Source organism: Vreelandella sulfidaeris, from assembly GCF_042429665.1.
Classification (GTDB): domain Bacteria; phylum Pseudomonadota; class Gammaproteobacteria; order Pseudomonadales; family Halomonadaceae; genus Vreelandella.
The window spans coordinates 402,026-459,696 of record NZ_JBHMAC010000013.1 but is presented as its reverse complement, the minus strand read 5'-3'; the positions used below and the strand labels follow the sequence as shown (position 1 = coordinate 459,696).

General features: G+C 55.9%; 49 protein-coding genes and 1 pseudogene (2 of these 50 running past the window's edge). 16 read left to right on the top strand and 34 right to left on the bottom strand.

Annotated features, from left to right (window positions below; all coding sequences use genetic code 11):
• The 6 genes from ACFFLD_RS16710 to ACFFLD_RS16685 form a co-directional block, all read right to left on the bottom strand.
• On the bottom strand, positions 1-377 hold the 5' portion of the coding sequence (locus tag ACFFLD_RS16710; RefSeq protein WP_386042395.1) for a sarcosine oxidase subunit gamma. The gene continues 259 nt to the left of window position 1, outside the view; 377 of the gene's 636 nt are visible here — the first part of the coding sequence; its start codon is at positions 375-377; its stop codon lies off the left edge, out of view.
• Positions 370-3,420, bottom strand: a complete 3,051-nt coding sequence (locus ACFFLD_RS16705; protein ID WP_386042393.1) for a sarcosine oxidase subunit alpha family protein — start codon at positions 3,418-3,420, stop codon at positions 370-372. Before ACFFLD_RS16705 ends, ACFFLD_RS16710 begins: the two co-directional genes overlap by 8 nt.
• Positions 3,417-3,809, bottom strand: coding sequence for a sarcosine oxidase subunit delta (locus ACFFLD_RS16700; protein WP_386042391.1), 393 nt, complete (start codon positions 3,807-3,809; stop codon positions 3,417-3,419). The genes ACFFLD_RS16705 and ACFFLD_RS16700 overlap by 4 nt, the downstream gene beginning before the upstream one ends.
• 24 nt (positions 3,810-3,833) lie before the next feature.
• Positions 3,834-5,084, bottom strand: a complete 1,251-nt coding sequence (locus tag ACFFLD_RS16695) for a sarcosine oxidase subunit beta family protein (RefSeq protein WP_386042389.1) — start codon at positions 5,082-5,084, stop codon at positions 3,834-3,836.
• 47 nt (positions 5,085-5,131) lie between these two features.
• Complete coding sequence (glyA, locus tag ACFFLD_RS16690) at positions 5,132-6,445, bottom strand: serine hydroxymethyltransferase (protein WP_386042387.1); 1,314 nt, start codon at positions 6,443-6,445, stop codon at positions 5,132-5,134.
• A gap of 404 nt (positions 6,446-6,849) precedes the next feature.
• A complete protein-coding gene (locus tag ACFFLD_RS16685; protein ID WP_386042385.1) occupies positions 6,850-7,956 on the bottom strand; it encodes an FAD-binding oxidoreductase in 1,107 nt (368 codons plus the stop codon).
• 358 nt (positions 7,957-8,314) lie between these two features.
• On the opposite strand from ACFFLD_RS16685, the gene ACFFLD_RS16680 reads away from it, so the two are divergent.
• Entirely contained in the window at positions 8,315-9,601 is a 1,287-nt protein-coding gene (locus ACFFLD_RS16680) for an aromatic ring-hydroxylating oxygenase subunit alpha (RefSeq protein ID WP_386042383.1), read from the top strand.
• Between the two features lie 191 nt (positions 9,602-9,792).
• Here ACFFLD_RS16680 and fdhF read toward each other — a convergent pair whose 3' ends face one another.
• From fdhF to fdhA, 3 genes are all read right to left on the bottom strand, one after another.
• Entirely contained in the window at positions 9,793-12,654 is a 2,862-nt protein-coding gene (gene fdhF, locus ACFFLD_RS16675; protein WP_386042381.1) for a formate dehydrogenase subunit alpha, read from the bottom strand.
• 11 nt (positions 12,655-12,665) lie between these two features.
• A complete protein-coding gene (locus ACFFLD_RS16670; protein ID WP_386042379.1) occupies positions 12,666-14,384 on the bottom strand; it encodes an NAD(P)H-dependent oxidoreductase subunit E in 1,719 nt (572 codons plus the stop codon).
• 135 nt (positions 14,385-14,519) lie between these two features.
• Positions 14,520-15,710: a formaldehyde dehydrogenase, glutathione-independent gene (fdhA, locus tag ACFFLD_RS16665; protein WP_386042377.1), complete on the bottom strand. Its 1,191-nt coding sequence runs from the start codon at positions 15,708-15,710 to the stop codon at positions 14,520-14,522.
• Between the two features lie 243 nt (positions 15,711-15,953).
• Here fdhA and ACFFLD_RS16660 point away from each other — a divergent pair, with 243 nt between their 5' ends.
• From ACFFLD_RS16660 to ACFFLD_RS16650, 3 genes are all read left to right on the top strand, one after another.
• The gene (locus tag ACFFLD_RS16660; protein ID WP_386042375.1) at positions 15,954-17,534 is read left to right on the top strand and encodes a BCCT family transporter; all 1,581 of its coding nucleotides are present in this window, start codon (positions 15,954-15,956) and stop codon (positions 17,532-17,534) included.
• 190 nt (positions 17,535-17,724) lie between these two features.
• A complete protein-coding gene (locus tag ACFFLD_RS16655; RefSeq protein ID WP_386042373.1) occupies positions 17,725-17,880 on the top strand; it encodes a hypothetical protein in 156 nt (51 codons plus the stop codon).
• A 107-nt stretch (positions 17,881-17,987) separates the two neighbouring features.
• Positions 17,988-18,875 carry a DMT family transporter gene (locus ACFFLD_RS16650; RefSeq protein WP_386042371.1) on the top strand — a complete coding sequence of 296 codons (888 nt, stop codon included), beginning with the start codon at positions 17,988-17,990 and terminating at the stop codon, positions 18,873-18,875.
• 29 nt (positions 18,876-18,904) lie between these two features.
• On the opposite strand, the gene ACFFLD_RS16645 is transcribed toward ACFFLD_RS16650, so the two are convergent.
• The 3 genes from ACFFLD_RS16645 to ACFFLD_RS16635 form a co-directional block, all read right to left on the bottom strand.
• Positions 18,905-19,192 (bottom strand): DUF1330 domain-containing protein, encoded by a 288-nt coding sequence (locus tag ACFFLD_RS16645; protein WP_386042369.1) that lies wholly within the window; start codon positions 19,190-19,192, stop codon positions 18,905-18,907.
• A gap of 73 nt (positions 19,193-19,265) precedes the next feature.
• Positions 19,266-20,321 carry an aldo/keto reductase gene (locus tag ACFFLD_RS16640; protein ID WP_386042367.1) on the bottom strand — a complete coding sequence of 352 codons (1,056 nt, stop codon included), beginning with the start codon at positions 20,319-20,321 and terminating at the stop codon, positions 19,266-19,268.
• A 72-nt stretch (positions 20,322-20,393) separates the two neighbouring features.
• Positions 20,394-20,990, bottom strand: coding sequence for a flavodoxin family protein (locus ACFFLD_RS16635; protein ID WP_386042365.1), 597 nt, complete (start codon positions 20,988-20,990; stop codon positions 20,394-20,396).
• Between the two features lie 117 nt (positions 20,991-21,107).
• Between ACFFLD_RS16635 and ACFFLD_RS16630 the strand changes: the two genes are divergently transcribed.
• Positions 21,108-22,013, top strand: a complete 906-nt coding sequence (locus tag ACFFLD_RS16630) for a LysR family transcriptional regulator (protein WP_386042363.1) — start codon at positions 21,108-21,110, stop codon at positions 22,011-22,013.
• Between the two features lie 176 nt (positions 22,014-22,189).
• Here ACFFLD_RS16630 and etfB read toward each other — a convergent pair whose 3' ends face one another.
• The 7 genes from etfB to gbdR form a co-directional block, all read right to left on the bottom strand.
• Complete coding sequence (gene etfB / locus ACFFLD_RS16625) at positions 22,190-23,044, bottom strand: electron transfer flavoprotein subunit beta (RefSeq protein WP_386042361.1); 855 nt, start codon at positions 23,042-23,044, stop codon at positions 22,190-22,192.
• On the bottom strand, positions 23,034-24,326 hold the full coding sequence (gene etfA, locus ACFFLD_RS16620) for an electron transfer flavoprotein subunit alpha (RefSeq protein WP_386042359.1): 1,293 nt from the start codon (positions 24,324-24,326) through the stop codon (positions 23,034-23,036). The genes etfB and etfA overlap by 11 nt, the downstream gene beginning before the upstream one ends.
• Positions 24,323-26,353, bottom strand: a complete 2,031-nt coding sequence (locus ACFFLD_RS16615) for a (Fe-S)-binding protein (protein ID WP_386042357.1) — start codon at positions 26,351-26,353, stop codon at positions 24,323-24,325. The genes etfA and ACFFLD_RS16615 overlap by 4 nt, the downstream gene beginning before the upstream one ends.
• A 148-nt stretch (positions 26,354-26,501) precedes the next feature.
• Positions 26,502-28,574, bottom strand: coding sequence for a dimethylglycine demethylation protein DgcA (dgcA, locus tag ACFFLD_RS16610; protein WP_386042355.1), 2,073 nt, complete (start codon positions 28,572-28,574; stop codon positions 26,502-26,504).
• An 11-nt stretch (positions 28,575-28,585) separates the two neighbouring features.
• Entirely contained in the window at positions 28,586-29,119 is a 534-nt protein-coding gene (locus ACFFLD_RS16605; protein ID WP_386042353.1) for a DUF5943 domain-containing protein, read from the bottom strand.
• A gap of 91 nt (positions 29,120-29,210) precedes the next feature.
• Complete coding sequence (locus tag ACFFLD_RS16600; RefSeq protein WP_386042351.1) at positions 29,211-30,188, bottom strand: dipeptidase; 978 nt, start codon at positions 30,186-30,188, stop codon at positions 29,211-29,213.
• Between the two features lie 237 nt (positions 30,189-30,425).
• Positions 30,426-31,574 (bottom strand): choline metabolism transcriptional regulator GbdR, encoded by a 1,149-nt coding sequence (gene gbdR, locus ACFFLD_RS16595; RefSeq protein ID WP_386042349.1) that lies wholly within the window; start codon positions 31,572-31,574, stop codon positions 30,426-30,428.
• A gap of 402 nt (positions 31,575-31,976) precedes the next feature.
• Between gbdR and ACFFLD_RS16590 the strand changes: the two genes are divergently transcribed.
• Positions 31,977-32,540 carry a flavin reductase family protein gene (locus tag ACFFLD_RS16590; protein WP_386042347.1) on the top strand — a complete coding sequence of 188 codons (564 nt, stop codon included), beginning with the start codon at positions 31,977-31,979 and terminating at the stop codon, positions 32,538-32,540.
• A 66-nt stretch (positions 32,541-32,606) separates the two neighbouring features.
• On the opposite strand, the gene ACFFLD_RS16585 is transcribed toward ACFFLD_RS16590, so the two are convergent.
• Entirely contained in the window at positions 32,607-33,275 is a 669-nt protein-coding gene (locus ACFFLD_RS16585) for a PRC-barrel domain-containing protein (RefSeq protein ID WP_386042345.1), read from the bottom strand.
• 383 nt (positions 33,276-33,658) lie between these two features.
• The gene (locus tag ACFFLD_RS16580) at positions 33,659-34,399 is read right to left on the bottom strand and encodes a PRC-barrel domain-containing protein (RefSeq protein WP_386042343.1); all 741 of its coding nucleotides are present in this window, start codon (positions 34,397-34,399) and stop codon (positions 33,659-33,661) included.
• Positions 34,400-34,843: 444 nt separating this feature from the next.
• Here ACFFLD_RS16580 and ACFFLD_RS16575 point away from each other — a divergent pair, with 444 nt between their 5' ends.
• The 8 genes from ACFFLD_RS16575 (at position 34,844) to ACFFLD_RS16545 (ending at position 44,222) form a co-directional block, all read left to right on the top strand.
• Positions 34,844-38,719, top strand: coding sequence for an AsmA family protein (locus tag ACFFLD_RS16575; protein ID WP_386042341.1), 3,876 nt, complete (start codon positions 34,844-34,846; stop codon positions 38,717-38,719).
• Positions 38,719-39,036 (top strand): BON domain-containing protein, encoded by a 318-nt coding sequence (locus ACFFLD_RS16570; RefSeq protein ID WP_386042339.1) that lies wholly within the window; start codon positions 38,719-38,721, stop codon positions 39,034-39,036. The genes ACFFLD_RS16575 and ACFFLD_RS16570 overlap by 1 nt, the downstream gene beginning before the upstream one ends.
• A gap of 38 nt (positions 39,037-39,074) precedes the next feature.
• Positions 39,075-39,659: an exopolysaccharide biosynthesis protein gene (locus ACFFLD_RS16565; protein ID WP_386042337.1), complete on the top strand. Its 585-nt coding sequence runs from the start codon at positions 39,075-39,077 to the stop codon at positions 39,657-39,659.
• 54 nt (positions 39,660-39,713) lie between these two features.
• A complete protein-coding gene (locus tag ACFFLD_RS16560) occupies positions 39,714-40,190 on the top strand; it encodes a LabA-like NYN domain-containing protein (RefSeq protein ID WP_386042335.1) in 477 nt (158 codons plus the stop codon).
• Positions 40,191-40,563: 373 nt separating this feature from the next.
• Positions 40,564-41,871, top strand: coding sequence for an ATP-grasp domain-containing protein (locus ACFFLD_RS16555; protein ID WP_446753360.1), 1,308 nt, complete (start codon positions 40,564-40,566; stop codon positions 41,869-41,871).
• Positions 41,872-42,066: 195 nt separating this feature from the next.
• The gene (locus ACFFLD_RS16550; RefSeq protein ID WP_386042333.1) at positions 42,067-42,885 is read left to right on the top strand and encodes a M48 family metallopeptidase; all 819 of its coding nucleotides are present in this window, start codon (positions 42,067-42,069) and stop codon (positions 42,883-42,885) included.
• A 283-nt stretch (positions 42,886-43,168) separates the two neighbouring features.
• Entirely contained in the window at positions 43,169-43,255 is an 87-nt protein-coding gene (locus ACFFLD_RS20570; protein WP_442861953.1) for a hypothetical protein, read from the top strand.
• A gap of 607 nt (positions 43,256-43,862) precedes the next feature.
• Positions 43,863-44,222 carry a hypothetical protein gene (locus tag ACFFLD_RS16545; RefSeq protein WP_386042331.1) on the top strand — a complete coding sequence of 120 codons (360 nt, stop codon included), beginning with the start codon at positions 43,863-43,865 and terminating at the stop codon, positions 44,220-44,222.
• 169 nt (positions 44,223-44,391) lie between these two features.
• On the opposite strand, the gene ACFFLD_RS16540 is transcribed toward ACFFLD_RS16545, so the two are convergent.
• Positions 44,392-45,267, bottom strand: coding sequence for an AraC family transcriptional regulator (locus tag ACFFLD_RS16540; RefSeq protein WP_386042329.1), 876 nt, complete (start codon positions 45,265-45,267; stop codon positions 44,392-44,394).
• Positions 45,268-45,863: 596 nt separating this feature from the next.
• The gene (gene hglS, locus ACFFLD_RS16535) at positions 45,864-47,246 is read right to left on the bottom strand and encodes a 2-oxoadipate dioxygenase/decarboxylase HglS (protein WP_386042870.1); all 1,383 of its coding nucleotides are present in this window, start codon (positions 47,244-47,246) and stop codon (positions 45,864-45,866) included.
• 171 nt (positions 47,247-47,417) lie between these two features.
• Between hglS and ACFFLD_RS16530 the strand changes: the two genes are divergently transcribed.
• Together ACFFLD_RS16530 and ACFFLD_RS16525 are read left to right on the top strand one after the other, a co-directional pair.
• A complete protein-coding gene (locus ACFFLD_RS16530; protein WP_386042327.1) occupies positions 47,418-47,603 on the top strand; it encodes a hypothetical protein in 186 nt (61 codons plus the stop codon).
• 37 nt (positions 47,604-47,640) lie between these two features.
• Entirely contained in the window at positions 47,641-48,549 is a 909-nt protein-coding gene (locus tag ACFFLD_RS16525) for a LysR substrate-binding domain-containing protein (RefSeq protein WP_386042325.1), read from the top strand.
• A 347-nt stretch (positions 48,550-48,896) separates the two neighbouring features.
• Here the strand turns inward: ACFFLD_RS16525 and ACFFLD_RS16520 are convergent.
• The 11 genes and pseudogenes from ACFFLD_RS16520 to phnF form a co-directional block, all read right to left on the bottom strand.
• Positions 48,897-49,253: pseudogene (locus tag ACFFLD_RS16520) on the bottom strand (transposase); the annotation flags it as partial.
• A 341-nt stretch (positions 49,254-49,594) separates the two neighbouring features.
• Positions 49,595-50,416: a phosphonate metabolism protein PhnP gene (gene phnP / locus ACFFLD_RS16515; RefSeq protein ID WP_386042323.1), complete on the bottom strand. Its 822-nt coding sequence runs from the start codon at positions 50,414-50,416 to the stop codon at positions 49,595-49,597.
• Entirely contained in the window at positions 50,398-50,955 is a 558-nt protein-coding gene (gene phnN / locus ACFFLD_RS16510; protein WP_386042321.1) for a ribose 1,5-bisphosphokinase, read from the bottom strand. The genes phnP and phnN overlap by 19 nt, the downstream gene beginning before the upstream one ends.
• A complete protein-coding gene (locus ACFFLD_RS16505) occupies positions 50,955-52,103 on the bottom strand; it encodes an alpha-D-ribose 1-methylphosphonate 5-triphosphate diphosphatase (RefSeq protein ID WP_386042319.1) in 1,149 nt (382 codons plus the stop codon). Before ACFFLD_RS16505 ends, phnN begins: the two co-directional genes overlap by 1 nt.
• On the bottom strand, positions 52,100-52,858 hold the full coding sequence (gene phnL, locus ACFFLD_RS16500; RefSeq protein WP_386042317.1) for a phosphonate C-P lyase system protein PhnL: 759 nt from the start codon (positions 52,856-52,858) through the stop codon (positions 52,100-52,102). The genes ACFFLD_RS16505 and phnL overlap by 4 nt, the downstream gene beginning before the upstream one ends.
• 40 nt (positions 52,859-52,898) lie before the next feature.
• A complete protein-coding gene (locus ACFFLD_RS16495; RefSeq protein WP_386042315.1) occupies positions 52,899-53,762 on the bottom strand; it encodes a phosphonate C-P lyase system protein PhnK in 864 nt (287 codons plus the stop codon).
• A complete protein-coding gene (locus tag ACFFLD_RS16490) occupies positions 53,759-54,628 on the bottom strand; it encodes an alpha-D-ribose 1-methylphosphonate 5-phosphate C-P-lyase PhnJ (protein WP_386042313.1) in 870 nt (289 codons plus the stop codon). Before ACFFLD_RS16490 ends, ACFFLD_RS16495 begins: the two co-directional genes overlap by 4 nt.
• Positions 54,625-55,716 carry a carbon-phosphorus lyase complex subunit PhnI gene (locus ACFFLD_RS16485; RefSeq protein ID WP_386042311.1) on the bottom strand — a complete coding sequence of 364 codons (1,092 nt, stop codon included), beginning with the start codon at positions 55,714-55,716 and terminating at the stop codon, positions 54,625-54,627. The genes ACFFLD_RS16490 and ACFFLD_RS16485 overlap by 4 nt, the downstream gene beginning before the upstream one ends.
• Positions 55,716-56,438, bottom strand: coding sequence for a phosphonate C-P lyase system protein PhnH (gene phnH / locus ACFFLD_RS16480; protein WP_386042309.1), 723 nt, complete (start codon positions 56,436-56,438; stop codon positions 55,716-55,718). The genes ACFFLD_RS16485 and phnH overlap by 1 nt, the downstream gene beginning before the upstream one ends.
• A gap of 2 nt (positions 56,439-56,440) precedes the next feature.
• Positions 56,441-56,890 (bottom strand): phosphonate C-P lyase system protein PhnG, encoded by a 450-nt coding sequence (gene phnG, locus ACFFLD_RS16475; protein ID WP_386042307.1) that lies wholly within the window; start codon positions 56,888-56,890, stop codon positions 56,441-56,443.
• Between the two features lie 41 nt (positions 56,891-56,931).
• Positions 56,932-57,671 carry the 3' portion of a phosphonate metabolism transcriptional regulator PhnF gene (gene phnF / locus ACFFLD_RS16470; protein WP_386042305.1) on the bottom strand. 7 nt of this gene lie beyond the right edge of the window, so only the last 740 of its 747 coding nucleotides appear in the window; the start codon falls outside the window, past its right edge; it ends in the stop codon at positions 56,932-56,934.

Below are 57,671 nucleotides of genomic sequence, written 5' to 3'. Positions count from 1 at the left end.
ACGTCGCTGATCGCAAAGTGGGCACTGCCCAAATACTCGCGCAGTTTGGTCTCAAGCGTGAACTCCTCGCCACCTGGCACGATCACCAACCATTCATCCGGCGAAAGCCACTGAATGGAGCGCTCCCCACTGGCATCCTGCACCAGCATTTGGGGTTGGCCGGGCAGGTTGAGTCCCAGTACGTCGCGCACTGCCTCGTCGAGTACAATGGCACCACCACGTAGGATCAGATGACCAAGCATTGCCCGCTCGCGTAGCTGAAGCCGGCTGGCACTACCGGTGCGAGGAGCGCCGCTTTGCCGATAGCTATAAGCCAATGGAGACTCAACCGGGATAGCAGTATCGGTACGGGTATCGAAGGTAGCCGCATTAGACATTTTGGCGCTCTCCCTTGGGATCATAGAAAATAGTGCTGACGATTTCGGCTTCATGGGTCTGGCCATCCGCCATGGGCAGATAGACGGTCTCGCCCATTTTCTCGAGGCCACCCTTGATCACCGCGAGCGCAAACCCTGAATCCAAAATCGGACTGTAGTAGCTGGAGGTGACATGCCCGACCATCGGCATGGGGATCGCATGCTTGGGATCAAGCACGATCTGGGCGCCCTCTTCGAGTATCACCTTCGGGTCCTTGGGCCTGAGGCCCACCAACTGTTTGCGGTTCTCACGCTTGGTATCGCTACGCGTTAGGGCGCGCTTGCCAATCCATGAGTACGGCTTGTCGTAACCGACACACCACTGCATGCCCAGGTCTTCAGGCGTGACAGAGCCGTCGGTTTCCTGGCCCACAATAATGAAACCCTTTTCAGCCCGCAGAACGTGCATGGTCTCGGTGCCATAGGGTGTCAGACCATACTTCTCGCCATGCTTGAACAGGGTCTGCCATACATGCATGGCGTAGTTGGCTTGCACGTTGATCTCAAACGTCAGCTCGCCGGTAAAGGAGATGCGAAAGACGCGCGCGGGAACCCCCGCCACTTTTCCGGATCGCCAATCCATAAACTTGAAGCTATCGCGGTCAAGATCGAGATCACTGATCTCAGCGAGCAGCTTGCGCGCTTCCGGGCCGGTGATGGTCATGGTGGCCCAGTGGTCGGTCACAGACGAGAAATAGACATCCAGTTCCGGCCATTCCGTTTGGTGCCACAGTTCCAACCATTCCAAGATCGCCGCGGCGCCGCCGGTCGTCGTGGTCATCAAAAAGTGGTTTTCGGCCAGGCAACTGGTTACACCGTCGTCGGTGACCATGCCATCGTCTTTACACATCAGGCCATAACGACACTTGCCAACCGCGAGTTTTTCCCACTTATTGGTATAAACCCGCGCCAGGAATTCACGCGCATCCGGCCCTTGAATATCAATCTTGCCAAGCGTCGAGGCATCCAGAATCCCAACCTTTTCACGCACGGCCAGGCACTCACGGGCAACCGCCTCGTGCATCGTTTCGGTCTTTCCAGCCACTTTCTGCGGGTAGTACCAGGACCGTTTCCACTGGCCGACGTCCTCGAACTCGGCGCCGCGCTCTACGTGCCACTGATGAAGCGCGGTGTAGCGTTCAGGGTCGAACAGGTCTCGGCAATGTCGCCCGACGATAGCGCCGAACGTTACCGGCGTATAGTTGGGACGGAACACCGTGGTGCCTACGTCAGGAATGGAGCGTCCCAAGCAGCGGGCCGCAATCGCCATACCGTTGATATTGCCCAGCTTGCCTTGGTCCGTCCCGAAGCCCATCGCGGTATAGCGCTTGATGTGCTCGATGGATTCAAAACCTTCCCGGGTCGCAAGCTCAATGCCCGCCGCGGTAACGTCGTTCTGGAGATCGACGAACTGCTTAGGCCCACGCAGTGTTGGCTTCTCGTGGGGTACTTGGAAGAGCGCCACGGCGGGGCCCTGCTGAAGATAATCGCTACTGGGCAGGCTGACCGCTTGCGTGGCATGACCTGTCGCAGCCGCTGCTTTAATACCCGCTTCGACGCCCTCGGCGAGTACATCGCCCATTGCATAGGTGCCCTTGGCACCGCCGCATGCCTGCACGTTCTTCACGAGCCCCGGCACAAAGCCGATAATATCGTCGCGCCAGGTAGGCCGTGCGCCGGTATGAGACGCCAGGTGGATCACCGGGCTGTAGCCACCAGAGCTTGCAATGGTGTCGCAGGCCAGCTCCTGAATGGGGCCACTCACCTTGAATGCGTCCCTGTCGATCTTGGCGACCCGTGCGGCGGAGACCCGATTGCTGCCCTTCGCCTCGATAACAGCGCTACCAGCCATGATCTTGATGCCCTGAGCGCGGGCGGCGTCCACCCAATCACCCGCAGGCGCCTCGCGGGCATCAACAATAGCGACGACCTCGCAACCGGCTTCTTTCCAATCCAGCGCCGCACGATAGCCATAGTCGTTACTGGTCGAGAGCACCAGTTTGCGGCCCGGCGCCACGCCATAGCGGCGGATATAGGTCGACACCGCGCCAGCGACTAGATTGCCCGGCACATCGTTACCGGCATACACCAGCGGGCGCTCGTGAGCACCGGTGGACAGAATTACCTGGCCTGCGCGGACCCGATGCAGGCGAGCACGTACTGGGCGGTGACCTTTTTCCACCGGCGCCGTATCTCCCAGGTGCTCGGTGCGCCGCTCATGCAGAGTCACAAAGTTGTGGTCGTGGAAGCCGTTAGCCGTGGTGCGTGGCAGCAACGTGACGTTTTCACAACCAGCCAGCTCTTCAAGCACCCGAGCCACCCACTGGTCTGCCGGTTTGCCATCCAGCTGTTCACGACTGGCCAGCAGCGAGCCGCCCATTTCTTCCTGCTCGTCGGCAACGATCACTCGTGCACCGCTGCGTGCGGCGGCCAACGCCGCCGCCAAGCCCGCGGCGCCTGCACCCACCACCAGCACATCGCAATGCTGATTAAAGTGGTCATAGCTATCCGGATCGGCTTCCATGGGGCTGCGGCCAAGGCCCGCCGCCTTGCGAATATATTTCTCGTAGGTCAGCCACATTGAGGCTGGCGCCATGAAGGTCTTGTAGTAGAAGCCCGGCGGCATGAACTGCCCGCCCAGCTTGCCGACCAACCCCATCAGGTCGCGCTGAACGTTCGGCCAACCGTTGGTGCTGCTCGCGCTCAGGCCGTCATACAGCGCCTGCTGGGTGGCACGCACATTGGGCACCTGGCCAGCTTCGCTGCTGCCCAACTGCACGATGGCATTGGGCTCTTCGGCGCCGGCAGCAACAATGCCGCGGGGGCGCGAGTATTTAAAGCTGCGGTTGACGATATCCACGCCATTGGCCAGCAGCGCCGAGGCCAGGGTATCCCCGGGGTGCCCTTGGTAACGCTGACCGTTAAAGGTAAAGCTCAGCGTCCGGGAGCGGTCGATACGGCCGCCCGTGTTAAGGCGGTACACTTGTTGCTTGGACTGGCTCATACCTGCTCTCCCTTGGCCGATGGCACTGCGGCGCTGGTGGCACCCACGGTCTGTTGACCACCACCGGCCACCTGCACATTGCCCTGCGTTTGCTGGCTCGCCAGGCTCTCGGCGGTAACACGGGGCTGCTCACCCATTTTGTAGGTCTCGAGAATCTCGTAGCTCACGGTGTGACGCGTCATATTGAAAAACTTGCGGCAACCCACCGCGTGCACCCACATTTCGTGATGCACGCCACGCGGGTTGTCACGGAAAAACAGGTAGTCACCCCATTCTTCGTCACTACACGCCTCGGGCTCTTTAGGTCGCTCAATATGCGCCTGGCCCTTGGGGTGAAATTCCTCTTCTTCACGGTGCTCACCGCAGTAGGGGCAGTAGATATAGAACATGCTGATACTCCTCTCTTACAAACCCTAGTGAGCCACGCCGGCAGCGCCGTGCTCGTCGATCAGCGCACCGCTATGGAAGCGGAACATGGAGAACGGTTCGGCAATGGGGTGCATATCACCCTTGGCCAGGCTGGCGGCGAACACATGCCCCGAGCCTGGTGTGGCCTTGAAGCCGCCGGTTCCCCAACCGCAGTTGAAGTACAGACCCTTCACCGGTGTTTTGGAGATGATCGGACAGGCATCCGGACAGGTATCTACAATACCGCCCCACTGACGGTTCATGCGTACGCGAGAGAAGATCGGGAACATCTCGACGATCGCCTGAAGCGTATGTTCAACCGTAGGATAGCTGCCACGCTGACCGTAGCCGTTGTAGCCGTCGATACCCGCGCCGATCACCAAGTCGCCCTTGTCTGACTGGCTGACATAGCCATGCACGTGGTTCGACATCACCACGGTGTCGAGAATGGGTTTGATCGGCTCGGAGACCAGAGCCTGCAGAGGGTGCGACTCCAACGGCAGATTAAAGCCGCCCATCTTGGCCAGCACGCTGGAATTACCAGCCGTTACGCAGCCCACGGTCTTGGCCTCTATGTCGCCACGGTTGGTATGTACACCGTAGATCTGTCCGTCACGAATCTTGAAACCGGTGACTTCGGTCTGCTGAAGGATATCCACGCCGTGAGCATCGGCACCACGCGCATAGCCCCAGGCTACCGCGTCGTGGCGTGCCACCCCTGCACGCGGCTGCCAGGAGGCACCCATCACTGGGTAGCGGGCATTCTTGGAACAATCCATGATCGGCACCAATTCCTGCACACCTTTGGCATCCAGCACTTCGCCGTCAATACCGTTCAGACGGTTGGCGTTAACACGCCGCTGTATATCTCGCATGTCCTGCAGCGTATGCCCCAGGTTGAGCACCCCCCGCTGGGAGAACATCACGTTGTAGTTAAGGTCCTGCGAGAGTCCTTCCCACAATTTCATGGAATGTTCGTAAAGAGCAGCCGCTTCGTCCCATAAGTAGTTGGAACGCACGATGGTGGTATTACGGGCGGTATTCCCCCCGCCCAGCCAGCCTTTCTCAATGACCGCGACATTCTTGACGCCGAACTCTTTAGCCAGGTAGTAGGCCGTGGCCAAGCCGTGCCCGCCGCCACCGACGATGATCACATCGTACTGCTTCTTGGGGGTGGGGTTGCGCCACTGACGCTCCCAATTCTCATGGTGGCTCAGCGCGTGCTTGACCAGGCCGAAGCCGGAATAGCGTTGCATAGTGATCTCCTCAGTTCAGCCGCGCCGGGCCTTGCCGGCAAGCCGATTCAAGCAATGGATTCGACGGCTTCAGTGACGGGTTCTGCGTAGACAGGGTGCCGAGCACATACGTCGGTCACTTTGGAGCGCACGTCAGCTTCAATGGAGGCGGTGTCACTATCAGCAGCCAATTCGTCGAGAATGTCGCATATCCAGCCAGCCAGTTCGCTGCACTCCTGGGCGTTGAAGCCACGCGTGGTGACCGCAGGAGTACCAATACGCAGACCGGAGGTCACGAAAGGACTTTGGGGATCATTGGGGACCGTATTCTTGTTGACCGTGATATGCGCACGACCCAGAGCAGCATCTGCGTCCTTACCCGTAATACCCTGGCGGATAAGCGAGACAAGAAAGAGGTGGTCATCGGTACCGCCAGACACCACATCATAGCCACGCTCGACAAACACGCTGGCCATGGCCCGAGCATTATCGATGACCTGCTGTTGATAGCGCACAAACTCCTGATTCATGGCTTCCTTGAAGGCTACCGCCTTGGCGGCGATCACATGCATCAACGGGCCGCCTTGCTGGCCCGGGAAGACGGCACCATTAAGCTTTTTGTAGAGTGCCTCGTCGCCATGCGCAGAGAGAATCAAACCACCACGCGGGCCGCGCAGGGTTTTGTGGGTCGTGGTAGTCACCACATGGGCGAAAGGAAGCGGGCTTGGGTAAAGACCGGCAGCAACCAAACCTGCAACGTGCGCCATATCGACCATCAGGTAGGCGCCTACTTCGTCGGCGATGGCACGAAAACGGCGCCAGTTCACGACCCGAGAGTAGGCAGAGAAACCAGCGATGATCATCTTTGGTTGATGCTCGCGGGCCAAGCGCTCGACTTCTTCATAGTCGATCTCACCCGTCTCCGGCTTGAGACCGTACTGGACAGCGTTGTAGTGCTTGCCTGAGAAATTGGGCGCAGCACCATGCGTCAAGTGGCCACCGTGAGCGAGGCTCATCCCCAATATGGTATCACCCGGAGACACCAGCGCCATGAACACGGCGGCATTGGCCTGGGCGCCGGAATGCGGCTGGACGTTGGCATAGTTGGCACTAAATAGATCACACGCTCGCTCAATGGCCAACGCTTCAACCTTGTCAACGAACTCACACCCACCGTAGTAGCGTCGAGCTGGGTAGCCCTCTGCATACTTGTTGGTCAGCTGCGAACCTTGCGCTTCCATGACAAGTTTACTGGTGTAATTTTCGGAGGCGATTAATTCAATATGTGCTTCTTGACGTACCGTTTCCTCAGCAATTGCCTCAGCGAGCAATGAGTCATAATTGGCTAAACGGGCACTGGGGGAAAAATTATTCTGAAGCATTACCGCCTCCTCATTAGTCACTTTTTTATTAAGTGCTGGACATACTCTTTATCGTTAATGCTGATATACCTAGGTCGCTTTCAACCAAAGTCCCTATCAACGCGTTGTTACCGCGATACTATCGTTGGTTTCCGGGCCCAAGATGCTTGCCGACGTCACCACCCGATGCATTTGCGACATCGGTAACAATTAGGTTACGGCTGGGGATGAGTCGCTGAAAAAGCAAAAGGTAAAGACCAAAAAACTCGTCACGACGGGGTGATCCAACGCGCCATGGCGACCCGTCAGCCGAGAAAAAAACTTCGTTAAGGTTAATTATTAATTAGCGATTAAAAACACAACGCCCTATACAGCGAGTGCCGTATAGGGCGGTTTGTTGTATGGAGCAAGTAACGTTATTGGTGCTAAAAATCGACCACCAGATCGCCTTTAGGACGACTACAGCAGGAGAGGATATAACCTTCTTCGACATCTTCATCCGTAATGCCGCCGTTATGCTCCATTTCGACTTCACCTGATTTGAGCTCTACGCGACACGTACCGCAAATCCCCATGCCGCAAGCCTTGGGAATATGCAGACCCAGCTTCGCCGCTGCCGCATGAACCGTCTCATTAGGCTGGATCTTGACGCTTTTTCCAGAAGAGGCAAACTCGACGCTGTGTAAATCACTGCAATCGACATTTTCGGCGTCGACCTCTGCCTGTTCGGCCAGTTCAAGCACGTCCTCACGAACGTCGACCGGCGTGGCGCCAAACGACTCTTCGTGGTAATGACTCATATCAAAATTCTTGCTTTTCAAAATATTCTTGATGGCGTTCATGTAGGGTGTAGGACCGCAACAAAAAATTTCCCGCTCCATGAAGTCCGGCACCATCAACTCAAACAGTGGCTGGGTGAGGTAACCGCGATAGCCAGCCCACGCCTCACCAATATCTTCCTTACTCTCACAGATGATGTGCAGTTTGAACTCGGGAATCCGCGAAAACATATGCACCAGTTCGCGATGGTAAATAACATCGCGGGGCGCACGCGCGCTGTGTATAAATTCCACGTCGACGGTGGCGTTGGTATCGAAAAGCCAACGCGTCATGGACATCAATGGCGTAATGCCCACCCCGCCAGACAGAAACAGCACTTTCTCAGCAGGAAAGTCGATCGAATTAAAATTACCGACCGGCCCGTGCACTGCCAGCTCGTCACCTACTTTTAAATTAGCATGCAGCCAATTGGATACCTTGCCTCCCGGCACCTGCTTAACGGTGATCGAAAAACTGTAAGGGATGGAGGGAGAGCTTGAAATCGTATAGGAGCGCATGATCGGCTGATTATCAATTTCAAGCTCCAGCGTTACGAACTGGCCTGGCTTGAAAAAGAACAGCACCGGCTGTTCGGCCATGAAACAGAACGTGCGTACATCCTGGGTTTCCTGAATGACCTTAACGCAACGTACCTGATGGCGGCCGTTGGTCCAGGTTTGGGTCGTGACCGGATTGAAGAAATTTGTTGTCATTATCGCCTCTGCCTGACCAGCCTTCATCTTTATGCATCACCGGACCGTAGTCACTACACGGCCAGCACCTTGAGCTGCATTTTGGGGACGCGCCCACTAACCAACTTGCCTGACAGCGACGCGTACTTACCTTGTGCCACTCTTGATCACTTAGAAACCGCTTTTTAAGTCGCCACTACACCACCTGATGTCGCGGGTAGATAACTGGCAGGGGTGAGCCTGCAACACAATCTGTCCTAACGTCAGGTAGCGATGAATAAAACGCCAGGTTACGCAGCAAAACAACAAGACATGCACTCTTGATTAATGACCGACTCGCAGCCCTTGAGGGGGAGCAGTGGTTTACGAGGATTCTGGTATGGAAAAAAGTGTTTCTTACATAATGGACGACCCACTCGCCGCGGCTCGTACGTCAACGATTGAGATGCTGCAAACCAGGGAGCGCAATTTCTCGCTTCCGCAGCCATTTTATAACGATGCCCGCCTGTTCGCGCTTGATATGCAGGAGGTCTTTGAGAAGGAATGGCTGTTCGCTGGCATGACATGCGAGATCCCTACCAAGGGCAACTTCATGACGCTGGATATTGGTGATAATCCCGTCGTGATTGTGCGTGGCAGTGAAGGAACTATCCATGCATTTCACAATGTGTGCCGCCACCGCGGGTCGCGCCTGTGTGTAAAAGATAAAGGTAAAGTGGCAAAGCTAGTATGTCCCTATCATCAGTGGACCTACGAGCTTGATGGGCGCTTATTATTTGCCGGTAGCGATATGGGCACAAACTTCAATCTCGACCAATTTGGGCTCAAGCCGGTCAGCGTTCGCAACGCCGGTGGCTTCATCTTTATCAACCTGAGCGAAAAGCCGCCCGCGATTGATGATTTTCTGGAAACGCTTGATCACTATCTTGAACCGTACCAGATGGATAACGTCAAGGTCGCTGTAGAGTCGAGTATCGTTGAGCAAGCCAACTGGAAGCTAGTCATCGAAAACAACCGTGAGTGCTATCACTGCAATGGCGCCCACCCAGAGCTGCTTAATTCATTACAAGAGTTTGATGACACCGAAGACCCCCGCGCCACGCCCGCTTACAAAACACTGGTAGCGCGTAAACAGGCAGATTGGGATCAGGATCAGGTGCCTTACCAATTGAAGCGGTTTGGCCAGCAAAATCGTCTGACCCGCACGCCGCTGTTGGATGGCATTGTCTCAATGACGATGGATGGCCAGCCCGGCTGCCAGAAGCTGATGGGACGCTTATCGAGCCCTGATATGGGCTCCCTGCGCATCCTGCACCTGCCCAACTCCTGGAATCACTTCATGGGTGATCACGCCGTCGTGTTCCGCGTGCTGCCGCTTGGCCCGCAGAAAACCATGGTGACCACCAAATGGCTGGTTCATAAGGATGCCGTGGAAGGCGTTGACTACGATCCCGAGAAGCTTCGCCGCGTATGGGATGCGACCAACGACCAGGACCGCCAACTTGCCGAAGAGAACCAGCGCGGCATCAACTCCATCGCGTATCAACCCGGCCCTTATTCGGAAACCTACGAGTTCGGCGTTATCGATTTTGTCGACTGGTATGCCAACCGCATGCTAGAGAACTTAGCCCAAGACGCCCCCTCACTAAAGATAGCGCAAGGCTGAGTTTTTCCTGAACGCAGTACAGACAAACGGACTGGCCCGCTTATGCGGGCCAGTTTCGTTTGAATATTCAGAACACCTGTTGCTCTATACCACCATCCAGCTCAGAGCCTAACAAGCCGCTACAGCCAATATGACCCTTCACACCTATTCGTTGCCTTCCCTGGCATTATTCTGTGCATCCCTCACCTTCGTTAAGCGTCGGTCTCCTCCAACATCGCGGTTTCCGAGCGGCTCAAGTGACAGGCGGCATACTTGAACTCGGGGATCTTGCCATAAGGGTCCAGCGCCGGATTGGTCAACAGGTTGGCCGCCGCTTCCTCGTAGCAGAACGGCACGAAGACCATGCCCTCTGGCATGCCAGGATCCGTCCTTGCCTTGAGGGTAATGCTGCCACGCCGGGTGGCGATCGTTAGATCATCGCCCGGTTTCATCCCCAGCCGGATAAGCTCAGCAGGGGCCAAGCTCGCCACCGCTTCTGGTTCCAGATCATCAAGCACCTTGGCACGCCGGGTCATGGAGCCGGTGTGCCAGTGTTCCAACTGACGCCCGGTGGTCAGCACCGTCGGGTAATCGGCATCTACTGGTTCATCCGGTGGTAGCGGGCGTGTGGGGGCGAATTTTGCTCGCCCACTGAGCGTTGGGAAGGCATCGCTGAAGACCACGTCATGCCCCGCGGCATCATCGGCTGGGCAGGGATAGGTCACCGACTGTTCGCGCTCCAAACGCTCCCAGGAAATATGATCAAGAGAAGCCATACCCTGCTTCATCTCGGCGAAGACGTCCCGTGGGTGCTGATAGTTCCAGCCCAGTCCGAAACGTTTGGCTATTTCCTGAATGATCCACCAGTCCGGCTTGGCCTGGCCGGGAAGCGGAAGTGCTGCACGCCCCATCTGCACCTGGCGATTGGTGTTGGTAACGGTGCCGTTCTTCTCGGGCCAGGCGGAGGCAGGCAGGATGACATCGGCGAACTGGGCGGTCTCAGTGACAAACAGATCCTGCACCACCAGATGTTCAAGCTTGGCCAAAGCGGCCCGCGCATGGGCTAGATCAGGGTCGGACATTGCCGGGTTTTCGCCCTGGATATACATGCCGCGAATGGTGCCTGCGGCAATGGCGTCCATGATTTCAACCACGGTGAGGCCAGGCGTGGGATCCAGCTTCGTGTTCCATAGCTCTTCAAACGCCGCGCGTACCTGATCATCGCTGACCGGCTGGTAGTCCGGCATTACCATGGGAATCAGCCCCGCATCAGATGCCCCCTGCACGTTGTTCTGCCCGCGCAAAGGATGCAGGCCAGTGCCAGGGCGTCCTGTCTGACCACAGGCCAGGGCGAGTGAAATCAGACAGCGAGCGTTGTCGGTGCCGTGGGTGTGCTGGGAAATCCCCATGCCCCAGAAAATCATCGCCCGTTCAGCGTTGGCATAAAGCCTTGCCACTTCACGGATGGTTTCAGGCTCAACACCGCACAGACCGCTCATTGCTTCGGGAGTCATGTCGACAGTATGTATTTTCAGGGCCTCGAAGCCCTCGGTATGCTCGGCGATATAGGCCGTGTCATAGAGTTCTTCGCTGATAATCACATTCAGGATGGCATTAAACAGCGCCACATCGGCGCCGGGTGAAAAGCGCACGCTCAGGTGAGCGTACGCATCCAGCGCCTGACCGCGAGGGTCAAGGATCAGTATCTTGGTGCCACGCTTGGCAGCCTGCTTGAAAAAGGTCGCCGCCACGGGGTGATTCACGGCAGGATTACAGCCAGTAAGAATGACCACATCAGCTTGGCTTGCCTGCATAAAGGAGGCGGTAACCGAACCTGAACCAATACACTCCATCAACGCCGCGACCGAGCTTGCGTGGCATAACCGGGTACAGTGATCCACATGGTTGGAGCCAAAGCCGGTACGTACCAGTTTCTGGAACAGCCACGCTTCTTCGTTGGAGCATTTGGCGCTGCCGAACCCTGCCAGGGAATCAGGCCCATGGGCTGCTTTAAGATCCACAAGCCCGCCAGCAGCCACCTCCAGCGCTTCATCCCAGCTCGCCTCACGGAAATGCGTCAGCGGTTTGGCGGGATCGAAATCCGGGTCCAGGCCTTTAACGATCCCTTCGCGGCGAATCAGCGGTGTGACAAGCCGGGATGGGTGGCGCGGATAGTCATAGCCGAAGCGACCTTTAACACACAAACGACTCTCATTAGAGGGGCCGTCGCGACCTTCCACATAAAGGATCTCGTCGTCCTTGATATGGTAGGTGAGCTGGCAGCCAACGCCGCAGTAGGGGCATACCGAGTCAACCTTGCGATCGGCAACGGTAGAATCGCCGCGCCCCTCTGCGTTGATCAAGGTAGCGGGCATCAGGGCGCCGGTGGGGCAGGCCTGAACACACTCGCCACAGGCCACGCAGGTACTGGCGCCCATGGGGTCGTCGAAATCAAACACGATCTTTGACGCCGCCCCGCGGTGGGCCATGCCAATCACATCGTTGACCTGCACTTCTCGACAAGCGCGTACGCACAGGTTGCACTCGATGCAGGCGTCGAGATTGACGCTCATGGCAGAGTGGCTGCTGTCTTGCGCAAGGCTATCTGCCCGGAGAGACACATGCTTCACGGTGGGGGTTACACGCTCGTCACGCCGGGGTAACGTACGGCGTACCTCGGTGGCATCAATGGCTAGCTGGTCGGCCATGGCCCAGAAATGGCTGGCGCGATCAGGACTATCCTCGCGCTCTGGCTGATCGACCAGCAGCATCTCCATGACCATCTTGCGGGCCGCATGAGCGCGTTCGGAACGTGCGCTATTGACCACCATGCCAGGGGCTGCTTCGCGCAGACAGCTGGCGGCCAGGACGCGCTCGCCCTCGATTTCCACCATGCAGGCGCGGCAGTTACCGTCGGCGCGGTAGCCACTGGCATCCTTGAAACACAGATGGGGAATGGTCTCGCCGGCACGCTTGGCCACCTGCCAGATACTTTCACCGGGGTATGCGCTGACCTCGACGCCGTCCAGCGTCAGCGTAAAGCTTTTGCTTAAGCTCTGCTCGCTCATACTCATGTTCATTTCCCCTACCCCCTGACGATGACGTTCTGAGCGGCAAGTTCGCCGCGGAAGTCCTTGAGCAGCCCCAGCACCGGGTTTGGTGCCGCCTGACCAAGCCCACAAATGGAGGCATCTATCATCACTTGGGAGAGCTGCGTCATCAGCCCAGCATCCCATTCGTCGCGCTCAAGCAACGTCAGCATCTTTTCCGTGCCCACCCGACAAGGCGTGCATTGACCGCAGGACTCGTCGGCAAAGAAGGCCAAGAGATTAGTCGCTACCGCGCGTAGATCGTCCTGGTCGGAGAGCACGATGACCGCGGCCGAACCAATAAAACTGCCGTGCGCCTGCAGCGTATCGAAGTCGAGGGGGATATCAGCCTTGGCTGCGGGCAGAATACCGCCCGAGGCGCCACCAGGAAGATAGGCCGCCAAGCGGTGGCCATCGGCCATGCCGCCGCCATATTCGTCAATCAACTCGTTGAGGGTGATGCCCGCTGGAGCCAAATAGACCCCGGGCTGCTTGACTCGGCCCGACAGCGAGAAGCTGCGCAGCCCCACGCGGCCATTGCGCCCCTGGCTTGAGAAGGCCTCAGCGCCGCGCTGCCAGATCATCGGAATCCAGTACACAGTCTCGACGTTATTGACCAACGTTGGCTGGTTAAATAGCCCTTTCTGGGCCACAAACGGCGGGCGGTGTCGAGGCTTGCCCGGTTTGCCTTCCAGCGACTCGATCATCGCCGATTCTTCGCCGCAGATATAGGCGCCAGCGCCGCGGCGCAGCACAATATAGCCAGGCGCTACCAAGCCAGCGGCCTCAAGCTCGCCAATGGCCTCGCGCATCACAATATGCAACGCTGGGTACTCATCGCGCAGATAGATATACAGCGCCGCGGCGTCTATCGCCCAGGCGCTGACCAGCGCACCTTCAAGAAACTGATGCGGCGAGCGTTCAAGGTAATAGCGATCCTTGAAGGTACCGGGCTCGCCTTCGTCGGCATTGATAGCGCAGTAGCGGGGGCCGGTCTCCTGGCGCACGAAGGTCCATTTTTTAAACGTCGGGAAACCCGCGCCGCCCAAGCCGCGCAAGTTGGCCTGCTGCATTGCCTCCATCAATGACTCTACCGTGACGTCACCTTGACGGCAGGCCTGGAGCAATGCCAAACCGCCCTCGCTGCGATAGTCGTCAAGTCGCTGCCAGGCGACGGGGTCGGGGTGAAAATGCGCCGCCTCGATCACCGATGCGATACGCGCCTGAGTAGCAAACGGCACATGATTGTGCCCAACCTCCACCACCGGCGCCGTGTCGCACCGTCCCATGCAGGGAGCGCGCAGCACCCGCACCTGTTCGATATCCACGCTCGCCTCCAGCTGTGCCTTAAGCGCCTCGGCGCCGGCCAGTTGGCAGGTTAGAGAATCACACACGCGAATGGTGACCGCAGGCGGTGGCAGTTGGTCGTCGTGAATAACATCGAAGTGCGCATAAAAGGTGGCGGTCTCGTAGACCGCGGCCATGGGCAGGTTCATGTAAGCAGCCAGGGCACGTAAATCCGCCAGTGGCAGATAGCCCCTGATGTCCTGAATGGCGTGCAGGTGTTCGATCAATAGGTCGCGGCGACGCAACGAGGCGTCCTGGCGTTCATCGCCCAGCAGTTCACGCAATGCCTCAAGAAGATGGGGATCGAGTTCACGGCCGCGGGGCTTGCCGCGAAAGCGGCGCTTGGGGATCACGGTCTGGACGGTCATGGGTTACTCATTATTATCTTGATCGGCTCTAGGCCGAATGAACAAAGACGGCACCCCGCGGGGCGCCGTCTAGGGTCGCACTAACCTGCCGTTGAGCAAGCTTAAAACTTGTCACTCAGTGAGTGAAACTCATCATCAAGCCACGCTGCCATGAGGATCAATCACGAATTTCTTGGCCGCACCACCATCGAAGTCGGCGTAGCCCTGGGGCGCCTGATCCAGAGTGATCATCTGGACATTGACCGCATCGGCAATATTGACCTTGCCGAACAGGATTGCCTGCATCAGCGGGCGATGGTACTTCATCACCGGGCACTGTCCAGTATGAAAGCTATGGGACTTGGCCCAACCAAGGCCAAAGCGCATGCTCAGCGCCCCTTGCTTGGCGGCGTCGTCAGCGGCGCCCGGGTCTTCGGTCACGTAAAGGCCGGGAATACCGATTTGCCCGCCCGCACGCGTCAGCGACATCGCCGAGTTCAGTACGGTAGCTGGTGCTTCCTTACCATGGTTGCAGCCACAGGCGTGGGCCTCGAAGCCGACGCAATCGACAAACGCATCGACCTCACGTTCACCCAGGATCACTTCGATCTTGTCGGCCATGTCGCCGTCCTGAGTCAGATCGATGGTTTCGCAACCAAAGCTGCGCGCCTGGGCCAGACGCTCTTCGACCATATCGCCGACGATCACGCAGGCCGCCCCCAGCAGTTGAGCGGAAACCGCCGCCGCCAGACCAACGGGGCCAGCACCAGCGATATAAACGGTGCTTCCCGGACCAACACCGGCGGTCACGCAGCCGTGGAAGCCGGTAGGGAAGATATCGGAGAGCAAGGTGAGATCTTTGATCTTCTCCATGGCCTGGTCGCTATCGGGGAACTTCAGAAGGTTAAAATCGGCATAGGGAACCATGACGTATTCGGTTTGCCCGCCGACCCAGCCGCCCATATCCACATAGCCATAAGCAGCGCCGGGCCGGGATGGATTGACGTTTAGGCAAATACCGGTACGGCCTTCTTTACAATTACGGCAGCGACCACAGGCAATATTGAACGGCACCGAAACCAGGTCGCCTGGATGGATAAATTCGACATCGCGTCCGCACTCGACGACTAGGCCGGTAATTTCATGGCCGAGCACCAAACCAGCGGGCGCGGTAGTACGGCCACGTACCATATGCTGGTCGCTGCCACAGATATTGGTGGTGACGACCTTGAGAATGACACCGTGCTCGCATTTGCGATTACCGAGGGCAAGCTCAGGATAATCAATGGATTCAACGGCGACTTCACCGGCCCCCTTGTAGACAACTCCGCGGTTGGCTGCGCTCATGGCTGGCTCCTGTGGTTATTGTTCTGATCAAAATGGTTGTTTGCTCGTAGCCACCCTATCCCCTCCACGCCGTAAGACTTACTCCAAAAAGGCATTCACATGTCTATTCAAGACATCGTAGTCAAGACGAATAGCTAGAGGTCGCTTTCACGATACTGCTGCTCTTAAACAGGGCTAACAATCCGTAGCGTCGGCGATGGTGAGCAATGACCGACGTCCAATAAGAGCAACCAAGGACATCCGATGAATAACAATGATGACCCTATTCTGTCGCCCGGACAGGATAATACCCAGATATTGGGGTTGGATTTTCATAACCCCGTCTTTCCACTCTCCGCTCTCGCCATTCTGCTGTTTATTCTGTACGCACTGGTCTACCCCGATGCGGCTAATACCCACCTAGGTCTTGCCAAAAATTGGTCGATTGAACACTTCGACTGGCTGTTCATGATTGCGGGCAATATCTTTGTGGTGTTCTGCCTTGTTCTAATCTTTTTGCCACTCGGACGGATACGCCTGGGCGGTAGTGATGCCAAACCAGAATACTCACGCACCTCCTGGTTTGCCATGCTGTTTGCGGCAGGCATGGGCATCGGCCTGATGTTCTGGAGTGTTGCTGAGCCGGTGGCCTACTATACCGATTGGTACGGCACGCCTTTAAACACGCCAGCGGGCACCCCGGCGGGCGCCAGTGCGGCGATGGGGGCGACCATGTTCCATTGGGGACTTCACCCTTGGGCGATCTACGGCGTGGTCGCGCTGTCGCTGGCCTTCTTCACCTATAACAGGGGCCTGCCACTCACGCTGCGCTCAGCGTTCTATCCGATTCTGGGCGAGCGGACGCGGGGCTGGGCAGGCCATATCATCGATATTCTTGCCGTATTGTCGACCATTTTTGGTCTCGCTACCTCGCTTGGGTTTGGTGCTACCCAGGCGGCCAGCGGGCTTGCCTACGTGTTCGGCACTCCTAACACTATCGGAACACAGCTGGCGATTATTGTAGTGGTGACGGTGATCGCGCTGTTCTCGGTATGGCGAGGCCTCGACGGTGGCGTCAAGCTGTTCTCGAACATCAACATGGTCATCGCCGCGGCGCTGCTGCTGTTTGTGTTCATCGCCGGGCCGACCCTGATGATTCTGAACGGCATTGGCACCACCGCGGTGGACTATGTCACCCATCTGCTGCCGCTGTCGAACTGGATTGGGCGCGACGATGATGTCTGGTATCACGGCTGGACCATCTTCTACTGGGCGTGGTGGATCTCCTGGTCTCCGTTCGTGGGTATGTTTATCGCCCGCGTATCGCGGGGCCGCACGGTGCGCGAATTCCTTATCGCGGTACTGCTGGTACCCACACTGGTGACGCTGGTATGGATGAGTGCTTTCGGTGGCACGGCCCTTTATCAGGCGTCAAACGGCGTTGGTGAACTGGCCAACGGTATTGGTGACGTCTCTCTCGCCATGTTCCATATGCTGGAGCAGCTACCTCTGACCAGCATCACTTCGACACTGGCGATTATTCTGGTCCTGGTATTCTTCATTACCTCGTCAGATTCAGGCTCCCTGGTGATCGACAGCATCACCGCCGGCGGCAAAACCGATGCACCCAAGGGACAGCGGGTCTTCTGGGCGGCGCTGGAAGGTATTATTGCGGGCGTGTTGCTGTACGGGGGTGGAAGCACGGCACTTGGCGCACTGCAAGCGGGCGCGGTCGCCACGGGGCTGCCCTTTACGCTGGTACTCTTGTTAATGTGCTTTAGTCTTTACAAAGGACTTCACAAGGAGTGGCGCCAGCTTAACGTAATGCCAAAAGTCGCGGGATAAACACCTTTTCGCTACTTACAGGGCGCCATTTCAATGGCGCCCTTTTTGTTTGGCTCCTGGCTCTGCTTAGCCCCTGTCTTGTCGTAATTCCCTCATTGAATGGCGCAGGCAACAATGAGCGCGCAGTCAAAGCGCTGCATCATGGCGACACAATATTAACAATTCCTTTAATAACTCAGTGGTCATGCTCATGATTTATACCATTGCAATACTGTTAAGCTTGGTCGGCTATTTTGTCATTGGCCATCTTGCCGGGGGCGTGGGTTACTGGGTAGTCCGCCCTCGCCATCAGAAAGCCGCTGCCGCGCGCACGGCCATGGCCATGGCCATGGCCGACACACACTAGATTAAGGGGAGCTTAGCGGGCCAACGGCCATTGGCTCGCTGCGCATTTCTCAACCGCTCGCCCCCTGGGCGGGCGGTTATCTTTTTTGCCAACCGGGAGTCAATGTAATGCAGTTGAGTGCTTATCAGCGTGGCCTGCTTATGGTGGTACTAGGTGTGGTGTTTCTCAGCTTCGATGGCCTGCTGATTCGCCTTGCCGATACCGACGGCTGGACCATTGTTTTCTGGCGAGGCTTCTTGATGTTCTGTGTGCTGGGGCTGCTGTCGCTAATGGGTAGTCGGCTAGCCACGCTGCGTGTCTCCCCTTTCTCCTCATTGGCCTCGGCTATTCTGCTGGGTCTCATTTCAACGCTGTTCGTGCTGGCGGTAATGAACGCCAACGTGGCTAACGTGGTGGTGATTCTCAGTACTGCCCCCTTGTTTGCGGCGCTGTTTTCGCGGGTCTTTCTCGGCGAGCGTGTCGCCTTGCGGACGCTGGTGGCAATTGCCATCTGCATGCTGGGCATGAGCCTGGTCTTTATAGGCGAGGGCGCCCACGGCATGCTGGTGGGCAATCTTTATGCGCTCGCCGCCGCGGCAGCCATTGGCGGTAACCTGACGTTACTGCGTTGCTATCCCAGGATCGATACGATTGTCGTGATCGCGGGAGGGGGACTACTATCGGCGTCCATGGCGCTACCTTTGGCCTCGCCGTTTTCGCTAGATGTTCCACGCTATGGGGTGCTGGCGGTGATGGGGCTTATCCAGATGCCGTTGGCTACCGTGTTGATCAACAGCGCCACCCGTTATCTTCCCTCCTCCGAAGTGGCTCTGTTTTATCTGGTCGAAACTGCGCTGGGCACGCTCTGGGTGTGGTGGCTGCTGGGTGAGGAACCCACCACCTCGACGCTGGCGGGCGGAGTGGTGGTCATTACCGTGCTGATCGTACACGCGGGCATAGGGCTTCGCCGAGAGCGCCAGCGGCTGAGTCTATATCCGGGGATGGTCGGGAAGTAATGACCTAGGCCAAGTGACGTGGGGCTGCGTTAAGCGGCCCCTTCAAGAATGACGAACGTCCCCGTCGTACCCCCCACGCGCAGAGCCTTGGCCGCTTGGTATTCGGGGCTCTCATAGAAACGCTTGGCGTCGGCGAAAGAGTCAAACTCGAAAATCACATGTCGCTCATGGGCTTCACCTTCCAGGTTTTCATACTGCCCTCCCGCTATTAGTCTGGGATTGAAAGGTCGCATTGCCTCACCTGCGGCGTTGGCATAGGCGGCGTAGGCGGTCGCATCCGAGATGCTCACGTGCCCGATCAAATATCCTTTTGGCATATCTGTCTCTCTTTCAGTGATTACATTCAGTAGGTACATTCAATTCAACGCAGAGCGGTTATGGTCACAAGCGCTACGTCGACCCCAACGGCGTGAAAGGATCAGGGCGGCGGCTGGCATCCTGGTGATCCACCATCCAGCCGGGGTAGTAAGGCGGCAAGGCACTCACGGCCTCCAGGCGCGCCAGTTCCTCGTCCGTAAGAGTGACATTGACCGCCCGCAGGTTATCGTCGAGCTGGTCAATCCTTTTGGCGCCGATGATGACGCTGGTGACATGAGGCTTGGAAAGCAACCAGGCCAGCGCCACTCTGGCGACGGACATACCGCGCGCGTCGCCGATGGCGCGCATTTCTGCGATGCAGGGCCAAGCCTGATTCAGATCCACGGGTGGAAAGTCGAAAGTACTCCGCCGCGCGCCCTCCTCAATCGATGCTCCCGGGCCGAACTTCCCCGAGAGTAATCCACCGGCAAGCGGCGACCAGACAAGCAGCCCCATCTGCTCTTCGATAACCAGCGGCACCAGTTCGCGCTCTATATCCCGTCCGGCAATCGAGTAATAGGCCTGGAGTGTCTCAAAGCGTGTGGCATTGAGCGCGCTACTCAGCCCCAGCGCTTTGCCGATCTTGCCCGCGTGCCAGTTTGAAACGCCGACATAGCGGACCAACCCCTGGCGCGTCAGATCATCCAGCGCCCGCAGTGTTTCTTCGATAGGGGTGACGGGGTCGCTGGCGTGAATCTGATAAAGGTCAATATGATCGACCTGAAGACGCTCCAGGCTTCGCTGAACAGAATCCATGATATGACCGCGCGACGCCCCTTGATCGTTGGGTCCGGGCCCCATGACACCTCCCGTCTTGGTCGCCAGCACAATGTCGCTGCGCCGCACGCCGAGGTCTCTCATTGCCTGACCCAGGATGCGCTCGGACTGACCGAAAGAGTAAATATCGGCGGTGTCGATAAAGTTGATTCCTTGCTCTAACGCATGGGCGATCAAATCGTTGGCGTCAGCCTGATCCACCGCCCCGATGGCCCCCCACATGCCCGCGTCCGCATTGCCACCCAGTGTCATCGTGCCCAGGCACAGCTCGGACACATACAGACCCGTACGGCCCAGTCGATTGTATTTCATGGCGCCTCCTTCGAATTCGTGGATTCCAACATCAGCATGACGCCGGGCGGACCTCGCCGGCTCGAAGTGAGCTCAGAGGGGCTGAGACTTCCCGGCTCGAAACTGCCCGGCAATCAAGGCGACCCGCGCGCCATACAGGCGGGCCGTTTCCAGATCGCCTGGCGACATCTCTTCCGGCGACGCATCGGCTGGCGTCTGCGCCATGGGGGCGATGTAAGAACCCATACGGTTAAGGTCGTCGCGTTTCGACGCCTTGGCGTTCGCCGGCTTGATAGCCAGGCCAACCCATATCCCGGCATGCTGCCCGGACAGCAGGACGAAATACTCAAGCGTGTTGAGTTTGTCGCCGTTGAGGCTCGCGCTGTTGGTGAAGCCGCCAAAGATCTTGTTTTGCCAAGAGCCTTCGAACCAGGGCTTGGAGGAGGCATCCGCGAATTTCTTGAACTGCCAGCTAGGGCCGCCCATATAGGTCGGCGAGCCGAAGACAATGGCATCTGCGTCAGAGAGGGATTGCCAGGCATCGTCGCCAATATTGCCCTCGGGGTCGATGACCACCAATACAGCACCGGTGCCTGCACCTTCGGCGACGGCCGCCGCCATGCGTGTGGTGTGACCGTAACCGGAGTGATACACGATGACCGTTTGAACAGGCTTGGAATCTGAGCTCATGAGGGTTCTCTTATGGGAAATGTGGTGGTGTGGTGGACAACATGGGCTACTTTACTGAGTCCCCAATGTGCTATAAATCATCCCAATCTGAACGCTCTGTTATCTATTTGGTGAACAATGCCCAATCTCCAGACCCTTTTAATTTTTGCCCGCGTGGCGGAAATGTTGAGCTTCACGCGTGCGGCGGAAAGTCTGGGAATCCAGAAAGGGCGAGTGTCGACAGTGATTCGTGGGCTCGAGCGCGAGATGGGTGCGGCCCTGCTGCACAGAACGACACGTAGCGTGCAGTTGACCGAAGACGGCCGTGCTTTCTACGAACGCGCACGCGACCTGCTGGCCGAGGCTCAGGACGTGCAGTCCATGTTCGCCAGTAGCGATGCTCCTCTTAAGGGGAGGCTGCGTGTCGATATGCCGACCGAGTTGGCAAAGACCGTCGTGATCCCCGCGCTGCCGCAACTGCTCGATGCGAACCCTGAGTTGACACTTGAGATGTCCAGTACGGATCGCCGGGTCGATCTCGTTCAGGAAGGGTTCGATTGCGTCATCCGTCTCGGGCCCATCATCGACGACCGGCTGGTCGCCCGCGCGCTTGGCAAGTTGCGAATGGTGAACGTGGCAAGCCCGGGCTATCTGGCAAAGTACGGCACACCGCAAACCCTCGATGACCTGCTCACCCAGGGCCACCGGATGGTTCACTACACGCCGACCCTCGGCGCCCGCCGTGATGGATGGGAATATCCAGAGGGTAATGGCTATGCGTCACTTGCTCTGCCTGGGGCGATGCAGGTCAATAACGTGCAGACCTATCATGCGGCGGGCCTGGCGGGGCTTGGACTGATCCAGGCCGGTTATTCGACCCTTGCGCACCACATCGAACGCGGCGACCTAGTGGAGGTTCTGGCCGATCTACGCCCCGAACCGCTGGCGGCATGGCTCGTAGTCGCGCATCGACGCAACCTTTCCCCCCGCGTGCGGGCCTTCATGACGTGGATCGAGCGTGTATTGGAACCCTATTTCGATTAGCCGTTTGAGAGGGCAATGTTGAACCGGGTCATTTGTCTTCCCACCGCTGCTGGCAGGACGTGGTTGCCCTACGCTTACTGGCGGCAGGCAAAGGCCGCAGAGCCATCGGACGATACTGAACGAGAAAGCCCGCCAGGAAGGCAGGCTGGAAGTGTCGTTATGGTGAAGAAGCGCGCCTAGCGCAGTACGCCTTCCTCCTTGAGCAGTTTGAAGATCGCCTCGGCGCCCTGCTCCGGGGTGACGTCGGTCAAGATTTGCCCGCTGCCACCTTCGGCCTTGGCCGCCGCCGCCTTGAAGCGGTCGCGTGCCGACGAGGACTTGACGATCTTGAGCCGCTTTGGACGCTTGCGCGCCGGTTGAATGTGCCAAGAGCTCAGCGCTTCGTCGATCGCGGTGAGCTCTTGGTGAAGATCGAGCTCACCGCGTTTGGCCGGGCCGAAGGCGCTTTGACGCGCAACGGGGGCGCTGCTGTCCACGGTGGCAATCGCCGGCAGGCGAATACGCAGACGCCGGCGCTTCCCGCGCGGTAGGGCTTGAAGTATCGTGGCCACGCCCTGCTCGACCTTCTCGACGGCAGCAAGGCTGGTAATGATCGGCCAGCCTAATGCTTCGGCCAGCAGATACGGCAGCACGCCGGAGGCTTCGCCGGTTTCGGCGCGGCTACCGGTCAGAATCAGCTGCGGCGCGCTCTGGCGAAGAGCGTCGCTCAACGCTGGCACAACATCGGCATTCTGAGCCTGCTCGATCAGCTCGATGCTGTCGATTCCCATGCCCATGTACCCGCGCAGGGCGTCTTCGTGATCGCTTTCGTGTTGACCCGCGTGCAAGAGACTGACCGCGGCGTTGTCCAGGCTCAGGGCCATTTCCACCGCGCGGGCGTCCTGATCGGCACGGCGCGTTCGTGCGGTCAGCGGGTGGCGGCCGATCGAGACCAGCACGCTCACGTTCAGCGCGCTAGACATTGATGATTTGGCGCTTGAGTTACTGACACTCATGTTTCTGACACTCATGTTTCTGACATCATGCGGCATCGCGGTTCTCCTGCTGCTCGGCGCGGTACTCCTCGACGCGCTTCACCAGTGCGGCGAGTACCGCGCTGGCATCGCCGATCACGGCCAGGTCGGCGCGCTTGACCATATCGCAGCCCTCATCAAGATTGACAGCCACGACCTTATCGCAGCTCTGAATGCCTTGCAGGTGCTGAATGGCACCGGAGATACCCACCGCCACGTAAACGCGAGCGGAGACCCAGGTACCGGTCGCGCCGACCTGACGGTCTCGCGGCATGTAGCCATCATCCACCGCCACGCGTGAAGCGCCTTTGGTGGCGCCTAGCACGTCGGCGGCGTGATGATAGCTGTCCCAATCCTTGACACCATTGCCGGCGGAAAGGATGAACTCGGCCTCGGCCAGCGATACATTGGCCGGATCCACCGCTACTTCGCCCATGTCTTCGATGCGCCCCAGCACGTCGGGCATCCCTTGGGAAAGCGCGACAGGGTCGGCCGCATGGCGGGTCTCGCTAACCGGATCGGCGCACTCGGCGAGCGCCAGCACCACCCGGGGCAGGTCGCGGACAATATCGTCTCGTCCGGCCGCGCCGCGGGTCGTACAGCGCCAACCGGTTGCGCTTTCGGCGTTCGCCTCAACCTGCCAGACCTGAGCCGCCGGGCGCTCGCTTAACCGGGCCGCCAACCGGCGGCCAAGCTCACCGCCACCGAGAGTGGAGTCGGGCAGCAGCCAGTAGCGTGGCGCCAGCTCCCGCTCCACGCCTTGCAGTGTCGCCACGGTCAGCTCCGGCAGATAGCCCGAGAAGCGCTCAACGTCCAGAGGCAGCAGTCGGTCGATCCCCGCCTCGCCGAAGGCGGTCTCCTTGTGCTCGCCGATCACAATGGCCATCACGGCGCCGGGATTAGCCGGGTCGGCATCCGCCAACTGGCGAGCAAGGCCGAGCAGATCCCGGTCATGAGAAGATAGTCGCCCACCGCTCATGTCGGGTACCACGGCCACCAGGAAGGCGGGGTGTTCAATGTTCACCAGGCGACGACTATCGCGAGCGGCGGTCGTTGTCGCGCTCGACTGCCCGCCTTGCTGATGGCCACTACGGTCAATACGTTTGACACCATTGGGGCCAATAAAGCCGACGGCACGTGGGTTCTTGCGGACCAACCCACTGGGCCCCATCCACTCGCTGGCAAGGGCACTGCCACCCCCGTTTACCCCAAGAGCAGCAAGCACATTGTCGTACTCGGGATGCAAACGGTTGCGGGCGATCCACTCGCGACGCGGGTCGCGGCGAATAATCTCACTCATAAGATCACCTCTTCAGCTTTCATCGTTTCAGCGGGCCGGGGGGAGGCGCCAGACGCATCAGCCGCGGGATGTTCTACCAGGGCATCCGCCACCAGCTCGGCGATGTCGCGCACCTCAGCGCTCGCATCCACGACGCCTTCGAGCATGGCGGTACACTGCGGGCAGCCTACCGCCACCAGTTCTGCGCCGGATTCGCGCACGTCTTCCATGCGCATATCGGGAATACGCTGCTTGCCGGGAATATCGGTGATCGGTGCCCCACCGCCACCACCGCAGCAGCGCGAGCGGAAACCGGAGCGAGCCATTTCCTGAACCTCAATTCCCAACGCCTTGAGCACGTCGCGCGGGGCCTCATATTCACCATTGTAGCGACCCAGGTAGCAAGGGTCGTGATAGGTCACACGACCTCCCTTCCAGGCTTTAAAGGTGAGCCTTCCGGCAACGACCAACTCGTTAATATAGGTACTGTGGTGGAAAACGTTATAGTCGGCTGGCATATCGGCGCTGCCCAGCTCTCCATATTCGTTCTTCAACACATGAAAGCTGTGAGGGTCACAGGTCACAATCTGCTGAAAGCGATACTTGGACAGGGTGGCAATATTACGCTTGGCCAGCGACTGGAACGTTGCTTCATCACCTAAGCGTCGCGCCACGTCACCGCTGTCACGCTCCTCAGCCCCTAGCACCGCAAAATCTACCCCTGCAGCCCGCAGCACTTTAACCAGGGCACGCAAGGTGCGCTGATTACGCATATCAAAGGCGCCATCTCCCAACCACAACAGCACATCCACCTGCTTGATATCAGCCAGTAGCGGCAGGTTGAGATCCGCCGCCCAGTTGAGGCGTGAACCAGGGTCGAAACCACCCGGGTTGTCAGTGGCAATCAGGTTATCGAGCACCTCGGCGCCCTTGTTGGGCGTTGTGCCTCGCTCCAACGTCAGGTGTCGGCGCATATCGACGATCGCATCCACGTGTTCGATCATCATCGGGCACTCTTCCACGCAGGCACGGCAAGTCGTGCACGACCATAGCGTCTCGGCATCGACTAGCGCTTTTCCTTCTTTCATCACGACAGGTGCCACGATAGACGCATGGGGTGCGCCCTGGTGCTCGCCTACCGGCTTGCCGGGATAGGGCGAGCCATAGTAATTGGCATCGCTGCCGCCGGCCATGCCCACTACCATGTCTTGAATCAGCTTCTTGGGGTTGAGCGGTTGGCCGGCGGCAAACGCCGGGCACACCGCCTCGCAGCGTCCACACTGTACGCAGGCATCAAACCCTAGCAACTGGTTCCAGGTGAAATCGGCAGGCTTCTCCACGCCCAAGGGCGCGGCGTCGTCTTCCAGGTTCAGCGCCTTGAGCCCCGTGGAGCGGCCAGTGCCTCCTTTGTTGGTGGAAAAACGCTCGGCGCGACGATGAAAGGCCAGATGCAGGGCGCCAGCAAAGGCGTGCTTCATGGGCCCGCCCCAGGTCATGCCAAAAAACATTTCACCCAGGCCCCAGGCCACGACGCCCGCCAAGACCAGTGCCAGTAACCAGCTGCTGCTACCCTCAATCAGACCCTCGGGTAGCAGTCCCACCGTGGGCAGCGTGATCAGAAAGACACCGATTGAAAACGCCATCAGACTCTTTGGCAGGCGCATCCACGGCCCCTTGGAGAGCCGGGCGGGCGGATTGATGCGCCGCCGCGCCACCAACAGGCTACCGACGAACATGGAAGTACTGGCCAGCAGTAGTAACCCGCCAAGGAGCGGGTTGGAAAGCCCCAACCCATGCACCAGGATCATCAGCACGGCGGCAGCCACGAAGCCACCAGCGGTGGCCACGTGAGTGTGGGAGATCATCTTGTCGCGTTCCACCACATGGTGCAGATCCACCAAATAGCGACGCGGCAGAGCCACCAGGCCCTTGAGTAGATTCACTCGCGAGGGACGACCCTGACGCCACAGGCGCACCCGGCGCACGGCGCCGATCGCCGCCAGCGCCAGAGCGGTGAAAATTAATATCGGCAAGAGCGTTTCGAGCATGGTACTCACCTCATCTTTGGCGGCGGGGCTGCTCCGGCGGCAGACCTTTGCGAGGGCGCTGTAAACCCATCCCTGGGCGCTACTTTTGACATCCTTGTCAAAAGACCCTCGCTACGGTCTCCCCCCGGCGCCCCGGCTCTCGCTCAGGTCAAAAATCCTTGCAGATTCGCAAGGCATCGTAGATGGCCGCATGGGTGTTACGCGGCGCCGTGCAGTCACCCAAGCGGAACAGCAGAAAGCCATCCCCTGCCTCGTTCAGACAAGGCTGGGGCTGGATAGCATAAAGCGCTTCCAGATCCACCTGCCCCTTGTTGCGGGACTGCTCTTTGAGCGCGTAATAAAGCGCTTCATCAGGGCGCACACCGTTCTCTACCACCACCTGGTCTACCACTCGCTCTTCCATGGCACCGGTGTACTCGTTCTCGAGCACGGCGACTAGACTACCGCCCTCGCGGTAAACCTTATGCAGCATTAGATCGGCGGACATGATCACCTCTTTCTCATAGAGGCTGCGATAGTAGGTGGGGAAGGTGGTGCCACCCACCGCCGCGCCGGGCTTTATATCGTCGGTGACGATTTCTACCTTAGCGCCTTTGTCGGCTAGATAGTCAGCCACCGAGACCCCGGAGAACTCGCAGATAGCGTCATAGACAAGCACGTTTTTACCTGGCGCCACTTTGCCGGACAGAATATCCCAGGTGCTGACGACAAGACTTTCTTCCGCGTTTTCCGAGTATCCCCATTCAGGATACTGGCTAAGGAACGGTTGACCGCCGGTGGCCAGTACGACGATGTCTGGACGCAGATCAAGTAACGTCGCCTCATCGGCGCGCGTCCCCAGGCGTAAGTCGACTTTCAAACGCGCCAGCTCCAACTGATACCAGCGAGTAATACCGGCGATCTGGTCGCGCTGCGGCGCTTGGGCGGCAATAGTGATCTGCCCTCCCAGCGCATCAGCCGCCTCAAACAGCGTGACATTGTGACCGCGCTCGGCGGCAACCCGCGCCGCTTCCATACCACCAGGGCCACCGCCGACCACAACGATATTGCGTTTGGCGCCCTCGGTCTTCTCGATGATATGCGGTAGGCCCATGTACTCCCGCGACGTGGCGGCGTTCTGGATACATAGCACGTCGAGACCCTGATATTGGCGGTCGATGCAGTAGTTGGCCCCTACGCACTGTTTAATCTGGTCTACCTGGCCCATCTTGATCTTGGCGATCATATGAGGGTCGGCAATATGGGCCCGGGTCATACCCACCAGGTCTACATAGCCACCTTCGAGGATACGTTGAGCCTGATTGGGATCTTTAATATTTTGCGCGTGGATCACCGGTACCGTGACCACTTCCTTGATCCCTGCCGCCAGGTGCAGAAAAGGCTCCGGCGGGTAGGACATATTAGGAATGACGTTGGCAAGCGTATTGTGGGTATCGCAGCCGGAACCGATGACGCCGAAGAAATCCACCAGTCCGGTAGCATCGTAGTAGGCGGCAATCTGCTTCATGTCATCGTGGGAGAGACCATCGGGATGGAACTCATCGCCACAGATACGCATTCCGACCACAAAGTCATTACCCACTTCAGCGCGTACCGCCTTGAGCACTTCCATGCCGAAGCGCATGCGGTTTTCAAAGCTACCGCCCCACTCATCGGTACGCTTGTTGACGCGCGGGCTCCAGAACTGGTCGATCAGATGCTGGTGTACCGCGGACAGCTCAACGCCATCGAGTCCGCCTTCTTTCGCCCGGCGCGCCGCCTGAGTGAAGTCATGGATGATGCGCCAAATGTCTTCTTCTTCGATAGTTTTACAGGTGGAACGATGCACCGGCTCGCGGATACCAGAGGGCGACAGCAGCGTCGACCAGTCGTAGCCATCCCAGCGCGAGCGACGGCCCATATGGGTGATCTGAATCATGATCTTACCGCCATGCTTGTGCACGGCGTCTGCCAGATTCTGAAAGTGCGGAATAATGCGGTCGGTCGAGAGGTTAACCGAGCTCCACCAGCCCTGGGGGCTATCGATGGAAACAACCGAGGAGCCGCCACAAATGCACAGCCCACAGCCACCCTTGGCTTTTTCTTCATAGTACCTGACGTAACGATCCGTGGTCATGCCGCCGTCGGTGGCGTACACCTCGGCGTGGGCAGTACTGACTACGCGGTTACGAATGGTCTGATTGCCGATCTGGATCGGCTTGAACATTGCATCAAATGCCATGTCGACGATCCTCAGTTGACGGGCGTGACAACAAACAAGCCATTTTCATGACCTTCTTCGGCACCGCTTTGAGTCTGCTCAGCGACGGTGCGCAGCGAGCTTCCTCGGGCAGCCAGGATCTGATCCATGGCGCCAGCAAACCAGCCGGTGAACATGTACTCCACTTTGCGATCCACTTTGCCCAGTTGGTAAACAAAGGCACTGTGTTCAAGACGTACTCGCGCGGTGCCAGCGTCAAGATCGATCTCTTCGGTAATAAAGATTCCCCAGCCTCGCTGTGAGAGTCGCTTCATGTAGTGTTCAAATACGTCTACGCCTTCCAACCCATGAAGCTCGGCTTCTTTTTCACACCAGTGCCAAGCGCTCTTGTAGCCAGCGTGGTAGAGAATATCAGCGTACTTTTCAGCACCTAATGCCTCTTCTATGGCCACATGGTTGTTGATAAAGAAGTGTCGCGGTACATACAGCATAGGCAGCGCATCAGTCGTCCAGACGCCTGTGTCGCTATCCACTTCGATGGGCAGTGCGGGGGCCAATTGGGTCACGGTTGTTATCCTCAATATCTTTGTTATGTAAGGTGTTCGACGGGGCTACCCCGGGCCGCCTCTCACTTCGGAGACAGCCGCCTGTACTTGGTCAGGCGCCCCACACGTCCTTGAGAACGCGCACCCAGTTTTCGCCCATGATCTTGCGGGTCTGGCTCTCGCTGAAGCCGCGTTTGAGGAGCGCCTCGGTAAGGTTGGGGAATTCGCCAATGGTGCGAATGCCCTTGGGATTAATAATCTTGCCAAAGTCAGTCAGGCGGCGGGCATAGCCCTTGTCATGGGTCAACCACTCGAAGAAGGCTTGGTCGTGCCCCTGAGTGAAATCGGTGCCGATACCGATGGCATCTTCACCGACAATATTCATGACGTATTCAATCGCCTCACAGTAGTCTTCGATGGTCGAGTCGATGCCTTTCTTCAGGAAAGGCGCGAACATGGTGACGCCAACAAAGCCACCGTGATCAGCAATGAACTTGAGCTCTTCATCGGATTTGTTGCGCGGATGTTCTTTGAGCCCTGATGGCAGGCAGTGCGAATAGCAGACCGGTTTCTGGGAGGCGAGGATGACTTCTTCAGACGTTTTGGCCCCTACATGGGAGAGATCGCACATGATGCCGACGCGGTTCATTTCGGCAACGATTTCACGGCCAAAGCCTGATAGCCCTCCGTCGCGCTCGTAGCAGCCAGTCCCCACCAGGTTCTGGGTGTTGTAGCACATCTGCACGATGCCCACGCCCAGTTGCTTGAAGATCTCTACATAACCAATCTGATCCTCAAACGCGTGGGCGTTCTGGAAGCCGAAGATGATGCCGGTCTTACCCTCTTCTTTCGCCCGAGTGATATCCGCCGTGGTGCGTACAGGACGCACCAGATCACTACACTCAGCCATGAGTTGGTTGGAAGCGACTATGTTGTTGACCGTCGCCTGAAAACCTTCCCACACCGAGACTGTGCAGTTGGCAGCGGTAAGACCACCACGACGCATATCTTCAAGCAGTTCACGGTTCCATTTGGCGATGATCAGACCATCAATGACGATGGCGTCATTGTGCAGTTCATTGGGGGTCATGGCTAAGCTCCAACATTGGTTAATGTAGCGAGCATAGCGCTGACGTCAGGGGGGGCTGCGCTTGGAAACGACGGAGGAAATTCCAAAAGCGTCATTGTGTCGTAAGCACGAAAACTACTCGTGCTCCTTTAAACATTGCAGCGGGTAGCCATTAGGGTAAAAAGCACACGACCATTAAAAAAGCTGCCCATGAATAGGCAGCTTTGCAAAGCGTTGCTGGCAGCGATGGAGAGGAGATCAACTCATCAGCGTCACGCTGGCAAACGTTGGCTCTCCCTGAGCGCAGGCCAGCGCCTGCTGAGCACTTGAGAAAGGCGCGTTTTCATTATGCTCGGTTCCCCATCGTTTGATTAATGAGGGGGATTTTGCGGCATTATTACCCTGGCGATCGTGCACTCCCTGACGCTCATTTCTCGGCGGGACACCAAAGTATTCGCGGTAACATTTCGAAAAATGAGGAGTAGAGACGAAGCCACATACGGAGGCAATCTCAATAATCGACAAGGGTGTCTGCTTGAGCAGTTGCCGGGCGCGCACTAACCGCAGCTTGAGATAATAGCGAGACGGTGAGCAAAGCAGATAGCGTTGGAATAATCGCTCTAACTGGCGACGTGAAACATTCACATAGCTTGCCAGCTCATCGAGCTCTATCGGCTCTTCAAGGTTGGATTCCATCAGCGCAACGATTTCCAACAGCTTGGGTTGAGTCGTGCCCAGCACATGCTTGAGTGGAACACGTTGCTGATCCTGTTCGTTGCGCACCCGCTCATAGATAAACATCTCGGAGATGCCGGCTGAAAGCTCGCGGCCATGGTCGTGCGCAATCAGGTTGAGCATCATGTCGAGGGGGGCGGTTCCGCCAGAGGCAGTAAAGCGGTCTCGATCGATCGAGAAAAGATGCGCCGTGAGGATCACATTCGGGAAGGCCTCCTGCATGGACGCCAAACACTCCCAATGAATGCTGGTTTCATAATGGTCGAGCAGCCCCGCCTTGCCCAGTGCCCAGCTGCCGGTACATACCGAGCCCAGCCGCTTTAATTGGCGCGACTGTGACTGAAGCCAGCGGACGTGTTCACGCGTCACGCTGTGCTGAGGGCCTACACCACCGCAAACGACCACCCACTCAAGCGCTAACGGGGCATGCATAGGGGCGTCAGGTGTCACCTGCAGTCCATCGCTAGCGCGAACGGGTAGGCCATCTTGTGTCAGGGTATACCAACGATACAGTTCGCGCCCGGCCAGTTGATTGGCCATCCGTAAAGGTTCTATCGCCGAGGCAAGCGAAATCAGCGTGAAGTTATCTAACAGGAGAAACCCCAGTGTCTGCGGTTCGCTTGCGCGATGAGAGTTAGCTGCCAGGCCTGTTGATTGATGTTGTAATGTCATTTCTTGTACCTCTGTCACCTTTTGGATAAGCACTGTTTTTCTTGTTGGTATAGGTGTCGCTGGCGTTTTAGGGTTTGTGGTTGAAAAAGGTTCTCAACTACATGAAAGTGTCTATCGCTCCTTAGTCGCATATTGGCATGAATGGTTTGATTGACGACAAGGCTATTCAATAAAAAATAAAAGCATGTCGCAAAAACAGCAACAAGTGTCGCTTTTGACACCATGGGATGATTATCAATGTCATCTTTTACTGATAGGGCGGCTTAAAGGCGATTTAATGGCTGAGCATGGCGGCTCATATTACTTTTACCTTAATAGCGATTGATTATCTGTAGAGCGCTATCGTTAGTCAGTATCTCTTTTATCATATTTCTATTTAACTGGATTAACCGGAGGTCAGGTATGTCACGATCAATGGTGAAGCAAGATTTCCCCGTCTCGAACATCAGGCACTTCCTGGAGCCTGGGCCAGTGGTGCTGGTGTCATCGAAGTGGCAACAGCAAGCGAATATCATGACCATGGGCTGGCACATGGTCATGTCGTTCTCCCCCTCTCTGCTTGCTTGCGTCATCGATGCCGGCAACTATTCTCACGCCTTAGTACGCAACAGCGGTGAGTGCGTGATCAATATCCCATCGGCAACGCTCGTCGATAAGGTGGTGGGTATCGGCAACTGCTCAGGCAGCGAGGTTGACAAGTTTCAGGCGTTTGAGCTGACCGCTGACAAAGCATCGAAGGTGGGGGCGCCACTGATTAACGAGTGCCATGCGTCGTTTGAGTGCCGCCTGCACGATGATGCCATGATAAAACAGTACAACCTGTTCATTTTTGAAGTCGTTAAAGCGCATGTAACCGCGTCGGCAGACGAGGAATCGTCATTGCACTATCGAGGGATGGGGGAGTTCATGCTGTCAGGAAGATCCATCGACCGGGCGTCATTATTTACCTCGTCGATGTTGGTATAAGAAGCCCGCATGTCGATAACGCCAGCCTTGCGGCGTGGCGTTATCGGCCAAAGGCGCCCAGCTCCTTTACTTCAAATCGCTATCGTATTGTTCGTAGTCAAACACCGGTAGCTGTTCGACGTCTTCTTGTGCGTAAGGCAGGCGATAGTGGGAATCGCCAGGCCGCCAACCGTCACGGTAACCATAAAAGGGATACGCACGAGGGCCGCCTTTTCCACTGTCGACATTCGCGGGATTAATAATAATCGCCTGCATGATGCCCTCGCTGGAGAACAGCGCATCGGTGATATACCCGTACCCTGTGCCCTCTTTTAGGCTGGCATAATCATCAAGAATGTCCGTTATCTTCCAGGTCTGCGGGCCCGTCGACACATCCTCTTCTACCCGGCTAACACGCTCCATTTCCTGTTTATGGATATACGCTTCATCGATCATGACATCGGTTAACAGATCGTACTCTTCCACGTTATCCTGGCGTACGGGAACCTTGATATTGCCCTCGGACAATTCGACCTCATCCCATGGAATAGCCACGTGTCTATCGCCGCTATCCCACACGCCCCCTACTTCTGCAATGATGGTGACAATCTGGTTCTCCTGATCAAGCACCACATTAACCATATTGCCTATTTCATTTCCTTGAGGGGAAAAGAGCTTGGCGCCCAACATGCTGTCGGCGCTAAAACCGCCCTGTTCATAGAGAGGCTGATAGCTCCATTCATCCACAGCGCGCACCCGTGACTCATCTTGTGACGCGCTCGTGCTCGGTTGCGCAGTCTGCCTGGTGGGGGATGCCTCCTCATCGGCAGCATACATAGGCGTAGCTATAAGAGAGGTCATGATCACCAAAGATGTAAGGGATAAAACGTGCCTGCAGGGTCTCATTTTCACTCCTCTACTTGTCATGAATAGCAAAACCATTGGTAACGTAAATGGGTAATGGCAATCGATACCGGGAAAAGGGAACACTGATAACCATTCCAACAATTGCCATTACCCATAGCATAAGGCCGGTTTCATTTGGTCGCGTTGCCCTACAGCAACGTGTCCTTCAAGAAACCGGCCTGATCGGTTAGCGTCAAACGCGACTAGTGATCAGCATTGGCAATGGTTCGCTACTAATCGTCCAATAGTCCGTCGTATTGATCGTAATCAAACGCCTCCATATTGCCGATCTCTTCTTCGTTATATTGAACAGCGTACGCAGAGTAGCCGGGAGACCAGCCGTACCCGTACCCATAGAAGGGATAGGCATAGGCGCCGCCGCCATAACCTGTATCAGACTCTACGATAACGGCCTGGATATCGCCTTCGCGGGTAAAGAGAATATTGTCGATATAACCGTAACCAACGCCTTCACCTACCGTGGCATAGTCATTAAGCAAGTCTGAAAGCTTCCAGACCCCCAGGCCTGCTTCAACATCATCGTCAACCTGTTGAGCCTGGCTAAGATCCTGCTCGGTAATGTATTCATCAGAAACAAACAACCCATAGTCATCGGCATTGTCTTCTGTCACCGGGATCATGACCCCATCTTCGTGTAGCTCCACTTCCTCCCATGGAACCAGCACGTGAGTGTCACCTATATCCCAGAAGCCACCGACCTGAGCGATGATGGCAGCGATTTTATTGTCTTCGGTAATGAGCACGTTTTCGACGCTACCGATTTCTTCCTGCTCTTCGCCGAAGACCTCGGCGTCCATTAAGTTATCGGCTCTTATGCCTCCCTGCTGATAAATATCATCATAATTCCAGTCGCCTAATGGCTTTATTACTTCTTCCTGGGCCTGGGCTTGAAAGGTAGCTGCGCCAGCAGTAATGGCGAGTGCCGTTACACCAACATTGCGCTTGATTGACATTTTTGATCTCCTTTCTTTCCTCTGTGGCAACCATTAAAAAGCTAGGAGATATTTTTTCAGGTGTAAAGAGAGCAATAAACCCCACCAATTTAATAAGCCTTTTAACTAACTAAAAGAAAAAAACAACCTGCTGAATTAACGGTGTTTTTATGACAACCCGCCACCTAAAAGACATATTCACACGGTGTATCTCTCTAATTTTCAATCAACTTTTAATTTAAATTAACCAAGAAATACAAAAATAATTAAACACAAAAATTATTAAGCGTGCTAAAAAAGCATGCTTAATAACATCCATAAATGATAGCCATGTAACGTATACCCAGCCGTTTAAACCAATGGCAGCAACCGTTAGAAAATAACGTTTAAACAATAAGACAATGCTATTATTACCTGATACGGAATTAACACGTTAATAACGCCTGCAGGGAGGGAGCCTAAACAATGATGAAAGTCGCTTCAAAGCGCCTACTGTGGGGGCTTGTGCCGGTCGTGCTCGTGGCACTGATTATCCTTGCGGTAGAGCTGATGTCCTGGAATTTTTTAAAGCCAGTGATCACTGACCGTATCGAGCAGGCGACGGGACGTTCAGCGGCTATCCATGGCGATGTAGGGGTCAGCCTATTTCCGAGCCCACAGCTTTCTGTTAATGACCTGGAGATAGATAACCCTGGATGGGCGTCCGCGCCCCATTTACTGACGGCAGAGCAGGTCACTATCACGCCTTCGTTAAGCGATTTGCTACAAGGCAATATGACGCTTGAAGCTATCGATTTTTCCGATGCTAGCCTGAATCTACAACAACGTGCCGACGCTCCCGCCAACTGGGCATTAGGTGACAACCAACAGCAGACTCAGCAACCGCCCAACGGGGAAGCCTCGTCTTCGTCTTTCGATATTCCCTCTCTCTCGGCCTCTAATTCAACGGTACGTTACTGGAAAGCAGATACCGAGAATCCGCTAGAAGCCTCCATTTCGTCTCTTCAGATGCAAACCAGTGACGAGGAATTGCATACCCAGGCGACGCTGACACTTCAGCAACCACCTTTTCAGCCATCATCTCAATCATCGACTTCTCAATCGCAGCGCTTTGAACTCGAGGCACACACCGACACTATTGCCGACTTTCTGGATGAGGAAGAGGCCTTCAGTGGCGACGTTTCTCTCAGCGCTGGCGAGAGCCGACTGACCAGCACGTTCGAGATTCCTCAAGCACCGGCATTACAGCAGCTCACCGCCGATAGCGAGCTGAGCCTGCACAACCTGGCCGAATGGGCACAATGGCTGGGGTTGCCCGAGCTAGCACTGGAGCGATTGGACATAGCGGCGCAACTTGCGCGCGAGGGAAGCGAGTGGCGCTTGCATGATATCGACACCAGCGTGGCAAACAGCCAACTTAGCGGGGAGTTAACCATCGATACGGGCGGTGATGTGCCCGCGCTAACCGGCCAGCTACACGCCGCTCCCCTTGATCTCGCGGCTTTACGGTCAGCGTTACCGAACGGCGAAGATCAACCGGGCCTTTCCATCCCCGCATTTCCGGCGATGCGCGGAGACGTTTCTCTTTCTGCCGATCGTGTGATCCTTGAGCAAGCAACGCTGAGCAACCTGCAAGCAGAGCTACAGCTTGCCGACCATTCGCTTGCGCTTACCCCTCTCACCTTTGATATTGCAGGCGGGCATGTCGAGGCAAACGGCGCGCTCACCAGTAATTCCGAGCAGATTGACGCCAACGCCCAGATCAGCGTGCAGCAGTTGGATATGTCTGAGGTCGACCCAGCATTGCCGCTGGGAGACACCTTGAATGCCGATATTTCGCTTGAGCTGCAGCCCATCGAACAACAGCCCAGCATTACCTCAGAGACGTTGATTAGCCACCTGAGCATCGGCAATGCGCAATTTAATTATCGCAATCAAGACGCCAATACCCATCTTGAGGGCAATTTGGAGACCACCGGAGAGCAAGAACCACCTGAGCTGCTGCTTAACGTCAACGGTGCCTGGCGTGATAAGCCGCTGGAACTACAGGCCCGTGGAGCGCCGTTAACCCAACTGATCAATATTGACGATATAACCCTGCGTCACGATTATCCGCTGCATATCGACGCCACCTCCAACGCTATTGAGGTTGAGGCGGATATGACCCTGGCATCAATATTATCGCCGCAGACGATTGACGCGGAGATGACACTCGAAGCAGACAGCGCGCAACAGTTGGAAAACTGGCTGGGGCCGGTACTGCCTCCGCTGCCGGGCTTTCGGCTTTCCGGCCAATTGGTACGCGACCACGATCAATGGCGTGCCACCAACCTTGACGGGCGAATAGGCTCGACGCAGGTGACCGGTAGTATCGAGGTGCTCACCACTGACCGCCCGGTGGTTGAGATTGACCTTGAAACCGGGCGGATCAATCTTGACCGGCTAATCTCCGCCACGATTCCGCCCTCAAGCGAGGGTCCAGACAACGATTCCATGCTGGCACCGCTACGTACATTTGATGGAGAACTGGCACTCAGTGCCTCGTCGCTGGTGTTACCTAACGGGCTGGTGCTAGGCGATGTTATGGTGGACGCCAGCTTGCAAGAAGGCAGACTCCAAGCAGAGCCGTTTCAATTTCGTCTCGGTGGTGGATTAGTGACGGCAGCACTCGACTTGAATGCGACCCAGCCCCCCGCCTCGGGGCAGCTGGATATCGGCTTCAATGATGTTGCCCTTAGCGCATTAGGCGATACGTTCACGCCCCTCGAAGACCGCCTTGGCCGCGCGTCTGGAGAACTACACCTCGACATCAGCGAAGCGCTTCCCCGCGACAGGCGCGATGACCTGCTGCTGCCGTTCATCGGTCGCTTGTCGTTTGAGCCCTCGCAGCTACGGTTCAGTGACCCGCAAGCGGGAACCGACCTGACCATTCAGTTTGAGACCCAAGGAATTGCTACCGGCGAACAGACGTTCCAACTTAACGCTGAAGGGCGCTACGACGGTGCACCCGCGTCTATCAGCCTGGAAGGCGACCCGCTGCTTGATGTTCGCGACTCTGACCGCCCTTACGCGATAGACCTTGAGGCTGATATTGTCGACACGTTGATAAGCCTAGAGGGCACACTGCAGCGCCCCCTGGCGCTAGAAGGGCTAAACCTGGCGCTGGCTATTGAAGGGCCTAACCCCCAGCGTTTAAGCCGCCTATTAGGTATCTCATTGCCGAAGCTGCCGCCCTATTCGGTATCCGGCGAGCTGGACCTGGAAGACCAGCGCTGGACCTTCACCGACATGCACGGCGTCATCGGTGACAGCGATCTCAATGGCCGCCTGACCCTCAATCCATCGGCGACGCCGCTCCACCTGACTGGGGAATTATTTTCCGAGCACCTCGATATCGCGGATCTGGGCGTGCTCGCCGGCGCCTCACCAGAAGAGACTGATGATCGCTTCATCTTGCCCGATACTGACATCGTGACAGACGCATGGCTTGGCCTCTCGGCCGACGTGAGCTACCGAGGCGAATCGGTCAGCGCTGGCGAGGTTCCGCTAAAAGACGTCTTTATCGATTTTACTCTCGACGATGGGCGCGGGCGGTTCACCCCGCTCAGTTTTGGTGTAGGCGAAGGAAACGTTAATCTAACGCTCGATCTGGATGCCAGCACCCAGCCCCCCAGCGGCACGATGCAGGTGGAAGTGCAGGGCGTGGATCTCGACGACGCGCTACGCAACTGGGAACTGGGTGATGACAGCATTGGCGTGATTGGTGGTCGCGGAAAACTGTGGATTGAAGGCTCATCAATCGCCGAGCTGCTGGCCTCCGCCGATGGCGGCGTAGTCATGCTGATGAACGGCGGCAGGCTTGAAGCCCTACTGGTGGAGATCGCCGGACTAGACGCCGGTCAGACATTTTTGAGCTGGGTGCGTGACCGTAATGCCATTCCGATTGATTGCGCTTACGCCGACCTCCAGGCCCGCGATGGCGTTACCCAACTGGATACATTTGTGGTGGATACGGGCGACACCACGTTCACTGCCGGGGGGCAGGTCGATCTTAATAGCGAACGTTTGGATATCAGTATTATCGCCCACCCCAAAGATCCCAGTGTGTTTGTCGGGCGTTCTCCGCTGCATCTGGCGGGCACCTTCGATAACATTGAACTAGGCGTACATCGCGAAACACTGATCATGCGCGCAGGGGCAAGTGTCGCATTTGGCGCCCTTGCTGGCCCCATCACCGCCCTCTTGCCGCTGGTGGATGTCGGCACGGGCCCTGATGTGGAATATTGCGATGGCTTGATACGCCGTTCTCGCGACGCCCTACAAGAAGGAGATATCCAATAATGCGGCCTTACCACGTCGTTGTCTTTTTATTAATGGGCGGCGTACTCATCACCACGCTGCTGGCTGGCTGTACCAGCGCTCCGGTCAATGAGTCCGCCACACTTGAACATCAGGACTCGTTCGAAGCGGTTAAGATCAAGACATGGCTGATCCAAGCGCCAGACTTGGCTGGTTCGGCTATTGATGTCGACCTGGACGGTGAGCGTGCCATTCTCAGCGGTTTTGTTGAAACCGAGCAACAGCGCACCAAGGCAGAGGCCATCGCAAGCCAGCATGAGCGGGTGACGTCGGTAGACAACAATATCACCGTTAAATAGGCAGGGAAGGCAGCCGGCCCATTTTACAGAGATCAATGATGAACCAGCCGTTAAAAAACCTAGAGCAACTGCTTGATCGAATTGGCGAACTGGCTCGTCATAACCACCAGGTGTCGATCGGGATGGTGGTCGACTCCGTTGGCAACCGCTCATTTGGGCCATTATTGATGCTGATCGGCATCACGCTTTTTTCACCACTGAGTGGCGTGCCCGGCATGTCGATCTTTATGGCGGCGTTCGTATTATTGGTCGCCGTTCAGATGCTGATCGGCCGGAAGCAATTTTGGTTGCCGAAATACATTCTCAATCGCTCGGTTGAACACAGCAAGCTGCAGAAGGCGTTAAACTGGCTTAGCAAGCCAGCACGCGCGATAGACCGGGTTCTCAAGCCGCGGCTCACTTTTTTAGTAAATCATGGCGGTAGCTATGCCATTGCTGCGCTATGCGTCATCGTTGGCCTGTGTATGCCGTTTATGGAGCTGGTACCGTTTTCATCGTCGGCCGCTGGGCTAGCATTACTCGCGTTAGGGCTTGCGTTAGTCGTGCATGATGGGCTGTTGGTGCTGCTAGCGATAGCGGTATTCGGCATTACGTTTTCGCTGTTAATTATGAACCTGCTGTGATTATCAGGGCTTAATAGCTACGCTACATAACGATGGATATAAACAGGTAATGTGATGCTAAAGGTGGCGATTTTTGTTGATGTGCAAAATGTCTATTACACCGTGCGAGAAGCCTACGGGAAAAACTTTGATTACAATAAATTCTGGGCTCAGGCCACCGCTAACCGAGATGTTATCAGCGCCTATTGTTATGCCATTGATAAAGGTGATCAAAAGCAACGTCAATTCCAGAACATCCTTAGCGCCATAGGCTTTGACGTAAAGCTGAAACCTTTTATACAACGCGCAGATGGCTCCGCAAAGGGCGACTGGGATGTAGGCATCGCCCTTGATGTTATTGATCATGCTGAAAAAGCAGATGTTATCGTGCTGGTGTCAGGGGATGGCGACTTTGATCTTTTAGCCAACAAAGTACGCCTTAAGCATGGCAAGAGAGTCGAAGTTTATGGTGTTCCTCAGTTAACCGCGGCGTCGCTAATAAACGCAGCCAGTGAGTTTATCGCCATCGACAAAAGACTTCTTCTAAGTTAATAATCCACAGGATTAATAAGTAGCATTAAATAAATAAAACACTTTTAGCGATAACACAGCGCACCGTTCATTTCCTACAACGCTCGTTTCCAGCATCGCTCATGCCCAGCATCGTTAGTTTAAACTTATCTAATTAACGGTTATGCGAAGTTTCCTTCCAAGATAGCAACACAACCGCAGGTTACTTTTAGTTACATGAGATTTGCTAATTGTAACCAAAGCGACTAGCTTTATAGGTAGATGGGCTTGATTAAATTTGCGCAAGTGCTGGCTTATTCAACCGCCTTTTTAATCCCCTGGCACGGCTTAGTCATCTAGTGAGCCTCAATGTCGGCGCGGTCAGTCAGGACGAACCAGCAAGGGAGAGTAAGGCATGACAATGACATCAGAAAAGCAATTACCCGAGTCAGTAACCGCTTGGCGTGACCCAGAAATGGACTCGGTCAAAGGCACCGAAACTCCCAAGGATCCCAACAAAGGCTACATCGCCCTGCTTGGTTGGAGCGTCAATGCCATCAAGGCGGCACAAAAATTCGACCGCCGTTATATTGTGGTTGCGCCGGAATGGGCCGAGGATTTTTGCACCGCCAACAATATCCCCTTTATTTCGTGGGATTTTATTCGACTGAATGATCGGTCCATGGAAATCGCCGAGAAATTGAAAGAGGAAGGCGTCGATGTCGCTATTCCACTGTTTGAAGAAACCGTGGAATGGTCCGGCGCGATTAACTCTGTCCTCCTCGACAGCCCTCGCATGTATGGGCAGTCCATACTGTTTCGCGACAAAGCGCTCATGAAGCGTCGCGCTCAACTTGGCGGCATCCGTGTCGGAATCTTCGAAGAAGCGCACGAAAAAGAAGACATCGTTCGCTTTATGAAGCGCGTCAACCAGACGCTGCTCAAACTGGATGGCGATCCGGACGACCCGATTCACGTCAAGGCGTTCGACAAAGCCGGTTGTCTCGGCCACCGAATGATCCGCAGTATCGAAGAAATCGATAATATTCCGGACGAAGAATACCCGCTGCTGATGGAAAGTCACCTGAGCGGCTGGGAGTTCGCGGTTGAGGCCTGGATTCACGATGGCAAAATCCAGTTCCTGAATATTTCGGAATACGTCACGTTGGGCTATTCAGTCTTCGTACCCGCGACGGCCGAACTCGAAAGCTGGCGCAACGCGATCACCAAGCAGATTGAATTGTTGATCAAAACATTCGATATCCAGTTTGGCCTGATCCACCCTGAGTACTTCGTTACGGCGGATGGCGAGATGTACTTTGGCGAAGTTGCCTACCGCCCGCCCGGCTTCAAGGCGTTCGAACTGATTGAAAAGGCCTATGGATTTAACGCCTATCAGGCTTCCATGCTCGTTTTCGATCCGAAAAGCACGAAAGAGGAAGTCGACGCCTTCTTCCCTCGCGAAGTGGTCGACGCGAAGGGCTACGCAGGCTGTTTCGGTGTATACCCACGCCGTCGTGTGGTCAGTAAACTGGAAATGCCCAAAGAAACGATTGAGCATCCCTATTTTGAATCACATGAATTAGTGGCACCCGCGGAAGAGACCGTTCCTGACCGCTCTGCCTTCGGCACGCATTGGGGCTTGGTCTTCTTCTTTGGTGACGACCCCATCAAGATGCGTGATCTACTCAAAGCCCAAGAGGACTTGGATTTCTACGTCTAACGTTTCGTTAAAGTAACAGCTCCACCAAGGGCGCCGTGTCAGCACCTGAGATAAAAAATCTCAAGAGGCTGACACGGCGCCCTGCTTTTTGCTAGCGTTCTGTCAACCGTACAGAGGCGCCTCTACACGTAAGGTCTGCCTCTCCTGTTGGTAAAGGCCAAGATAGGTTCGCTTGGCATAATGATGAGAGATGTAATGCATCTGAGATTTCTGCTGCGCCGGTTATCAATGTTTCCCCTACTAATGCTCTCCCTACTGCTGCTAGTCGGCTGCGATGAAACGCCAACCGGCCGCTCCCAGCTAGCACTCATACCTGAACACCTGATGGCACAAATGGGTGAGGATACCTTCGAGCAGTTGCGCCGTGATCAACCGATCTCCCGAAGCGCGCCCGTTAACCGCCAAGTGCAGTGCGTGGCTCGTGAAATTGTCGCCGCCGCCGAGGCTATCTACCCAAACGCTGACCTGCCCGACACCTGGGAAATTGCCGTATTTGAGGATCCCTCACCCAATGCCTTCGCCTTACCGGGCGGACGTATCGGTGTGCATACCGGCTTGCTGGACGTAGCCGAAAACTCAGCGCAGTTGGCGGCGGTGATCGGTCACGAGGTGGGCCACGTATTGGCTGATCATGGCAATGAGCGTCTGACACAACAGCTTGGTATTAAGGCCGGACTGCTACTGGTTGGTCTTTTTGGTGAGGGCGAACTAGGGCATCAACAATTGATGCAGGCGTTAGGCCTTGGCGCTCAGCTTGGCATCAGCCTACCGTTCAGCCGCGCCCACGAGGAAGAAGCCGACCTGATGGGCTTGGCGATCATGGCCCGAGCAGGATTCGATCCACGACAAAGCGTGTCGCTATGGCGCAACATGGCCGCCGCTGGCGGTGGCCAGCCCCCTGAATTTCTATCGACTCACCCCGCCCATGGATCGCGCATCAAGGCATTGCAACTAGCCATGGAAGACGCCGAAACCACCTACCGAGGCGTCACCCGAGCTGACTGCACTGGCTAGATAACCGTTAGACACACAAGTGCAGCGCGTCTCTTCTACGCAACTGCGTGGGAGTCGCTTACCGATATTACGCCAGCAGCTTATGGCTAGCCCAACGACCAGCATGACGTGTTTGCACAATGCGGCCTTGGCTCCTATCTTAAAAATGATAGTCGGAAAGATGATGACACGACCATGATAATCGCGGGCATGGTCAAATGATCGCTTATATCACTGGAAAGTCATTATTTCTTAAACTGTTAGCTCAAAGAAGAGTTAACTGAAAGGTTCAAGGAGAGGTTTTATGTTGAAGTTTTTGGCTAGCACCGCAGGCATCATTTTTTTGATAGGTCTATTAGTGGTTATTGGGCTGCTTATGTTGATTTTCTAGATAGCACCTTTCCACCTACCATGCCGCACTGCTGAGTAGCACTACCCGTTAGAGCCTAATCCTACCCTCAAGGAGATTGGGCACCTACCGTCTGACAACAAGTGGGGGGCTTTCTATTGGGCCCGCCCATCACACAATACCTATATCTGGCTCTGGAAGCCCCGTACTAAACCACTCACGTGACCTTCACGACGATGGTCTAGTATTAACTGCTTGTCATTATTTGTTATAAAAGGTCTGGAAAGCAGTAACCAGTGCTCACTCTTTAATAGAGCCTGAAAGAATAATTGACTTTAAGAAGTCGCGGCTCGACACTGATAAATCTTGGCTATCTCGTCAATTCATATGGGCTATCAAGAAGCGCAATATATCTCGAATAATCACATCAAAGTTACAGATTAACAGGAATAGGCAATCTTCAGCGAGGAATACGCCTATTGTTAGTGCCCCTCCCCCTCTATCATTTCTCTCAAGGTCGTAACGGCCAAAACATACCGCCACCTAAGCGTTACCGCGACATATGCCACTCGTTCAAAGCGAACAGACATATAGATTGCACTCTTAAGGTTACGCGGATATGTCATTCAAAAAGAGAGGAAGTAATTTCATGAAGTACGCCACTATCATTATGCAGACGATCACCGCTAGCGCTTTAATCTTGGGCATGACTGTTCAAGCAACTGCCGCAGAGTCAACCCACACTAACTACGACACTAGCAGCCCCATCCACGGCGGCACGCGTGAAGGCAGCCCTCAGTACCGCGTTGAGGCGGAAAATGGCCAAGCCGCTGAGTACCAGGGTAACCAAGCATACCGCACGACTTTCGAGGTTGGTAGTCCTGCACTGGGCGGCACACGTGAAGCACTATATCGTGAGCGTGTTGAGATTGAAGACAATCAAGGCATGTCTCAAGAGATTGCTCATACCGACCATGCTGACAACCTAGTACGCGGTACACGCGGCTAAAAGCAGCGTCGCTATATTGCGCCAATGTTTTACTTAGAGTTGCGCAAACGACACGGGCCACCCCATGGGGTGGCCCGTTCGTATATCTAAACAACTAGATGAGCAACGAGATAAGTAACTTACAGCTATAACGCCTCTGCTACAAAGATAATGCTTTAGAAAAAACGATCTAAGCGTGCATGCTTAAATGTGTTTCGCCACGTAACTTGATCATATCGGTGCGTGGCGGTGCGCCAAACATGCGACTATATTCGCGGCTGAATTGCGACGGGCTTTCATAACCGACCCGATAGCTTGCCGTGGAGGCCTCCAGCCCTTCCTTGAGCATCAATAAGCGCGCCTCGTGCAGTCGTAGCTTCTTCTGGAATTGCAGCGGTGACATGCACGTGACCTGCTTGAAGCTATGATATAGAGCAGATTCGCTCATGTTCACCTCTTCCGCCAATTGCCGTACCCGCAGCGGTTCGGCAAAGCGCTCCTTGAGTATCGAGATCACCTGATAAATACGGTTTGACTGACTGTCGACTGAGGCGAATTCACGCATGCGAGAGCCCATCTCACCCATCAGCGCTCGGTAAACGATCTCGCGCTGAATCAGTGGCGCCAGCACACGGGCATCGTTGGGTGAGTCAAGCAATCGAACGAGTCGAGTCATTGCATCCAGAATCCCCAGGTCAACTTGGGCGACACACATACCGCAGGCTGAATGAGGAGCATTAATGGGCTTGCTATCTTGAGGTCCATCCCCCAACTGCAGAACCAGTTCGGCGATATCGATAGGGTCAATCTTGATCTTGACGGCTAGAAAGGGGTTCTCCGGCGAGGCATCAACCACCAGCTTGTTAACCGGGAGGTCGACGCTGGAAACCATATAACTGAGAGCGCCGTAGACGATCTCTCGATCCCCCAGTTGTACAATCTCGCGTCCCTGAGCAATGATGCAGAGCGATGGTTCGTAGACTGTTGACATACAGCTGGTAGGCGCATCTGCGCGAAACAGGTTTAACCCCGGAATATCCGTTTCATACAGACCTTCTTCGCTCATTCGGCTCGAGACGAGATCGGCAAGTTGTCGGCACAGGGGCGCAGCAGTTAACCGGGCTGGAACTGAAATATAATTTGGATAGGGTATGGTGTTCATGACTAACCTCTAAATACGTGAACACAGTATATAGGATTAGGTAAACCATAGCCGCTAAGGAACACTTCAAAGAATTGGATGATGAGGAGTAAAAAATCGTTCAAATCTATGCCGTAAAGGCACTATTTCGATGTTATTGGTTAATATTAAGCGTCGTTACTTAATTTAGCTTTACTCATAAAAAAGAGGATTAGGCAAGACTTTCGTAGTAATGTGCAAACCTTAGCTACTCACCAGTCATAACATTACCCAAAGACCTTGCTGATCAAGCGTAATTCTTGGCCTCTTGGGGTACTCAAAGACTGGATATTCAGTTGGCTACTCAGTCACGATAATGGCTTGTTTGGCATTCCATAGCGATAAGAAGCGTCACGGCCATCGCAACCGCTCAACGCCCAATGTTTCGATAGAAGGAAAAGCCACCGAGGGGCACAAATTTATCTTTTCAAATACTTATAGGCCAACTACTGGCACGTCCATGTGCCTGTAATAACCTTTAATCAGCCAACTGTCTTGTTAAGGCTCCTCACTATACTTTCCTTGGACGCCTGCTCGCGTTCGGCATAAAGCGATAGTTCATCCGTAACGGGCACACCTAAGGCCTCCTCAAAAGCATCGCGATTAGCATTCCCGGCATAGGCTTCGTTTTCACCGCCTCCCAGATTGGACTGAAAAATACCCGCCGCACTCACCGGCAAGAAGTCTTCATAGGTAATGGGCTGCGCCTCCACAAGTCCTTTAGCGATCAATGTATCCATATCAGTTTCCATACCAGCCTCCATACCACCGCTAGCCGCCTTGCCAGCGTCAGTAAGGTGATAGTGGAAGTATGCTAGCCCTTCGCGGCGCATTGCCTCGTCGCTGTCAGGAAACTTGGCAAATACGTTTTTCATTACTGCTTGATGTGCCTCGTTATCCAGTCCTGCCGTCTGCTTGCGCCCTTCGTTAAGCAACTGGTCATAAAGTGCACGGCCTTTCGGCGTTAGCGCCACCCCACGCTGCTCGATTTCACCAAAGCGAGCGGTGTGGGTACCTTGCGCATTCCCGGCAAAACGAATCGATTCTTCTAACGCTTTAAAGCTGGTTTGGCGCAACAAAATAGGGCATTCACGAGGCGGCGGACCTTCAATAACCGCTTTGGGGTTCATGCCTACGTCCGGCATACGGCGCTGCACTTCGTCGATATTCAAGGTGCGTGGCGTCAGGTGATTAATATGCGGCCCACGAAAGCACACCACATCGGCGATCAAACGATGCTCATCGTGAAGCGCGTGATAGGTATCCAAATCGACAGTGGCATCTTGATGCCAGCGGAAGGTTTCCAGCGCTTCTTTAATAAACTGTTCGGTCTCTTCGCTGGTTAGCCCACCCTGGGTTTCATGACGTTCGATGAGCGCACGCGCCTCAGGGGTAAAAATATCGCGCTTGGTCAGTATTTCGTCAGCACACTGCCGCATTGACTCACTTTCAATAAGCTCTAAACGCAGTAGCGAGGTAAAAACGCGGAAAGGATTCATCGCTAATGCGTCATCTTCGATGGGCCGGAAGGCGGTTGAGTGGACCGGCACGCCCGCTTCAGAAAGGTCATAATAGCCAACCGGATACATTCCCATCACGGCAAACAGGCGGCGTAGCATGGAAAGCTCTGCGGCAGTCCCCACGCGAATCGCCCCGTGGCGCTCTACGCTCAAACGAGCCAGTTCACCCTGTGCCTCCAGGCGACGTTGCAGCTCAGGCTGCTGGTTCAGCGTTTCTTGGTTAACACGTTCGACAAGTTCCAGCAGCGTGCCGTATTGAGGCACTTCAGCTTGATACATGGCCGACATGGCCTTGGAGAAACGGTCACGAACATCATTGGTTGAAAGAAATACCGGTTGGGTCATTTCATTGCTCTCTTGCATATTGTTGGGATAAAGATGCGCACCCACTCCTTGCGTGGGCTCATCAACATTCCTGAAAATCGTGCGTATTTCTTTATCAGACAAGGTCATATAGCAGATCACAAACGAAAAAAAACGCCAAACACATGCCAAAAAGGAATGTATATAAAATCGATGAGGGTAAGTTCACTTACTCTTACTTACGTCTTCATTTTCTGGGAACGTCTGGTACTGTTAGTCGCAGGGCTTGCCATGGTGACGTTGAGCTGGCGTCACCCGCGCCGACTTGAGCGCCATCAGAAAGCCATGTCGCTCGCCTACCAAGTTATTATAAAAGCCTACCCTCCTCTTGGTGCTTAGTCGCCGGAGCGGTTTTCAGGTCATCAGGAGCGCCGGATTGGCATCACGCAAACTTCCTTCTACTGCGGCTATGCAATGTTTTGAAGCGGCAGCACGACATATGAGTTTTACTCGGGCAGCAGACGAACTAAACCTCACCCAAAGCGCTGTCAGCAAACAAGTCGCCCACCTCGAAACCACCTTGCAACATAAGCTATTTCGTCGTGTACGACGTAGCCTGTTGCTTACCCCCGAAGGCGCCATTTTTTTAAGTGACGTACGCAAAGTACTCACTCAAATTGAAATGTCGACGCAAGCGATAATGACCTACAGCGGTAACAGCGAGGTTCTTAAAATTGCGACGCTACCTAGCTTTGGTAGCCGTTGGCTGGCCAATAAACTGCCAATGTTTCTAGCGGATAACCCAGGCATTAGCTTGGAATTTCATGACCGAGTGGAAGATTTCGACCTTGAGCAACAGGATATCGATATCGCATTGTTTTATGGGCATGGCAGTTGGCCAAGCCTTGCTTGTCATAAGCTTATTGATGAAGACATGGTCGCGGTAGCCTCTCCAGCATTACTGGCTCAGCACCCCATTGAGGCAGTTGAAGATTTAGCGCGATTACCTCTACTCCACCTGTCGACACGTCCTGACGCTTGGCATCATTGGTTTGCAAAACAAGAAATCATTACTGACCGTAGCTATCATGGTACTCGCTTCGAGACCTTTCCCATGCTGGTGCGAACGGCAATGGCAGGCGCAGGAGTAGCGCTGGTGCCTCACTTTACCGTCGATGAAGAACTGGAAGGTGGGCGGTTAACGCTCGCCTGGCCGTATAGGTTGCTCAGCGAAAGTGCTTACTATCTTGTTTATCCTGAACACCTAGGAGAGCTTGCTAAAGTGCGTCGCTTTGTAGAACACATTACTCAATTTTCCCATGCCGAGAAGCAAAGCGCGTTATAAGGAAACGGCATTTTTACAACGTGTTTGGAAGGTGGTGGGAAGTGGTCTATTGCGTTACCCGTGCGGCATAACAGTCCAGCAATCATTAGGCCCAAAACAGTTTCAAGCCTGGCATTCTAAGCATAACAGCGTAGAGCATGACGCCCTTCACCTTTAAAAAGTCGTCATCAACATCCAGATTGTCCCCTATGCTCATTAGCTACATTTAATGTAATTCAATTATGGATAGACGTCGGTTCAATAAGGTTGAGTGACAAATGTACTGTTGTATGTGAAACGCTAGGGAACGGGGCCGATAGGAGAATCTCATTGGGCCAGTAACACTAATCTAGGAAAAAGGTCAGGTCGAGCGCATGATCCACTAGCTCTATGGATCTCCCTTTTTGCCGACACCGCTGGCCGACCTAGTCGCTCTGATGGAGGTTGAGTCCACCATCCATGTGTCGAGATCTATATAGCCATCTTCACGCAGACGGAGATGTAAGCGAGTCAGTATCTGGCTGAAGGTATCGTCGGAAGCGCTGATAGATGGTCTTCCAGGGGCCATAACGCTCCGGCAAATCGCGCCATTGTGCCCCGGGACAGAGAATCCATAGAATACCGTTGAGCCTCAGTCGATCATCTCGGCATGGACGTCCCATCGTCTGTGGTGGAGAACGATGTCTTTGATCATTCTGACCGGTAAGTTCGTAACGGCCTGCCATGACGGTATCCTGCTCAACACACAGGGACAGCATAGCAATCATGACTTTACAGACAGAACCTAGTACTAGCCAGACGATGCCAGAAACACGCTCATGGGGTTAGTGGGTCTTGAAATCCGACCTGACAGCCGGGAACATGGCTGTTCGGTAATAAATCCACCGGTAGTGGCTAAATATTGATCGCGGAGACAACACTCGAGCCACATTGACACCTTCAGTTGCCCAGAAATGAATTGTTCAGCGCTTCCTTACAGATATTCTATATAGTCGGCCAACATCGGCAGTAATGGTATTTAAAGTCAGTATTTGCACGTGACCCTACAGCAAGCTACTCCTTTCTTTTATGGCGATACCATCCACTCATTAAGGCTCTCGCCATCTCGGGCAATACGCACATTAAGGGGCAGACGCGAAGGGTTTGCCAAACACTCGGCGTCTAAGTCATGGCCAATGTGAGTGAGATACGTCCGTGGGGGATCGAGTCGGGTGATAATCTCCAGTGCCTGGGTAATAGTGTTGTGATTGTGCGGTGCCTGATAGGTGGCTGGGTAACAGGCATCTAACACCACCACGTCAGGCTTCCAACTGCGTAGAAAGCGTTCCGTTTCAGTTGGTAGACCGCAGGTATCAGTGAGATACGCAAGCCTTGTTCCGCCGTCGTCAAGACAGTAGCCCAACGTTGGTTTCGAATGCTTAAGCGGCACGGGTGTCACCGTTAAGCTCTCGAATTTAATGGCTTTAAAAGGCTTGAGTCCGGGCTGAAAATCCAGCACCCCAGAATTTTTGTACAAATCGGCGCAGCCGTGGGCATCCTTAGGGCCATAAACGGGGATCGATTCTCCGCTTCCCCATCGCAAATGGAAAAGCCCCTGCACATGGTCGGCATGGTAATGCGTAATCAGAAAAGCCGACGGACGTTCAATCTCGCAACTGTGCGCCAAGTCCATGCGCCCAGCGTCAAGCAAGTAGAGCTTACCATCGACCCGCACTTCAGCCGAGCAGGGACCACGCTGCAAGCTAGTCAATACTCTCGCCCGACTGCAGGCCTCACAGCCACATCCAAAGCGTGGCACCTGGGCACTATCGCCGGTACCGCCAAAACGAAACTCCATCAATTGCTCTCCCGCCATGAAGTCCCAGGCGATTAAGCCTGAGCAGAACATCCCTTGATCACCGCTGTCAGTTCCGTAAGGCTGTCCGCAAGTCGCCCTCCATTATTGACTCGGGCGACGCCAGGAAAGGCATCCATCAATTCACGCTCCATTTCCTGATGGCGCTTGAGTCGATGCTCAATCTCATCGATCGACTCTCTCCCACGTCCCATCAGCCGAAGGCGCAAGACTTCCGGGGGTGCAGTGATCACGACGGGCACCAGTGCATCACCGAAGCGTTCAAGCGCCATCGGCAACGCTCGGCGGCTCCCGTTAAGCAGCACCGTAGTGCCTCTGCCGAGCCACGCTTCGACCTCTACGCCAACGCCGTACTTGAGCCCATGGGCCTGCCATGCCAGGCATAGCATCCCCAACTCACGGCGCACCGAGAACTCAGCATCGCTAAGCGCGACGCAATCCTCGGTGGCACTACTTTCCCGGGTCAGATAGCGGTGGGCTACCAGCCATTCCGGATGCGCACGGCGGGCCGCTTGCAGCAGACAATCTTTACCGACGCCACTAGCCCCCATCAGGTAGATCAAGCGGCCCATTAGTACACCTGCTTACCGGCACACCACACTCTCTGAACCAGAGGATGGCTATCGACTTCACGCACACGAATCAGGTCGGCACGCAACCCTTCGGCAATGCGCCCACGGTCATTCAAGCCCACCGCTTCGGCAGGTTTTCGTGAGGCAGAGGCGACGGCACGAGGTAAGTTATAGCCATCCTCCATCTTGCTGATCAGGAAGACTGCATCGAGTAGCGCAGCGGGGTAGTAGTCCGAGGAAAGAATGTCGAGCACACCGAGCCGCACCAGTTCGCTGGCAGCAATGTTGCCCGAATGGGAGCCTCCACGTACCACATTAGGCGCGCCCATCATCACGGCCATGCCGTGGTGGTGAGAAGCATGGGCGGCCTCCAAGGTGGTGGGGAACTCCGCCACTTGGGTGCCGTATTCTAGGCTTTCGGCCACGTGCTCTATCGTGGCGTCGTCATGACTGGCGAGTGCCAGGCCACGCTCATGGCAGGCCTGAGCAATCGCTTTTCGGTAGGTACTTGAGTATTGAGCACTAAAGCCCTGCTGGCGCTCAATGAACGCATCAAGGCTAGCGTCATCGAAACCATGTTTACCCTTGTAGTACACCCGGTAGGCGTCGAGGCTGGCAAACTGGCGCTGCCCCGGCGAGTGGTCCATCAACGATACCAACCCAAGCTCAGGTGTATCCGCAAGGGACTGAAAGCGTGCCAGCGTATCCGGGTGGCAAACCTCGCAACGTAGATGCAAACGGTGGTCTACCCGCGCCATGCCGCTGCGATTGATGTCAGCTAGCGCTTCCACCATTTGATATAGCGCCTCTTGGCGCATGCTTTGGTCATCTACATCGCCGATGGAGACAGCATCAAACACCGTGGTAATACCACTTGCTGCCATCTGAGCATCGTGAGCCAAAGCAGCTGAGCGCGATGGCCACGATACCTTGGGCCGCGGCTGAAAATATTTCTCCATGTTATCGGTATGCAGTTCTATCAGCCCAGGAATCAGCAAATCGCCTTCGCAATCGATGGCACTGGGCAGCGCAGTGGCGCCCTGGTCGATCGCCTTGATGCGCCCTGACTGAATCACCAAGCTGCCACGCACGATATCGTCATCAAGCACTAAGCGGGCGTTGGTCAGAACCTGTTCATTAGCTCTCATCGTGGCGACTCCTGGGTATCATTGTTCACAGCGGTTGAGGCATCACCCGCTCTCAACATATGCGCTTCCAGCGGCAATTGGCGGTCAGCGACACGTTCGCGCACATCCTCATCATGGAAAATTCCCAGCATCGCCGTACCGCGCGCTTTGGCCTCCTGAATGAGTTCAACCACCACATCGCGGTTGGCGCTATCCAGCGAGGCGGTAGGCTCATCCAATAACAGCAACGGATGCTCGGCGATAAAGCCACGAGCGATATTCACACGCTGCTGTTCACCGCCGGAGAACGTTCCCGGTGCTAGATCCCATAGCCGCTTAGGAAGGTTGAGCCTTGCCAGCAGTGCCTCGGCTCGACGACACGCTTCGTCCAGCGCAACGCCTTGCGATAGCAGTGGTTCCATCACCACCTGCCGCGCAGAGACCCTGGGCACCACGCGTAGAAACTGACTGACATAGCCGATCACATCGCGCCGAAGCACGTGCCAGGCCTGGGCGGGCAGGTCGGAAAGCTCCAGCTCTCCGTCATCAAAGTGCAGCGTCAACCGACCCGCGGAAACGCGATAGTTGCCATTCACCATTTTGAGCAGCGTGCTTTTGCCGATACCACTGCGCCCGGCCAGCACAAGACATTCACCAGGCATAAGACTCAGCTCGAGACCGCGCATCACATCTAACTGCTGACCACTCTGTGCGTGTAGCACAAAAGACTTGTCGAGCGCCGACGCGCTCAGAAAAGGTTGCCTTATCGCCGTCATAGCAGGCTCCTGAACATGAGATCCTGAACATCAGTGCGGCTCATGGTGTTAACACCGATGAGACGAGTAGTTGGGTATAGTCGTGCTGCGGGTCGTCGAGAATCTGGTCGGTCAGACCGGCCTCCACAACCCGACCTTGCCGCATTACCATCAGTCGGTGGGCCAGCAGGCGGGCAACGGCTAAATCATGTGTCACCAGGATCACCGACAACCCAAGCTGCCGGGTCAAGGTGCGGAGCATGTCGAGAAGGCGCGCCTGTACCGACACGTCGAGCCCGCCGGTGGGCTCATCCATGAACACTAAGCGTGGCTCGGTCACCAAGGTGCGGGCGATCTGCAAGCGCTGCTGCATCCCGCCAGAGAAGGTACGTGGCGCATCATCGATACGGAGTGGGTCCAGTTCCACGCGACCCATCCAGTCCTGGCTTGCGGCGCGTAAATTGCCATAGTGACGTTGTCCCAACGCCATCAGACGCTCGCTCACATTGGCCCCGGCGGAGACACCAAGACGCAGACCATCGCGGGGATTTTGATGCACTAGCCCCCACTCCATACGCAGTAGCGCGCGGCGGCGTGCCTCGCTAATGGCGTAGAGATCAAGTGCCCCTTCGGCCGTGGCTAACCCGGCGTGAGCAGGCTCGGGGTTAGTAGACTCCGTACCAGTAAGCTCAGGGAAGGATGGCTCAGAACGGTGATAAATCACTTGGCCGTTGTCCGGTTTTTCAAGCCCTGAAAGCACTCTCAGCAAGGTCGACTTGCCCGAGCCGGACTCACCGACAATACCGAGCACTTCACCCTGATGCAGTGTGAAGTCAATCGCTTCGCATCCCTGTTTGGGGCCGTATAGACGAGTGATATTGCGTGCTTCAAGCAGTGCAGGGCGTATTAGCTGTGGGCGTTTCATGCCACCTCCCCGCGACATTGCTGGCAGTAGTCCGTGTCTGAGCAGACGAACATCCGCCCGCCTTGGTCATCGGTGATGACTTCGTCTAAGTAGCTATCCGACGCTCCGCACAATGCGCATGCCTCATCCCACGACTGGATTTCGAACGGGTGATCCTCGAAATCGAGACTCTTGACCTGGGTATAGGGGGGAATCGCGTAAAGGCGCTTCTCACGCCCAGCGCCAAACAGCATAAGCGCCTCATTCATATCGAGTTTAGGGTTGTCGAACTTGGGAATGGGCGAGGGATCCATTACATAGCGTTCATCCACCTTGACCGGATAGGCATAGGTAGTGGCGATATGGCCATGGCGAGCAATATCTTCGTAGAGCTTCACATGCATCACGCCGTACTCTTCGAGAGCGTGCATCACCCGAGTTTCCTCTTCGCTCGGTTCGATAAATCTCAACGGCTCAGGAATGGGCACTTGGAACACCAGGATCTGGTGTCGAGAAAGGGGGCGTTCCGGAATTCTATGACGCGTCTGGATAACGCTAGCCGCCCGTGTGTTGGTGGTGGTTTCAACCCCAGCCACACGCTCGAAAAATGTGCGAATGCTGACGGCGTTAGTCGTGTCATCCGCGCCCTGATCAATCACTTTAAGTATGTCGTCCGCACCCAGGATGCTGGCGGTAAGCTGCATCCCACCAGTGCCCCAACCATAGGGCATCGGCATCTCGCGACCACCGAAAGGCACCTGATAGCCGGGAATCGCAACAGCCTTTAGCAACGCGCGGCGAATCATACGTTTGGTCTGTTCGTCCAAGTAGGCAAAGTTATAACCGCTATAAGCTTGACCGTCTTGGTCATCAACGCGGGGACTCATACGGGGCGCTCCTGCTCAGAGGGTTCGCGGAGGTCGTGCTCCCGGCGTAGGCGGCGCAACAGCTCTAGCTCCGACTGAAAATCGACGTAATGCGGTAACTTCAAGTGAGAAACAAAGCCCGAGGCCTCGACGTTATCGGCATGGGCAAGCACGAACTCGGCTTGCTGGGCAGGCCCTTGTACCGGTTCGCCAAGCTCTTCAGCGCGCAAGGAACGGTCGATCAACGCCATCGCCATGGTTTTGCGCTCATTGCGACCAAAGGCCAAACCGTAGCCGCGGGTAAACTGCGGCGACTTTTCGCGGCTGCCGCCGAACTGGTTGATCATCTGGCATTCACTGATCATGACCTCACCGATACAGAGAGGAGCATTGAAGCCTTCCACTTCGATTTCCACTTCGACGGTGCCCTGACGAATTTCGCCAGCGAAGGGGTGGTTGCGGCCATAGCCACGCTGAGTCGAGTAGCCCAGCGCCAGCAAGTAACCCTCATCGCCTCGCGCTAGCATTTGTAAACGCGTGGCTCGGTCGACGGGGAAATCCGGGGGATCTCTGGTGATATCATAAGGCTCGGCGCCATCGTCCAGCTCTTTTTCAATCAACCCTTCGGCATCGAGCGAATCCAGAATCTGGGGGCAAGCCTCAAGCCCTGCCTGGGCTCTTTCCGGATCAGGAATCTCCCCTTCTGCCAGCAGCATGAAATCCAGCAGTCGATGGGTGTAGTCATAGGTTGGCCCCAGCACCTGCCCACCAGGCACATCCTTGAAGGCGGCACTGAGACGCCGTTCGACATGCATCGCCTCTGTTTTGAGCGGCACACTGTCGGCCAGCCGGGGTAACGTGGTTCGATAGGCACGCAGCAGAAACACCGCTTCGGTTAGGTCACCGCTGGCTTGCTTCAATGCCAATGCGGCAAGCTCAACGTCCATCAGTGAAGCCTCTGCCATGACGCGATCCACCGCGAGCCCCAACTGATCACGAATCTGTTCGGTTTGCAGTTCAGGCTGGTGTCGGTCGCCTCGACGGCGGTCCGCCATCCAGCGGTGGGCGTTAGCAATGGCCTGCTCGCCTCCTTTAACGGCAACGTACATCAGACGCGCTCCTTGGCTGGATGAGTAAGGGGAGTGGGTGATGCACCCTCCAACGGCTTCTGGATACGCGTGCTTCGGGGAATGGCCGTTAGGGAATATCCCGAGGTGAGAATCGTGTCGAGACCCAGTGGAAAGCTTGCGCGGTTGAGCGCTAGCCGCTGCATTAGCGCCTCAGCCGTGTCATCGAGTTCAAGCACTCGCTGGTTTAAAATGCCGGGGCCGCTTAATTGCCAACATGTGGTACCGCGACGGCTGGCCTCACGGCACCCTTCCGCCAAGGACGCCAGCACCACGATGAGCGTGGTACTTCGGTCAGGGTAGGTATCGCTGCCTTCAGAAAAGCGCGGCATTGCCTGACAGGTCGATGGCATCACAAGCGCAAAATCAGCCTCTTCCGCGCGACTCACAATGCGTGCGCCAGTATGGAAGGCGATAGCCTCGGCTAAACCATCACGGTTTAGTTCGTCCGCAATCCACACCCGTGTATCCAGATCACACAGCACAAGTAGCACTGCCCAGGCAGCGGGCGATGTCGCAACGTCTTTCGGTAGCGGTGCCAGGTCCACCTCAGTAAAGGTGCCAGGTTCGGCCATACTGCTTAATACTTGTCGAAACAGCTGCTGGCTGTGATGAACAGCTTCCTTGAATGCTGGCCATTGATGCGGCTTGGGCACATGAGGTGGTTGCTCCGACGACAAGAGTTCCATCGTGATATCGTGCATATCTACTCCCCTCGCACCATTGTGAAGAAATCGACCCGAGTTGCCGCAGCAAGCTGGGAGCGCTCAGCGCGTTCGTCCGCGAGCGCCTGAGTCAGTGGCTCAATCAGCTCCGCATCGATGCGTCGCGCCCAATGCGTTTTGTGCGCGCAAGCATCAATCAAGGCGATTAACTCCGCGTGTTCATGGCTCCGCCCCGCGACCCAGCCATGGCCGATATCGCCGCCATCTGGCGCATTTTCATCGAGCACTACGCTGACACGGGTCAGGGTCATCTCGCCCAGGTTAAAAGCATTGCCCGTCCCGCCTATACGGCCACGCACCATGACCATCCCGGTTTCAGGCCCCCGTACGCAGCGATGAGTCGCATTTATACCGAGCTTCATCCAGCCTTCGTTAAGACGCTCTAAAGGTGTCAGCGCGAGAATGCGGTGACGCTGTTCAGGAGTCATCATTGTCCCTCGTCGTTGTCAGATCGGTGAAGGCCGACCTTGAGTTAGCGCTCATTAGGAAAATCGAAGTGGTAGGCGACACGGTCGGCCCGAGCGCGACTGACGGAAATTTCAACCAAGCGCCGTGATTCATCGACGTTGTCGCTGGTCAGAATCAATAGCGGCGCAAGCTGAGGGCATTGCAGTAAGCGGCTATCGTCACGATCCGCCTGAACTGCCTCCAGTCGCACTTCGGCACGGGAGAGTCGCAGACCATAGTACTGGTCAAGTACTGCGCGGGTAGAGCCACCGCGATAACGCTCACACCAGTCGGGCACACGGGAGGCATCGAACCAATGACGCAGATGAAGCAACGGCGCACCCTCCACAAGCCGCAGCGTATCCACGCATAACAGACACTCACCCTCAGCCAGTTCAAAGCGCTGAGCGATAGCTTCTGGCGGTCGCAAAAGCCCTTGTTCTAAACAGCGTGTTTCGGTGTTAAGCCCCAATTCCGCCAGGTTATGAGTGACTTTACTGCCGGCGCTCACCATGTAGTCCAATCGCCGATCTACCACTTGCGTGCCCCACCCTTGATGGCGAGTCACCATGCCGACAGCGACCAGCTCATCCAACGCACGGCGGACCGTATGGCGATTTACCTCAAAGCGTTTTGCCAATGCCTGTTCGCTTGGTAGCTGGTCACCGGCGCTATGGTCGCTACGAATTTCCTGGGCCAGAATCGTGGCCAATTGGCGATAGCGAGGCTCGCTCGCTTCCTGACGGTGGTGCTGTATCAGTTGTC

Excerpts from the sequence above, each read along its gene's own strand:
- ACFFLD_RS16705 (WP_386042393.1), bottom strand. The coding sequence starts at position 3,420 with ATGAGCCAGTCCAAGCAACAAGTGTACCGCCTTAACACGGGCGGCCGT.
- ACFFLD_RS16700 (WP_386042391.1), bottom strand. The coding sequence starts at position 3,809 with ATGTTCTATATCTACTGCCCCTACTGCGGTGAGCACCGTGAAGAAGAG.
- ACFFLD_RS16695 (WP_386042389.1), bottom strand. The coding sequence starts at position 5,084 with ATGCAACGCTATTCCGGCTTCGGCCTGGTCAAGCACGCGCTGAGCCAC.
- glyA (WP_386042387.1), bottom strand. The coding sequence starts at position 6,445 with ATGCTTCAGAATAATTTTTCCCCCAGTGCCCGTTTAGCCAATTATGAC.
- ACFFLD_RS16685 (WP_386042385.1), bottom strand. The coding sequence starts at position 7,956 with ATGACAACAAATTTCTTCAATCCGGTCACGACCCAAACCTGGACCAAC.
- ACFFLD_RS16680 (WP_386042383.1), top strand. The coding sequence starts at position 8,315 with ATGGAAAAAAGTGTTTCTTACATAATGGACGACCCACTCGCCGCGGCT.
- fdhF (WP_386042381.1), bottom strand. The coding sequence starts at position 12,654 with ATGAGTATGAGCGAGCAGAGCTTAAGCAAAAGCTTTACGCTGACGCTG.
- ACFFLD_RS16670 (WP_386042379.1), bottom strand. The coding sequence starts at position 14,384 with ATGACCGTCCAGACCGTGATCCCCAAGCGCCGCTTTCGCGGCAAGCCC.
- fdhA (WP_386042377.1), bottom strand. The coding sequence starts at position 15,710 with ATGAGCGCAGCCAACCGCGGAGTTGTCTACAAGGGGGCCGGTGAAGTC.
- ACFFLD_RS16660 (WP_386042375.1), top strand. The coding sequence starts at position 15,954 with ATGAATAACAATGATGACCCTATTCTGTCGCCCGGACAGGATAATACC.
- ACFFLD_RS16655 (WP_386042373.1), top strand. The coding sequence starts at position 17,725 with ATGATTTATACCATTGCAATACTGTTAAGCTTGGTCGGCTATTTTGTC.
- ACFFLD_RS16650 (WP_386042371.1), top strand. The coding sequence starts at position 17,988 with ATGCAGTTGAGTGCTTATCAGCGTGGCCTGCTTATGGTGGTACTAGGT.
- ACFFLD_RS16645 (WP_386042369.1), bottom strand. The coding sequence starts at position 19,192 with ATGCCAAAAGGATATTTGATCGGGCACGTGAGCATCTCGGATGCGACC.
- ACFFLD_RS16640 (WP_386042367.1), bottom strand. The coding sequence starts at position 20,321 with ATGAAATACAATCGACTGGGCCGTACGGGTCTGTATGTGTCCGAGCTG.
- ACFFLD_RS16635 (WP_386042365.1), bottom strand. The coding sequence starts at position 20,990 with ATGAGCTCAGATTCCAAGCCTGTTCAAACGGTCATCGTGTATCACTCC.
- ACFFLD_RS16630 (WP_386042363.1), top strand. The coding sequence starts at position 21,108 with ATGCCCAATCTCCAGACCCTTTTAATTTTTGCCCGCGTGGCGGAAATG.
- etfB (WP_386042361.1), bottom strand. The coding sequence starts at position 23,044 with ATGCCGCATGATGTCAGAAACATGAGTGTCAGAAACATGAGTGTCAGT.
- etfA (WP_386042359.1), bottom strand. The coding sequence starts at position 24,326 with ATGAGTGAGATTATTCGCCGCGACCCGCGTCGCGAGTGGATCGCCCGC.
- ACFFLD_RS16615 (WP_386042357.1), bottom strand. The coding sequence starts at position 26,353 with ATGCTCGAAACGCTCTTGCCGATATTAATTTTCACCGCTCTGGCGCTG.
- dgcA (WP_386042355.1), bottom strand. The coding sequence starts at position 28,574 with ATGGCATTTGATGCAATGTTCAAGCCGATCCAGATCGGCAATCAGACC.
- ACFFLD_RS16600 (WP_386042351.1), bottom strand. The coding sequence starts at position 30,188 with ATGACCCCCAATGAACTGCACAATGACGCCATCGTCATTGATGGTCTG.
- gbdR (WP_386042349.1), bottom strand. The coding sequence starts at position 31,574 with ATGACATTACAACATCAATCAACAGGCCTGGCAGCTAACTCTCATCGC.
- ACFFLD_RS16590 (WP_386042347.1), top strand. The coding sequence starts at position 31,977 with ATGTCACGATCAATGGTGAAGCAAGATTTCCCCGTCTCGAACATCAGG.
- ACFFLD_RS16580 (WP_386042343.1), bottom strand. The coding sequence starts at position 34,399 with ATGTCAATCAAGCGCAATGTTGGTGTAACGGCACTCGCCATTACTGCT.
- ACFFLD_RS16575 (WP_386042341.1), top strand. The coding sequence starts at position 34,844 with ATGATGAAAGTCGCTTCAAAGCGCCTACTGTGGGGGCTTGTGCCGGTC.
- ACFFLD_RS16570 (WP_386042339.1), top strand. The coding sequence starts at position 38,719 with ATGCGGCCTTACCACGTCGTTGTCTTTTTATTAATGGGCGGCGTACTC.
- ACFFLD_RS16565 (WP_386042337.1), top strand. The coding sequence starts at position 39,075 with ATGAACCAGCCGTTAAAAAACCTAGAGCAACTGCTTGATCGAATTGGC.
- ACFFLD_RS16560 (WP_386042335.1), top strand. The coding sequence starts at position 39,714 with ATGCTAAAGGTGGCGATTTTTGTTGATGTGCAAAATGTCTATTACACC.
- ACFFLD_RS16555 (WP_446753360.1), top strand. The coding sequence starts at position 40,564 with ATGACAATGACATCAGAAAAGCAATTACCCGAGTCAGTAACCGCTTGG.
- ACFFLD_RS16550 (WP_386042333.1), top strand. The coding sequence starts at position 42,067 with ATGCATCTGAGATTTCTGCTGCGCCGGTTATCAATGTTTCCCCTACTA.
- ACFFLD_RS20570 (WP_442861953.1), top strand. The coding sequence starts at position 43,169 with ATGTTGAAGTTTTTGGCTAGCACCGCAGGCATCATTTTTTTGATAGGT.
- ACFFLD_RS16545 (WP_386042331.1), top strand. The coding sequence starts at position 43,863 with ATGAAGTACGCCACTATCATTATGCAGACGATCACCGCTAGCGCTTTA.
- ACFFLD_RS16540 (WP_386042329.1), bottom strand. The coding sequence starts at position 45,267 with ATGAGCGAAGAAGGTCTGTATGAAACGGATATTCCGGGGTTAAACCTG.
- hglS (WP_386042870.1), bottom strand. The coding sequence starts at position 47,246 with ATGACCCAACCGGTATTTCTTTCAACCAATGATGTTCGTGACCGTTTC.
- ACFFLD_RS16530 (WP_386042327.1), top strand. The coding sequence starts at position 47,418 with ATGAGGGTAAGTTCACTTACTCTTACTTACGTCTTCATTTTCTGGGAA.
- phnP (WP_386042323.1), bottom strand. The coding sequence starts at position 50,416 with ATGTTCTGCTCAGGCTTAATCGCCTGGGACTTCATGGCGGGAGAGCAA.
- phnN (WP_386042321.1), bottom strand. The coding sequence starts at position 50,955 with ATGGGCCGCTTGATCTACCTGATGGGGGCTAGTGGCGTCGGTAAAGAT.
- ACFFLD_RS16505 (WP_386042319.1), bottom strand. The coding sequence starts at position 52,103 with ATGAGAGCTAATGAACAGGTTCTGACCAACGCCCGCTTAGTGCTTGAT.
- phnL (WP_386042317.1), bottom strand. The coding sequence starts at position 52,858 with ATGACGGCGATAAGGCAACCTTTTCTGAGCGCGTCGGCGCTCGACAAG.
- ACFFLD_RS16495 (WP_386042315.1), bottom strand. The coding sequence starts at position 53,762 with ATGAAACGCCCACAGCTAATACGCCCTGCACTGCTTGAAGCACGCAAT.
- ACFFLD_RS16490 (WP_386042313.1), bottom strand. The coding sequence starts at position 54,628 with ATGAGTCCCCGCGTTGATGACCAAGACGGTCAAGCTTATAGCGGTTAT.
- ACFFLD_RS16485 (WP_386042311.1), bottom strand. The coding sequence starts at position 55,716 with ATGTACGTTGCCGTTAAAGGAGGCGAGCAGGCCATTGCTAACGCCCAC.
- phnH (WP_386042309.1), bottom strand. The coding sequence starts at position 56,438 with ATGCACGATATCACGATGGAACTCTTGTCGTCGGAGCAACCACCTCAT.
- phnG (WP_386042307.1), bottom strand. The coding sequence starts at position 56,890 with ATGATGACTCCTGAACAGCGTCACCGCATTCTCGCGCTGACACCTTTA.